Raw genomic sequence first — 55,944 nt, 5'->3', positions numbered from 1 at the left:
CGATGCCGGACATCCGCGCGCTTCCCGTCAGCGTGTGCAGGGCGCGCTGCACGGGCTCGTCGACCTTGGGCTCGCCGGCCTCGACGCGCTGGAGGAAGGCGCGCAGCTCGGCGAGATGCTCGTGGGTTTCGGTCTGGAAGATGCTCAGCAGCTCTTCATCCGCCACGAAGAGGCTGTCGTGATCGGTCAGCGTGCCGGCGAGCGCGGTGATCGCCGAGTCTTGGGTCGGTGTTTCCGTGACGGTCTCGGACGTGGCCTGCGTGTCCGGCGCGCCCTGCAGCTCGCCGCGCAGTTCGCTGGCGCGCATGAGGTGCGACTCGATCGCATAGAGGCGCCCCTCGGACTCGGCGCTGACCAGCTCAGGCAGTGCCGCAACGACCGCCGATACGCAAGCCAGCACGGACTCGGACGGAAAGGTCTCGGTTTCGAGCAGGCGGTTGAGCAGCAGCTCCATGGCCTGCGCGAGTTCCGCCACCTGCTGGGCGCCCACCAGGCGACCGCTGCCCTTGAGCGTGTGGAAGCTGCGCCTGAGCGTCTTGAGCGCATCCGTGTCGTGCGGGTTGGACTCCCAGCGTGCGAACTCCACCTGCGCGGACGCGGTCTCCTCCCTCGCCTCCTCGAGGAAGATGTCCATGAATTCGGTCTCGGTTTCCCCAGCGGCCCCCAGCTCGACGCTGGTCTCGGCCTCGTCCTCCGCGACGGGCTCGACAGCGACCTCATCAGGGATGTCCGCGAGGTCGCCGAGCTCGGCATAGAGCGCGGACACCGACTTCCCGGCGCGATCCACCAGCTCATCACCCAGCGGCATGGCCTCCTGGAGGTGACCGATATAGAGTTCGAGACCGGCAATGGCATCCGCAAGGTGCTCGAACTGCGACTCCGTCGGCGTCCGACCGCCGCGCACATAGGCCTTGTGGATGAGGCTGCCCAGGGTCTCGGCCAGATCGGCGGCGGGGTTCTCGCCAAGGATACGCAAGGCACCGGAGACGCTCTGGAGGTAGCCATTGACGGACCCCAGCTGGTCGGGGGCGCGCTGCTCGGTTTGCCAGGCCGCGATGGCCTCCTTGACACGCAGCAGCTCGTAGCCGGCCTCGCGCAGCGTGGCCGAGAACAGCTCGGTCAGGTCCATGTCCGGCGCGATGATCTGCTCGCTCTGCAAGGAGCGATGACCGGCGTGGGCGAGGAGCACGGCCTCGATGCCGAGTAGCTCCATGGCGTAGGACTCGAAACGGGAGAGATCCCCGCCGAAATCTGCCCCGTCGAGAGCGTCGAACTTCTCCGCAAGCGCGCGCATGCGCGACGGCAGGTTGCCAACGTCCGAGTCGTCCAGTGTCGCGGCAAGGCGTCGGAGTGTCCCGCAGAAGGCCTTGATGGCCGACTGATCGGCCTGATCGGCCTGATCGGCGTGCGTGATGATATCGAACTGCTCTTTCAGCGCGGCGAACTCCGCGAGCGCCGCGATGGCAAGCTCGGCGACCGCCTCGTCGCCTTCCATACCGGTCGATTGTCCCATGCTGGCCGACAGCCCAGAGCGGCTGGCGCCATAGCGGATCTTCAGCTCGCCAATCACGCGCGACTCGATCTGCGCCTCGGCCAAGATGGCAAGGAGCTGCTCGATCAGGGTCTTGGCATCGACTTCCGGCCATTGCGGCGGCTTCTGCGTCAGCGGCTTCTGGACCCAGTCGAGGTGGCCCATCAGGGTTCGCTCAGCGGGACCGGTTTCGAGTCGCCCCGTCTCGAGTGCTTCGACGAACACCTCGGCGAGACGGAAGACATCGGCGAGCAGCCCCTCTTTGAGATAGTCGTGGAGCTGGTGAAAGAGCCCGCCGAGCGCGAGGAGCCCCTGACGCTGGGTGTCCTCGCGGTACCACTCGACCAGATGGCGATGGAACTGCGGGCGCACCTGCCGCATCACCTCGGCCAGGATGTCGAGTTCCTCGGGCATCCACTGCGAGTCGCCATCGCGCGTCACCGCCGCGAAGGTGAGCAGCTCGGAGTGACTGAGCGGCAGCTGATCGCAGGCCGCGCGCACCTCGTTGAGGATCGACCAGAGGCTCAGCGGCGGCTCGTCAAAGCCGGCGTCGAGACGGTCGAGATGGTTGGTCAGCTGGCCGAGCGCCTGGCCCAGCACTTGAATGGCTTCGTGTGGAATGGCCGCGTCCGTGTCCGCGATCCGCTCCGCGAGGCGCGTCATGTCTTCGACCAGTCGCGCAGGCGTCGTCAGCTGCAGCGCCAGGAGGACACCATGCACCTGCTCAAGGGCCTGTACGGCGGGTGTCAGGTCCTTCAGAGATTCGGACACACCGCCAGTCGCGACCAAGTCACGGACTGGACGCAGGGTCGTGCCGATCTCGCCTTTGACCCATTTAAGGCCGCCAACCACCTTCTTATCTGCCATTGGCCCGCTACTCGTGGTGAGCCCGATCGACGTTATGGAAGCCGGAAACCGGCAACCGACTTCTGCAGCTCGCTCGCGAGGTTGGCGAGCTCTTCGACCGATTCAGCAGCCCTTCTGGTGCCATCGTTGTTCTCCTCTGTGATGGCGCGGATGGCCTGCACCGTGTCGTTGATCTCGGCGGACTGACGCGACTGGCGCTGCGAGGAATCCGCAATGCGTTTGGTCAGCTCGGCGATATAGGCCGAGACGTTCTCGATCTCGCGCAGGGCGTCGCCCGCGTTCTCGGCCAGATTGGCGCCTTCCACCACGCCCGCGGTGCTGGCTTCCATGGAGCTGACCGCCTCGTTGGTGTCCGCCTGGATGGTGCGCACCAGCACCTCGATCTGCTTGGTCGCGTTACGCGAGCGTTCGGCGAGGCGCTGCACCTCGTCGGCGACCACCGCGAAGCCACGACCGGCCTCGCCCGCCATGGCGGCCTGCATGGCCGCGTTCAGCGCCAGGATGTTGGTCTGGTCCGCGATGTCGTCGATCAGCTCGACGATCTCGCCGATCTCTTGCGAGCTTTCACCCAGACGCTTGATGCGCTTTGAGGTCTCCTGGATCTGCTCGCGGATGGCATCCATGCCCTGGATGGTGTCGCGCACGGTCTGGGCACCGCGGCCGGCCACCTCGACCGAGCGCGAGGCGACTTCGGCGGACTCGCCGGCGTTGCGGGCAACCTCGTCGATCTGCACCGTCAGCGACTGGACGGCCGCGGACGCCTGCGTGATCTGAAGGGACTGAACGCTACTGGCCTCGGCGAGCCGTAGCGCAATGGCACGGCTGTCCTGGGCCGAGCCGGAGACCTTGGAGGAGGTCGCGTTGATGGTCGTGACCAGGCCCCGCAGCGCCTCGATGGCGTAGTTGAAGGCGTCGGCGATGGCGCCTGTCTTATCCTCCGTCACCGTGGCCTCGACCGTCAGGTCGCCGTCGGCCAGGTCACCGAGTTCGTCGAGGAGGCGAAGGATGGCGCGCTCGTCGCGCTCGGTCTGAGACTTGGACACCGCCTCGCGACGCCTGGATTGGCGCAGCGAGAACATCACCAAGAGCGCTAGGCTGAGCAGGGCCAGCGCGGCGAAGACGAGGACGGCGCCCGCGCCGAGCGGAATGCCGGCCAGTATGATCTGACGCCCGCCACCCTGATAGTCGTTGAGCAGCGTCTCGGAAGCCGCTTCGATCCGCGATCCGGCGGCCCGAATCTGGGGCAGCAGCCCTGCGGTTGGCTGCACCTCAGCGGAAATGGGCGCCAGATTCTGCCGCGTCTTCGCCAATGGCGCGAAGAGGCGCGAGACCTGCTCCAGCGCCTGACGCGAGCCCCCGTTGGCCTCTGATCGGGACTTGGCTTGGGTGATCAGGGTCGCCAACGCCTGCGCAAAATCTTCACTATGGGAGGCGAAGTTGGAGAGCGACTCGGCAGACGCGCCGGGGTCAGCCAGGTATTGGCTGAGTGCCGCGTCCATGCGGTCCAGGCGGGAGACCTGCAGACCGGCCTGGAGTGCCTGCGAGGCCGGCGCGCCCTCGGTGGCGATGCGCGCCGCAGCGTTGACCATGGCCTCGCGGACATCGGGGAGTGCCTTCTTGGCATCTTGAACCAGACCGCCCGCGGTGATGAGCAGGTCTTGCGCCTTGAGGATCCCGTCGATGCCCTGGCTCAGCGTACCCCAGGCCGTCTCGGTCTCGCTCATGGCGGCGCGCAACTGCTCGCTGGCGGCCTGCCGCGGGCCCTCGTCGATACCCGCCTGCAAGCCCGTCATGCCGGACTGGAAGCTGCTCCGGGCTTGGCGCAATTGATCGAGAGCCGCCGCGTCACCCTGCACCCCGGCCCGCGCGGAGCGCACCAGCTGCTGCGCCAGCGTCTTCTGCGCCGCCGCCGCCACGGACTGGCGCGCATTCAGCTCGTCGACTTTCACGAGCGCCAGATAGCTGTAGAGCGCCAAGATCGCGAAGACCAACGCGCTCAGCGTCAGCAATGCCGTGGTCACCAACTGAGAACCGCCCGCGACGGTTTTTCCCAATGTCAAGTTCAATCGCTTCGCCATCTGGTGCCGACTCCCGATGCGTGTATGTTCACTCGTCGTTGTTTGCGTTGATTGTGAAAGGCGCCGGGCGTTCCGATCGTTGGGTCATCCTGTGCGCATCCATCACGAGGTCTCATTCCGAGAGCAAAGGTGCCTTGCTCGAGTCGCCGAAGATTCACGTCATTGCGGCATTGAAAAGCGGGTCGCCCATCATCCGACCGAGCCGAATGACCGGCATCGGACTGCCTTCGAGCAGATAGGAGGCATCGACATAGGGTCGCGCCGGGCCGAGCCCGTCTTCGACCTCATCGACCCGGTCCGCGTTCTTGATATAGCGCATACCGATCGCCTCCGAGACCACCAGGCCGCAGGGCAGCTCGTCTTGCCGGACGACCAGCACACGCTCGCGGCTGCGAATGGCATCGCGGCGCCGTTCAACGGGCGCGTCCTGGCCGCGCCGTCTGCTCTGAGGCTTGCCGCCCTCGATGAGCGAGGCGAGATCGTAGATCGGCAGCAGGGTCCCGCGATTGTTGGCGACGCCCAGCAGCCAGGGCTTGGTGCCAGGGACACGGGTGATCTCCGCGGGCAGCTCGAGCACCTCGGCGATCTGCTCCAAGGGTGTCAGAAAGTGTTGTTTCTTGACGCGAAAGAGCACCGCCGCCCAGCTGTCGGCAGGCGTAGCCTCATCCGGCAGGCCGGCCGCCCTGGCCCGGCAGCGCGCATCCAGCTTGCGAATCAGATCGTGGAGGTCGGTCCGGGATTTCTCGGTTCTAGGCATCGGTGCCCTCATCCAGCAAGATCCGAATGCGCTCGAGCAAGAGTTGCCGGTCGACGGGCTTGACCATGTACTCGGTCGCCCCCTGACGCAGACCCCAGGTGCGATCCGTCTGCATGTCCTTGGTGGTGACCATGATGATGGGGATGTCCGCGGTTTCCGGATCCTTGCGCAGCCGCCGCGTGGCCTGATAGCCATTGAGGATCGGCATGATCACATCCATGAGAATGAGATCGGGGTGAATGCGGTGGGCGGCCTCAATGGCCTCTTCGCCATTGGTTGCCGTTTCGACCTGATAACCGGCCTTCAGCAGGGTGCTGGTAAAGATCCGAGTCTCGGTCGGCGAATCGTCGACCACCAGGATGGTCGCGCCACTGGTCGCAGCCGCGCTCACATCCGGGGTTGGTGGCGAATCCGTTTTACGAAAGAAGCGTCTCATTGGCGTGCTTTGGCGCTCGTAGGCGATTGGTCTCTAGCAACTCACCGAAACCCTCATCAGCGGCTTGACAGGTTAGCGGTGCCCTCGTGTCGTCGTGATCCGCGCAGCGTCAAGGCCCAGAGGTATCCTGAGCCGCCTTCTCGGGCAGGTTGGCGCGGACGGCACCCAGCAATTCCTCGCCCGTGAACGGCTTGGAGAGATAGAGTTGCGCGCCAACGAGACGCCCCTTTGCGCGATCGAAGAGGCCGTCCTTGCTCGAGAGCATGACAACGGGCGTGTGTTTCAGCGTTGGGTTGCTTTTGATGAGGGCGCAGGTGTGATATCCGTCGAGCCGCGGCATCATGATATCGACGAAGACCAGATCGGGCTTGAAGCTGACGATCTTGCCCAGGGCGTCGAAGCCGTCCTCGGCGACACAAACCTCGCATCCTGCCTTCTTCAACATGGTCTCCGCACTCCGGCGAATGGTTTTGCTGTCGTCGATCACCAGAATCCTGGTGCCGCGCAAATCAAGATTATCCTTCATGATCCGTCACAGATGCGGCGATGCGCCGGGCGAGTTGGGGGACGGTTGCTCATGGCTGGGAGTTGTACCATGTTAGCACCGGGGCGTCGTAGCGAACGCCGTCACCTTTCTTGCGTTTGGGTGGCATGATAGCAATTCCTGATTCCTTGAGTCGGGTCCTTCGCGAGGGACGAGCCCTAGCCCGGAGCCATGATAGCGATCCTAAAATCAAGCGCTTCCGCATGCACACTAGAAAGCACCTCACGGACGTCCCGGCCTAGCTAGAGACCTCAGACCCAATGCCCGTTCACATCGGCTTCGTGATGGATCCCATCGGCTCCATCAATATCAAGAAAGACAGCAGCTTTGCCATGATGCTCGCCGCTCAGCGGCGCGGCTGGCAGCTTTGGTATCTGGAGGTCGGCGATCTCTTCGTGCTCGACGGCCAGGCCATGGCCAGACGGCGTTCGGTCGAGGTCACCGACGATCTCGGTGGATGGTTTCGGCTCGGGGACGAGCAGGTGCTCCCTCTCGCCGCGCTCGATGCCCTGATGATGCGCAAAGACCCTCCCTTCGACATGGAGTACGTCTATGCCACCTACATACTGGAGCTAGCACAACAGGCGGGGTGCCTGGTTGTCAACCATCCGCGCAGTCTGCGCGATTCGAATGAGAAGGCGTTCACAACAGCCTTCCCTCAGTGCACGCCGCCAACCCTGATCAGCCGCCAGGCCCGCGACATCCGCGCCTTCCAGGCGCAACATTCCGACATCATCCTCAAGCCGCTCGATGGCATGGGTGGCGCCTCCGTGTTTCGCGTCCGACCCGGCGACGCCAACCTGAGCGTCATCATCGAGACGCTGACGCGCCACGGCCAGGCCTTTTGCATGGCCCAGCGGTTCATCCCCGAGATCAGCGACGGGGACAAACGCATCCTCATGATCGACGGCGAACCGGTGCCCTATTGTCTGGCGCGCATCCCGGCGATGGGCGAGACACGCGGCAATCTCGCGGCCGGCGCCTCGGCGCAGGCCCGCCCCCTGACCGAGCGTGACCGCTGGATCGCCCAGCAGGTCGGCCCGGAGCTGCGCGCGCGCGACATCCTCTTCGCCGGGCTGGACGTCATCGGGGACTATCTCACCGAGATCAACATCACCAGCCCGACCTGCATCCGCGAGCTTGACGCGGCCCATGGCCTCGACATCGCCGGCGATCTCATGACGTGCATCCAGTCGCGGCTCGCGGCCCGGACGCCATGTCCGGCATGAGCGGATGCCGTTTCGGCGCGCGTTCTGTTAGCCTGCTCGGCACTCGAGACCCCGAGCCTGCGAGTGGACTCTTCGCGGGACGCCTGCGGGCCCCGCCGTTTCCACCAACCTTGAGGAGCGGCCCCATGTGGTTTTCGTCGTCACCCTCGACCGGCTTCAGATCGCGACGCTGGCCAGGCATTCTGCTTGCGTTGCCGCTCGCGCTCTGCGGCTGCCGCGAACAGGCCCCGGTGATCCTCAGCCAGTTCGAGGCGTTCGGCACCCGGGTGGATGTCAACCTGGTTGGCGTGAGCCGCGATCAGGCGCGGCAGGCCTCGACCATCGTCGCCCAGGATTTCGCCTACCTCCAGCAAGCCTGGACCGCCACTGACTCCGGACACTTGGCGCGGGTCAACCGACGACTGGGAACCGGGCAGCCCTTCGTGGCGCCGCCTGCGTTGCTGCCCCTGATCCGTCTCTCCCAAACCTACGAGTCGCAGAGCGGCGGCTTGTTCAACCCTGCCATCGGCAAGCTCACCAACCTCTGGGGATTCGACCGCAACCTGCTCGGCGGCCACCCACCGCCCACGAGCGAATCGATCGCGCGGCTGGTCGCCGCCCGCCCCCGCATAGCGGACATCGCCATCGAGGGGCTCTACCTCAAGGGCAGCAATCCCGCGGTCGAGCTGGATTTCAGCGCAATCGCCAAGGGCTATGCCATCGACCTCGCAATGCACCACTTGATGGATCTTGGTGTGCGCAACGCACTCATCCAGGCCGGTGGCGACCTACGCGCGATCGGCGAGCGCAGCGGCCAGCCTTGGCGTATCCCCATTCTGCGGCCAAGCGGCTCGGGCGTCTTCGCCATGATCGCGATCCGCGGCGACGAGAGTCTGGTGACAACGGCGGATTACGACCGTAACTTCATCTTCAAAGGCACGCTCTACCATGCCATTCTCGACCCGCGAACCGGCTGGCCCGCCGCTCAGACCCGGTCTGTCACCGTGATCCACAGTCAAGCCGCCGGCGCCGCCGCCGCCGCTAACGCCCTCTTCGTCGCCGGCCCGGATGCCTGGCAGGGCGTTGCCGCCGCCATGGACGTGCGCTACGTCATGCTGGTCGACGCCGCCGGGCGCGTTCAGATGACGCAGGCCATGGCGGACCGTCTCGAGCTGGTCGACACCCAGGAAGAGATCCTCATCCCTGGGACTCAGCCCCTCCAGACGCAGCCACTCGCCTCGGGCGCAATACTCTGAGCATGACGGCTTACGCGGACCAGCTGGAGCGACCCGAGCGCTTGGCCAGCCAGCGCAACGGCGCGTCGCAGCGCACCTTCGTCGCCGCGCTGGTCGCGGCGGCCCTGCTGCACCTGCTCCTCATCGTCGGGGTCTCCTTCGCGCCCGCGAAGCCCAAGCCGCCCCCCGAGACGGCGCTGGAGGTGCTCATCATCAAGGAGCGGGGACAATCCATCGCGCAGGCCTCACCCGACGCCATGCTCTCGCAACGCGACCGCGCTGGTGAGTCCCTGCTCGGCGACGCCGCCCAGACCAGCGAGGCCGACAGCGAGGCCGAGCCGCACGAGCAGGCGCCGCCCGACGCGCGCAGCGCCGAGGCCAAGGTTGAGGAAGAACCGACGCCCGCGCCGGCCGAGGACACCTCTCCGCCGCTCCACAGCACGGTCTTGGAGAACACCGAGGTCGAGCCCAAGGTCACCACCTCGCTCATCCCGGTGGAGAAGACAGCCCCCGTGCTGTCCGCGCGAACCACCTCCGAGATGCCCCCCGTGGCGGCAACGGACGCCTTGCGCGACACCGAGACGCGCGTCGACGCCGCCCAGATACTGGCCAGCCGAGGCATGGAGATCTCCCGCCTGACCGCCAGCCTGGAGGCCAAATCCAGCGCCTACGCCAAGCGCGTGCGGCGCAAATCCATCAGCGCCAGCACCCGTGAGTTCAAGTACGCCAGCTACCTCAGCGCCTGGGCGCGCAAGGTCGAGCGCATCGGCAACATCAACTATCCGCAGGCGGCGAAGACGCAGCGCATCTACGGCAGTCTGATCCTGCACGTCGCGGTTCGCTCGGATGGCAGCGTGGAGCAAATCCGTGTGGTCAAGTCCTCGGGGTACGACCTGCTTGACGAGGCCGCAATCCAAATCGTCGAGCTTGCCGCACCCTTCTCGCCCTTTCCGCCGGACATCGCCGCCGAGACCGACGTTCTGGACGTGATCCGAACCTGGCAATTCACGCGGGGCAACGTCCTCGGCTGGGAACGCTGAATGCCATCACCGCACGGAATCTGTGCGCCATGCCGCGTCACCGAGCCGATTATCGCCGGCTCGCTCTTGCCACCCCATGGGCCGATCGGGATACTAGACACCATGCCTTTCAGCACCTCCCTCACCAATCACTTCCTGATCGCGATGCCGGGTCTGCAGGATCCGAATTTTGCGCGCACGGTCACCTACGTCTGCGAGCACACCGAGCAAGGTGCCATGGGCATCGTGATCAACAGACCACTGGAGGTCACGCTCGGCGAGCTGTTTGCGCAACTGGACATCGCGGGCGTCCAGCCTGGCTTGGGCGAGACCCCGGTGTATCAGGGCGGCCCGGTTCAGACCGATCGCGGCTTCGTCCTGCATACGGCGGGGCCGGCCTTCGACTCCACCCTGAACATCACGCCCGATATCAGCGTCACCACCTCGCGCGACGTCCTGGAGGCGATCGCCAGCGGCGAAGGTCCGGAACAGACCCTCATCGCCCTCGGCTATGCAGGCTGGGGTAGCGGGCAACTGGAGCAAGAGATGAGCGCGAACGCCTGGCTGAATGGACCGGCAAGCGGCGACATCATCTTTCGGCTGGACCCCAGTGCGCGCTGGATGGCGGCAGCCCAACTGCTGGGCGTCGATCTCAACCTGCTCAGCGGCGAGGCTGGGCACGCCTAGGCACCCGCCGAGCGATCAGAGCACCCGATGACCACACTGCTGGGCTTCGACTTCGGCCCGCGCAAGATCGGCGTGGCCGTCGGCCAGACCATCACGCGCTCCGCAACGCCCCTGACAACGCTGCGCAGCCGCAATGACCGGCCCGACTGGGAGCAAATTCAGGCACTGATACAGGCATGGAAACCGAGCGCCTTGATCCTTGGTCTGCCGTTCAACATGGACGATACCGAGGTCGACTGGTCCCCGCGCATCCATCGCTTCGCGCGCCAGCTCCAAGGGCGGTTCGGCCTCGCCGTCCATCTGGTCGACGAGCGTCTGACGTCGATCGAGGCCCGTCGGCAGCTGAGCGCCCGCCCTGGCCACAAACCACCAACCCGGGAGGCCGTGGACGCCGCCGCAGCCGCCCTCATTCTGGAAACCTGGCTCTGTGAGCAAGACTGAAACCTGGAAAGAACCTGCGGAGATCGAAACCGCCATCGTCCGCATGGCCGATGAGCTGGGCGCCTTGGTCGCCAGCCGCGGCATTCGCGATCCGCTGATGATCGGCATCCATACCGGGGGAGTCTGGGTTGCCGACCGCCTGCACGAACGCCTCGGCCTGAGGGAGCCTCTGGGGCACCTCGACATCTCCTTCTACCGCGACGACTTCACCCGCATCGGGATGCATCCCCAGGTGCGTCCGTCCTATCTCCCCATCGGTGTCGACGACCGTCACCTCATCCTGGTCGATGACGTGCTGCAGAGCGGACGGACCATCCGGGCCGCGCTCAACGTCCTCTTCGACTATGGCCGGCCGGCCTCGGTGATCTTGGCAACCCTGGCCGAGCGCGGCGGACGGGAGCTGCCGATCACCCCGGATGTCGTGGGCTTTCACGCCCGGCTGGACAGCGACGAGCAGATCAAGCTCAGCGGTCCCGAGCCGCTGGTGATGCTGCATGGCCATCTCCCGAAGAAACCCAAGGGCAAGACAGCGCAGTCGGACGACCGTTGAACGAGGTCGGGACAGGCATCGCCATGAGCACAGACAACCCGCAGCTCGACGCACAGGGAAACCTGAAGCACTTTCTCACCATCGATGGACTGAGCCGGGATCTCCTGATCGAGATCCTGGACAAGGCCGAGGGCTTCCTGGGCGTCGCCCAACAGGCCGTCAAGAAGGTCCCGCTCTGCCGGGGCAAGGTGATCGCGAACCTCTTCTTCGAGAACAGCACCCGAACCCGAACCACCTTCGAGCTCGCGGCCAAGCGTCTCTCGGCGGACGTCCTCAACCTGAACATCTCGACCTCGGCGACCGCGAAGGGCGAGACCATCCTGGATACCTTGCGCAATCTGGAGGCGATGCACGTCGACATGTTCGTCGTGCGCCACGCCTCCAGCGGCACGGCGCACTTCATGGCGCGGCATGCCGACCCGCATGTGAGCATCATCAATGCCGGCGATGGCAGACACTCCCATCCGACCCAGGGCATGCTGGACATGTTCACCATCCGCCGCCACAAGGGCGACTTCTCGCGGCTGCGCGTCGCCATCGTCGGAGACATCCTGCACTCGCGCGTCGCCCGCTCTCAGATCCTGGCACTCAAGACCCTGGGGGCGGCGGAGGTGCGCGTGATCGCGCCACGCACCCTGTTGCCGACGCGCGCGGAGGAGGCCTTTGGGGTCAGTGTCCACCACGACCTGCGCGAGGGTGTCCGCGACGCCGATGTCATCATCATGCTGCGGATCCAGCGCGAGCGCATGAACAGCGCCCTGCTGCCCAGCGAGCATGAGTACTTCCGGCTCTTCGGTCTGACGGAAGAACGCCTCGCCACCGCGAAACCGGATGCCATCGTCATGCATCCAGGCCCCATCAACCGCGGCATCGAGATCGATTCCCAAGTCGCCGATGGGCGGCGATCCGTCATCCTCGAACAGGTCAGCAATGGCATCGCCGTGCGCATGGCGGTCATGTCCATGTGCATCGGCACGCAGAACCTCAATGCACAGGGGGCGGGAGAGGTCTATGCCTGAGCCTGCGACCGCACTGAGGAGCGACTGCCGCGCGCGCGCTTCCAGCCCCGCCGCACCGGCAGAGCACCGCTGTGGTAAGCCTCCGTCGAGCGGAAGCGCTCGCCCGCACCCATTCCCACGCCGCGCGTCGCGCGCCGCCGCCCCGAGGAAAGGCGATTGAATCTGCCACGGATCAGCATTCTCAACGGTCGTTTGATCGATCCCGCCAGCGGGCATGACGGGCACGGCGACCTGCACATCGCGGACGGCCAGGTCCAAGCCATCGGTGCCGCGCCACTGGGTTTCGAGGCCGAATGCATCCTGGACGCCGCGGGCCATGTCGTCTGCCCCGGTTTCGTCGATCTCTGCGCGCGCTGCCGCGAGCCCGGCCACGAACAGAAGGCCACGATTGCGAGCGAAACGCGCGCCGCGGCGGCGTCGGGAATCACCACGCTCTGCTGCCCGCCCGATACCCTGCCCGTCATCGACACCCCGGCCGTCGCGCAGCTCGTCCGCCAGCTCGCGGAGCGGGCCGGTTTTGCCCGCGTGCTGCCACTTGGGGCCATAACCCAGGGGCTCGACGGCCGCACCATCACGGAAATGGCCGCGCTCAAGGAGGCGGGATGCCCGGCACTCAGCCAGGCCGATCGACCGATCCGCAACACCCAGGTCAATCGCCGCGCGATGGAGTACGCCGCCACCTTCGGGTTATCGGTCTTCCTCCTCCCGCAAGATCCCGACTTGAGCGAAGGCGGCTGCGTGCATGAAGGGGTGGTCGGCACGCGGCTTGGACTCCCAGGCATCCCGGAGGCCGCCGAAACCGTTGCCGTGGCCCGCATTCTGGCGCTCGCGGAGCAGACGGGGGCGCGCATCCATTTCCGCGGTCTCTCCACGGCACGCGGGGTCGCGATGCTGGCGGAGGCGCGCCGACGTGGCGTGCGAGCCAGCGGCGATGTCAGCATGCATCAACTCTTCCTCACCGAGGAGGATCTCGGGCGCTTCGACGCCAACTGCCACCTGATCCCACCGCTGCGCACGCGGGAGGACCGACAGGCCCTGCGGGCCGCCGTTGCCGCCCGTGAGGTGAGCGCCATCTGCTCGGACCATCAGCCGCACGACGCGGACGCCAAGCTGGCGCCCTTTCCGGAGACGGCGCCGGGCATCTCGGCACTCGAGACCCTGCTACCCCTGGCGTTGCAGCTGGTGGATGAAGGCGTGATCGACCTCATGGGCGTCATCGAGCGATTGACCCTGGGTCCCGCCGAAGCACTGGATCTGCGGATTGGACGCATCGCCCCCGGACTGACGGCCGATCTCTGCATCTTCGATCCCACGGCGGTCTGGAGGGTCGATGCGCAGAGTCTCATCAGTCATGGACACAACACCCCCTTTCTCGGACGGGAGCTGCGCGGCCGCGTCGCCTGGACACTCCTGGGTGGGCGGATCGTCTTCGAGCGCTGAGGATGGCCGGTTGAGGCCCAACATCCGACCACGACGGCTGGCCCCGTAGGCCAACCGCCCAGGCCGCGTCACCAGCGCTGATCCTCCGCCTCCCGATCCTCGACCAGGGTGATGCCGTCGATCGAGCGGTCGGTCGCCGCACGCTGCGCCGTGCCGCCCTGCAGCTTGATCATGAGGCGCACCTCGTTGGCGGAGTCGGCATACCTCAGTGCGTCTTCGTAGGTGATCTCGCCTTCCTGGAAGAGGTTGAAGAGGGCCTGGTCGAAGGTGATCATGCCCTGTTCGCCGGAGCGCTTCATGAGCTCCTTGAGCTTGTGCACCTCACCCTGACGGATGAGATCGGCAGCGAGCGGCGTATTCAGCAGGATCTCGATGACCGCGCGCCGCCCCTGTCCGTTCTTGCGCGGCGCGAGCTGTTGCGCGACGACACCCTTGAGGTTCAGGGAGAGGTCCATCAGCATCTGGTTGCGGGACTCTTCCGGGAAGAAGTTGATGATGCGGTCCATCGCCTGGTTGGCGTTGTTCGCATGCAGTGTGGCAAGCACCAGATGGCCCGTCTCCGCGAAGGTGATGGCGTACTCCATGGTCTGGCGGGTGCGGATCTCGCCGATGAGAATGACGTCCGGGGCCTGGCGCAGGGTGTTGCGCAGGGCGACCTCGAAGGACTCGGTGTCCACGCCCACCTCGCGCTGCGTGATGATGCAGCCGTCGTGCTCGTGGACGTACTCGATGGGATCCTCGACGGTGATGATGTGCCCGGAGCTATGGCGGTTGCGATAACCGACCAGGGCCGCGAGCGAGGTCGACTTACCCGTGCCCGTCGCCCCCACGAAGATGACCATGCCGCGCTTGGTCATGGCGACATCGCGCAGGACAGAGGGCAGCTTCAGCTCCTCGATCGTGGGAATCTTGGTCTCGATACGGCGCAGCACCATCCCGACCGACTCGCGCTGGACGAAGGCGCTGACGCGAAAACGCCCGAGCGGTGCACGGTCGAGCGCGAACTGGCACTCCTTGGTGTCTTCGAACTCGGCGCGTTGACGCTCGTTCATGATCTCGAAGACCATCTCGCGCGCCTGCTCGGCGGAGAGCGCCTGCTTGGCGGCGGGATAGATGGAGCCGTCGATCTTGATGCTGGGCGGCCAGCCTGAGGTGATGAACAGGTCGGAGCCTTTCTTTTCCACCAAGGCCGCAAGCAGTTGCTCCAGTGCGCGTCTCAAATCCATCGATCACCTCGGCCAAAAATTGTCTCTTTAACCAGTCGGTTAGCGACCCAGTCGCCTCGTCACCCGATCACATGAAATCTTCTTTGTTCTGCGCCTTGGCACGCGCGTCCTTGCGGGCGATGAGCCCCTTCTGCAGCAGCTCCTTGAGATTCTGATCCAGGGTTTGCATGCCATGCGCCTGACCGGTCTGGATGGCGGAGTACATCTGCGCCACCTTTGCCTCGCGAATCAGGTTACGAATCGCCGGGGTGCCGATCATGATTTCGTGGGCCGCGAGACGCCCCCCGCCGGTCTTCTTCAACAAGGTCTGAGAAACGACCGCTCGCAGCGACTCGGACAACATGGAGCGCACCATTTCTTTCTCGGCCGCCGGGAAGACGTCGATGATACGGTCGATGGTCTTTGCCGCAGAGGTGGTATGCAGGGTGCCGAACACCAGGTGGCCGGTCTCGGCCGCGGTCAGCGCCAGGCGAATCGTCTCCAGGTCGCGCATCTCGCCGACCAGGATGATGTCCGGATCCTGGCGCAGCGCCGAGCGCAGGGCCTCGCTGAACCCGAGCGTATCCCGATGGACCTCGCGCTGGTTGACCAGGCACTTCTTGCTGACGTGAACGAACTCGATGGGGTCTTCGATGGTGAGGATGTGCGCGTATTCGTGGTCGTTCAAATGATCGACCATGGCCGCCAGCGTGGTCGACTTTCCCGAACCGGTCGGGCCGGTCACCAGGATCAGGCCACGCGGGACATCGATGATGTCTTTGAAGCTCGACGGGGCCTTCAGGTCTTCCAGCGTGAGCACCTTGGAGGGAATGGTTCGGAAAACCGCGCCCGCTCCGCGTTTTTGGTTGAAAGCGTTGACGCGGAAGCGCGCGACACCCGGGATCTCGAACGAAAAGTCGGTCTCCAGGAATTCCTCATAGTCCTTTCGCTGCTTGTCGTTCATGATGTCGTAGACAAGCGAATGGACGGAGCGATGCTCTAGAGCCGGCACATTGATCCGGCGCATGTCTCCGTCGACGCGGATCATGGGGGGGAGCCCTGCCGACAAATGCAGGTCCGAGGCGTTGTTCTTGACGCTGAAGGCGAGAAGTTCGGCGATGTCCACGGGTCACTCCGTTTGAAGCCAGACGTCTTGAGGCGTAGCAACCTGAAGCTGGACTTCTTCACGAAGCCAGGCTTCTTCGACGCTACACCTCTTGAGACCAGATCTTAGCGCTGATCGGCATGGCCATGGATCCGCGCGACCCCTCGATTATCCAGGATTTGGCTTCGCAGATCGCGACCTCTGCCGCACTTCTGGACGCTCATGCAGAACCCGGTCGGCCGGACGCGATGTTGAGGCGCGCTCAGGGATGCTGATCCCGCTCCATGATCGCAACCTTGCCCAGCACCATCTGTTCGAGCTCACGCTTGTAGTCAGCCACGCGCTCGCGCACCTGCCCGTCCGATGCGCCCAGGATCTGCGCGGCCAGGATCCCGGCGTTCTTGGCGCCATTGATCGCGACCGTCGCGACGGGAACCCCCGCCGGCATCTGCACGATGGAGAGCAGCGAATCCTGTCCGGAGAGGCTTGAGGTCTTGACCGGGACGCCGATCACCGGAAGCGGCGTCAGGGCGGCAGCCATGCCAGGCAGGTGAGCGGCGCCCCCCGCACCGGCGACGATGACCCGCAGGCCGCGCTCCACGGCCGACTCGGCATACTCATAGAGACGCCGGGGCGTGCGGTGCGCCGAGACGATGGTCATCTCATAGGGCACGCCGAGCGCCCGCAAGACGTCCGCGGTGTCCTGCATCACCGGCAGATCCGAGTCGCTCCCCATAATGATGCCGACCAGGGGTTGCGCCTGAGCGCCGGTCTCGGCGGACGGCTGATGCGCGCGGCGAGATTGAGTCATGGGTGGTCCTCTCCTGAGATCTCGATGAGCGCACGGACACGCTCCGCCTTCTGCCTCGCCGTCTGGATATCCGGGTCGAGCACGGTGACATGGCCCATCTTGCGGAAGGGCGCGGTTGCCGCCTTGCCGTAGAGGTGCAGACACACGCCCGGGATCGCCAGGGCCTCGGCCATGCCCGAGATCACGGGTCGACCACGATGACCTGGCGCGCCGAGCAGGTTGATCATTGCCGCGGGTGAAAGCTGCGCCGTCGCGCCCAGTGGCAGACCGACGACGGCCCGCAGGTGCTGCTCGAACTGATCGGTCACATTGGCCTCGATGGTGTGATGACCCGAGTTGTGGGTGCGTGGCGCGACCTCGTTGACCAGGAGGTCGCCGGCCTCGGTCAGGAACATCTCGACACCGAAGATACCGACGCCGCCAAGGGTTTCGACCGTCCGCGTCGCGAGATCGACCGCGGATGCGGCGGTCTCGGCGGAGATGTCGGCTGGCGCGAGCAGCATGTCCAAGACGTTCTCGCCCGGACGGAAACACATCTCCACCACGGGGTAGCAGCGGCAGTCGCCGTCCAGACCGCGCGCCACGACCACGGCCAGCTCCTTCTGGGCGGGCACGAACTGCTCCAGCAGCGAAGCCGTTGGCAGATGCGCCGGGTAGTCCGCTGGCGTCTTCATGATGCTGACACCGCGACCGTCATAGCCGCCGCGCCGCGATTTCTGCACCAAGGGATAGCCGAAGGCCGCAAAGGCGTCCGGACTGGGCGCGGGCATGGCGATGAAGGGCGCGGTCGGGATGCCGGCGGCGGCCAGCGCCTCCTTCTGGGTCAGCTTGTCCTGGATGAGGGCGAGGACCTTCGGCGAGGGATGGACCCGATTGCCCTCGCGCTCGAGCTGAATCAGGGTGTCGGTGTCGATGTCCTCGATGTCGAAGGTGGTGACATCGCAAGACTCCGCCAGCTCGCGCAGCTTGGCGGGGTCGTGGTAGTCGCCAACGATCTGGTGCCCGGCGACCTGACCCGCGGGTGAGCCCGGCGTGGGATCCAGCACCACACAGGTACAACCAAGACGCTTTGCGGCCTTCGCCAGCATGCGCCCAAGCTGCCCACCCCCGATGATGCCGATACGTGCTACTGGAAGGGGAAATACGTCCATGGCGCGATCATCTGCGTTATTTTCACGATTGGGAAGCCCTGATCAGAGAGGAGGCGACGATAGCGTCGCTCGGTGGCGATATGGCCCAGCGAATCGGCTGGTCGTTGGAGAGATGATGGCTGGCTGGCCCCCGCGCAATGCGCGGCCAGGCGACTCGCGAGCGCCGCCGGCATGCGACGCCAAGTACGCCAGTGTACCGAGAGGGGAAACGGGAATCCAATGCGGGCGAGCGGCCGTGGATTCGGCGCGGTTGAAAACATTTACGGCAAGCCCGCTGTTCCTGCTGCCGGACTATGGGACAATTGGAATTGCACTCCCGCTAGAGGTCGGATTGCCGCTCTGCCGCGGATCCACCGATTCAAGAGAAGTTGCCGAGGATTCCGCCATGATCGATCACCTGAGCCTCATTGAAAAGAGACGCTCACACCTGCAGACCGCCGTGAGCGATCTGGGCACGCTGGTCATCGCCGCCCTGAACAAGTCGATCGACTGCCTACAGCGTCAGGATCTCTCGCTGGCCACACGCATCATCGAGGAAGACGCGCGCATCAACGCGCAGCGCCGGACGCTGGAGCAGGAGTGCCTGGTCACCCTGGCGGCCTACAAACCGGCCGGGGAAGACCTCAGGGCCGTCGGCACATGCATGGAGCTGGCTTCGGAGCTCGAGCGCATCGGTGATTATGCCGCGGACGTGGCGCGCATCATCTTGAGAAACAGCGAATCCCCCCTGCCCTCGGGGCCGGTCACATCCATTGTCGAACTCGCCGGCGATGCCATCGGCATGCTCGACAAGACGCTGTCCGCCTTCGCCGCGCATGGCGACGAATCCGCGATCCGTGCCGCGGTCGCCCTGGAGGATCAGGTCGATCGTCAAGAGCACGCCTTCATCGACCGAGTGTTGGACGCGATGCGTTCGGATGCCGACTTCGTGACCACCGGCACCTACCTGCTCTGGATCGTGCACAACTACGAGCGGGTTGCCGATCGCGCCACCAACGTCGCGGAACGCGCCATCTATGTCGCCTGCGGGCACACGCCTGACCTCGACTGAGGCGATTGCCGGACAAGACCGACCCGATGGTGCCGGATGTTGGTCTGCCTTCAAGGAGCACTCACGCAAGCATCGCGGACTCCGTGACGGTGCGTGCGACACGGAAGGCAGGCGAACAGACCCGTCAGCGCGGATGGTCTTCGACAGCATTCGCCTAGACCCTCGGCAGCGCGTCGCGCAGGGCGCGCACCGTCGCCATCAAGACCGACCGCTGGGCGGCCGGCAGCTCCGAATAGATCATCATCAGCTCCCGCATCTCCCCGGGAAAGGAGAGAAACAGCGGGTCGCGCTCGACGTGCTGCTCGTCCAGCCAACCCGGGCTGGCGCCGAGCAACCGCTCCACCCGCCTCGCCAGCTCGTCGGAGATCGGTAGGAAGGGATTGTCCAAGTGCTCCCGCAGCCGTTTGCGCGAAAGGCGCAAGTGCTTGACGGTGTCCGCCAAACGCTCCTGATCCGCGTCGACTCCATCCAACGCATGGGCCAGATTCTGGTGTCTGACGGCCTGGAGATCCCGCTCCTGCGGCCGTATCGGCCCCTGACCGAACATCAGCCAGCAGGCAGAGACGCCGGCTGCCTCCGCGATGAGCAGCATGTCATCCGCACTGGGCGTGGAAATGCCCGCTTCATAGTTGCCGAGCCGTGAAGGCTTCCAGCCGGGGATGCGCGCGAGCAGACTGGCTTGGGTCGGGAGACCGGCCATCTTGCGCGCGAGCTTGATGCGTCCTGGGATGTTGGTGGATTGCATGTGGCGGTTGCTTCGAGCGTCGTGCCCAAGGGGCGTGAAATGAACGGGGTCGGCAGGATACTCAGGATCGAGAGCGTTCGATGGCCGCCGCGATGTCGGCGATACGCGCAGGTCGGCAGAGCCTTCCGTGCCGCACGGCAGCCAAGTTTACAAGAATCTTGATATTACTGTTGACATACTTGAAACCTGCGCTAGACTAGCCGCCCATTGGATCAGCAGACAACCGCAATCGAGAGGATCGAGACTCAGATGACAGGCAGAGGTGATCGCAATCAAGCAGGGCTCCGGGACTCCTTCGTGGGGTGCACGGGCAGCGCTGTGCCTCTGAGCTGAGTCGACTCCGACTGTGACCTCGGAAGGCCCAGCGAAAGGGTCTTCCGGTGGGATTCAAAGCCCCGACCGGGAACACTGGTCGGGGCTTTTTTGTGCCCGAAAGCCGAGGCTTTTCGGCAAGACCGTCTTCGCGGAGAGCATCGCGCAGTCAGCGCTTGGGGTTCCGTATGCCCCAGTGGCGGGCCTGGGCGCCTTCGGTGTCCCCGTGGTCCGTTCCCACTGCACGATGTCCGTGAGGTGACAACGTCGCTCAACCGGGTAGAGCAACTGGCTCATCACCAGTGGATGCGGGTTCGAATCCCGCCGCTGTCTCTTGAGGCGACCGCACATCGCCACCGATTGGAGTCACATCCAATCCACACCAAGGGGTGAGCCCCGGCCCGAAGACAGGGAGGTCGCCGCCGCTTGGCGGGCCGGCGGGGAGGCCGGATCGGGGGCGTCGCGGCGATTCTGCGCCGTGGAGAACCGCGCGGACCGGAGCGCATCGGAGCAGGTCGAGTCAGCAGGAATGCCGCAGGTGCCGCAGGGTCGCGGCTCGACCGAGCCGGAGCGCGCCAACCGCGTGACCTCCACGGCCCATCGCCGCGACGCGGGGCGAGCCTTTCAACCAACCAACAACACAACGCAACAGGTAGCAACAATGCCGACCCCTTGATCAGGCGACGAGCAGGCCCGTGTGGCCCTGGCGCGTCGCCAACAGCGACGGCAGAGGAGAGAAGAACGATGAACATCATGGGATACAAGCGACAGGTCGTCGCCCAGCACGAGCGTGCGCTGGTGCTGAAGAACGGGATGCTGGAGCAGATTCTGGGTCCCGGGGTCTACCGCTGGCTGGACCTGCCGGGCGCGCTCGCTGTCGAGGTCTTCGACCTGACCCATCCCGAGCTGAGCCACCCGCACGCCGACGTCTTCTGCAAGGAGGCCGCGCCGCTCTGGAATGCTTGGGTCGAGAACGTCGAGATCAGCGAGCGGGAAGCCGGACTCGTCTATCTCGACGGGCGGCTGAGCAGGCTGCTGTCCCCCATGAGCCGTCGCTTCTACTGGAAGGGGCCGGTCGCCGTGCGAGTGGAGCGGGTCGACCTGAGCGCGGGTCTGAGCGTGGACGCCGGACTGATGGAGACCATTCGTCGGATGCGCCACGCGGACGCCTGGACCCAGGCCTCGGTCGTCATGCGCGAGAAGGCACGCGCCCTGGGGAAGGCACTGCCTGGAGCTGAGTTCTTGGACAACATCCTCGAGGAAGAGGTCGCCGACCATGAGATGGGGCTACTGCTCGTGGATGGGCGATTGATTCGCACCTTGGAGCCAGGTGTCCATGCCTTCTGGAGCTTCGCGCGCAACGTACAGGTGGAGGTGACCGACCTGCGGCTGCAGGAGCTGGAGGTCCAGGGTCAGGAGATCTTGACGCGCGACAAGGTGAGCCTGCGCATCAACCTGGGCGCGCACTACCGCGTCGCCGACCCGGTCAAGGTCCGCGCGAGCCTGCCGAAGCACAAGGACTTTCTCTACCGGGAGCTGCAGTTCGCACTGCGTCAGGCCATCTGCGACCGGACGCTGGATGAGCTGCTCGATCAAAAGGGTGCGCTGGAGCAGGGGATGCTGGGCGTGATTCGGGGGCGCGCCGAGCCGCACGGGATCGCGGTCGAGGCCCTGGGGATCAAGGACGTCATCCTGCCGGGTGACATGAAGCAGATCCTCAACCAGGTGGTGGAGGCGGAGAAGGCGGCGCAAGCCAACCTCATCCGTCGACGCGAGGAGACGGCCGCGACCCGGTCGCTGCTCAACACCGCCAAACTGATGGACCAGAACCCGGTCCTGCTGCGGCTCAAGGAGCTGGAGACGCTGGAGCGCGTCACCGAGCGGGTCGGCAGCCTGACCGTCTTCGGCGGCATGGAGTCGCTGCTGCAGGGACTGGTCCGAATCGAGGGTTCGCAGGGATGAGCCGAGCGCCGCCAGGAAAGGCGGCGAGTCGGCCCTGCGTTCTGAGCACAGAGGTGAATGGAGATGAGTAAGCTGCGAAACCCGGTCGCCCGATCCCCGCTGCTGCGCAAGGGCGGGCCGCACGAGCGTTCCGCCTCGAGCATGCGGGCGGAGTACCGCAGGACCGTCGAGGCAGGCATCGACGCCTTTCACGGCCTCGGATCCGATGAGATCGAGCGAGGCGAGCGTCGGAAGCGGATGAACGCTCTGGCTCCGACGCTCCCGCGTGGGAGCAGATGAACGCTGCTCCAGCGTCGCACCAGACCCGCTGAGCGGGCCGACCGCATTCCCACGCGGGAGCATGAGAACGAGAATTCGAGTGAGCTGGCAGGAAACGACAATGCCTATCAAGAGAGTCATTACCAAGGGCCGTGTCCCGGTCAAGATCTACACGGATGACGTGGCCGAAAATGCCATGAAGCAGCTCGAGAACGTCTCGCAGCTGCCATTCATCCACTCGCACGTGGCGGCGATGCCGGACGTGCACTGGGGCATGGGGGCGACCATCGGCTCCGTGATCCCGACCCTTGGGGCCATCATCCCGGCCGCAGTCGGGGTGGACATCGGCTGCGGGATGAACGCGCTGCGGCTCTCGCTGCGCGCGGATCGGCTGCCGGATTCGCTGACCCAGGTGCGCTCGGCCATCGAGGCCGCGGTACCGGTCGGATTCGCCGGCCACGCGGACGACGCCTGGTGCGACGCGGGTTTGAAGCGTGTCGCGCCCGGTCTCCGACCGATCCTGGAGAAGCATCCGAAAATCAACGCCCGCTGGCAGAGCCAGCTCGGCAGCCTGGGGGGTGGAAACCACTTCATCGAGCTCTGTCTCGACGAGGCCCAACAGGTCTGGATCATGCTGCACTCGGGATCGCGCGGGATCGGCAACCGCATCGGCATGCACTTCATCGAGCTGGCCAAGCGCGAGATGGAGCATTGGAAGATCCAGCTGCCGGACCAGAACCTGGCCTATCTCCCCGAGGGCAGCGTGCACTTCGACGACTATGTCGAAGCCGTCGGCTGGGCGCAGGACTACGCCATGGAGAACCGTCGTCAGATGATGCGACTCATCATCGAGGCGCTGCGCGATCAGTTGCCGCCCTTCGAGGCGACGACCGAGGCGATCAACTGCCACCACAACTACGTGGCGCGCGAGCACCACTTCGGCAAGGACGTCTATCTCACCCGCAAGGGCGCGATCCGGGCGCGCGAGGGCGATCTGGGCATCATCCCGGGGAGCATGGGCGCCAAGTCCTATATCGTGCGTGGACTGGGGAACCCCATGTCCTTCTGCTCCTGCTCGCACGGGGCGGGGCGGCGCATGAGCCGCGGCGAGGCGACCCGCCGCTTCACCCGCAAGGATCTGGAGGAGCAGACGCGGGGCGTGGAATGCCGCAAGGACAAGGGCGTGATCGACGAGATCCCGGCCGCCTATAAGGACATCGACGCGGTCATGGCGAACCAGAGCGATCTGGTCGAGGTGGTGCACACCCTGAAGCAAGTGCTGACAGTCAAGGGGTAGCGGGTCGATCCACCGGCTGTCCGCCTGCGCGGCTCAGGCTGGCCAGACATCGTTGTCGAGGATCTGGCCGATGGAAAAGGGACACCGCTCGGGGAGATCCGAGTCGTCGAGCGGTGTCTCCCGGACCAGGAGATCGAGGGCGCCCGGGTCGGCCTCCGCGCTGAGCGATGCGAGGAATGGCCGAAGGCTGAGGCTATCCGCCAGCAACCGATCGATGCGGCGGCGCTGCGCATGGATGGTGGCTCGCCAGCCCTTGCGATGCGGATACTCGGGCTGTCGTTGCCACTTCAGCAAATGCTCGGTGCTCAGCTCATCGAAATGCCCCGCACGCAGCAACCGGACCTGCTCACGGGTCCAGGCATAGAAATCGCGCTCGTACAGGTCGGCCACGGCCGCTCGCCTATTTCACCGGGATCGCCAGACTGTCCTTGCCATTCCGCTTGAGCAGGGACTGCACCTTCTGCGCCTCCTGTCGGCTCGTAAAACCGCCGGTGCGAACCCGGTGCGTCACCTTACCGTTCGCGAGGGTCGCGGCCTGCACGCTGGTCGAGACGCCGAGCAGCGCGAGCTGGGCCTTGAGGCGCTCGGCGTCCGCCGCACGGCTGAAGGAGCCGACCTGGACGACATAGGTTCCGCTAGCCGGCTTGGCGACCGGCTCTGGCGTGATCGCCAGCGGGGGTGTGACGGTGTCCGTCTGCGTTGCATCCTGGGGGTTCTGGGCCGGCGGTTGCGGCCGAGGCGCGGGCGGCGGCAGCGGCGGGCTCTTGCCGCTGTCCGGCTCCGAATCGCTCAAGAGCTCCTCGAAGCGGAAGCTCGGCTTGGGCAACGCTGATTTTTCGCTCTTCGCGGATGTCGCCGCGGTCTCGGCCGCCGGCTCGGTCTCGCCCTGACTCGGGGCGAGGATCCTCGAGACAACGACCCCGAGCGCGATTCCGACGATCAGCCACCACACACAGGACCTGCACGGCTTGCGTTTCGGCGGCTGCGACGGGGTGGAGCGACGATAGTCCCTAGGCATCTCACATGCTCTCCGGTGCTGATACGCCGAGCAGTCCCAGGCCGTTGCGCAGTACCTGGCGCACCGCCAGGATCAGCTTGATGCGGGCATCACGCAGGTCAGTGTCCTCGACCAGGAACTGGTGGGCGTTGTAGTAGGTGTGGAGCTCGTTGGCCAGCTCGCGCAGATAATGCGTGAGCTGGTGCGGCTCCTCCTTGAGGGCGGCCGTCTCGACGACCTCCGGGTAACGGGTCAGGGTGCGCAGCAGGGCCTGCTCATGATCCTCGCTGAGTCGGTCCAAGTGGGCCGAGCCCGGGCTGGGGTCGATCACCATGCCGCGATCCGCGGCCTGGCGCAGGACGCTGCAGACACGGGCATGCGCGTACTGGATGTAATAGACCGGGTTGTCCGAGGACTCGGACTTGGCCAGATCCAGGTCGAAGTCGAGGTGCTGCTCGCAGCGGCGCATCACGTAGAAGAAGCGCGCCGCGTCACGACCGACCTCCCGGCGCAACTCGCGCAGGGTGACGAACTCGCCGGAGCGGGTCGACATCTGCGCCTTCTCGCCGCCGCGGTAGAGGATGGCGAACTGGACCAGCAGCACGTCGAGCCGCTCGGCATCGTCGCCGAGCGCCTGCAGCGCCGCCTTCACGCGCGGGATGTAGCCGTGATGATCCGCGCCCCAGATGTCGATGACGCGGTCGAAGCCGCGCTCGAGCTTGTCCATGTGGTAGGCGATGTCTGAGGCGAAATAGGTGGTCTGGCCGTTGTCGCGGACCACGACGCGGTCCTTCTCGTCACCGAAGTCGGTGGAGCGGAACCAGAGTGCCCCGTTCTGCTCGTAGACGTGCTCAGACTCGCGCAGCCGTTCGATGGCCTTGTTGACCGCGCCGCTCTCGGCGAGCGAACGCTCCGAGTACCACTCCTGATAGTCGACGCCGAACTCGGAGAGGTCGGCGCGGATGTCATCCAGGATGGTGTTGAGCCCAAGCTCGAAGACGTAGCGGTAGCGGTTGTCGCCCAGCAGGCGCTTGGCCGTGGCGATGAGGCCGTCGATATGGGCCTCCTTGTCGCCGCCGTTCTCCTCTTGGGGCTCGCCTTCCTGCGGGATGTCGGGCGGGAGCCCGGCGAAGACCTGCTCGGCCTCGACGCGATAGGCGTCGCCGTGCTCGCGGTGCAGGGTGGCGGCGATGTCCCAGACGTAGTCGCCCTTGTAGCCGTTGCTCGGGAAGCGCAGCGCCTCGCCGCACAGTTCCAGGTACCTCAGCCAGACGGAGGTGCCGAGGATGTCCATCTGCCGGCCGGCGTCGTTGACGTAGTACTCACGGTGCACGTCGAAGCCGACCGCCGCGAGCAGGTCGGCGACGACGGCACCGTAGGCCGCGCCGCGCCCGTGCCCGACATGCAGCGGCCCGGTCGGGTTGGCGGAGACGAACTCGACCTGAACCCGCTTACCGGCGCCGATGTCGCTGCGGCCATAGCGGTGTCCGGCGTCCAGGATGCGCGGCACCACCGCGCGGTAAGCGTCCTCGGCCAGGAAAAAGTTGATGAAGCCGGGTCCCGCGATCTCGCTCTTCGCGACCAGCGCAGATTCAGGCAGGGCGTCCACCAGACGCTGTGCCAGGTCGCGCGGCTTGGTACGGGCCAGCTTGGCGAGCACCATGGCGATGTTGGTCGCGAAATCGCCGTGCGTCGCGTCCTTGGTGCGGTCCACTTGCGGTTCCGGCAGCTCGGAAAGCTGGAGCTGGCCGCTGCTGACGAGCGCGGAGAGCGCGGTGGAGATGAGGTCTTTGATGTCTTGCTTCATGCAGGCTGACGACTTGCTGCCTCACGCGGCGCTTGGTGCCCCGGGACGTCATCGCCGCCCTTCGGGAGCCTTCGCCGGAGGTAGTCCGCAAAGGGATGATTTTTGGAATACTTGGATGTCGCGTCGGCCCGGCGGCAGGCCAGGAGCCGGCGTGCACAAGGATACCTGAACGCGACCCGGACCGTTAGAGCATGTCCTGTGGGTCGACATCGAGCGACCAGCGCAACCCGCGCCGTTTCGGCAGGCGGCGCAGGGCCGCCGTCCATTGCCCGAGAAAGCGCTGCAACAGTGGACGCTCGGCGCATTGCACCAGGAGCTGGGCGCGATGACGCCCGGCGCGGCGTCCCATCGGGGCCGGGACAGGCCCGAGCAGTTGGACACGCGGCTCGCCAAGCCCGTCCCCGAGGTCGCGCGCCTGGCGCAGGAAGTCCAGGGGCTGCGCCTCGTCAGGGGCGTCCGCGCGCGCGAGTACCAGATAGGAAAACGGCGGCAGCTCCGCGGCACGACGCTCGGCGAGCGCGGCCTCGGCGAAGCCGCCGTAGCCATCCTTCAGCAGCGATTGCAGCAGCGGATGCTCAGGATGGCGGGTCTGGATGACGACCCGACCGCTACGGTCGGCCCGCCCCGCCCGGCCCGCGACCTGGACGATCAGCTGCGCGGTGCGCTCTGGCGCGCGGAAGTCGCTGGCGTAGAGCGACTGGTCCAGGTCGAGGATCCCGACCAGGGTGACGCCGGGAAAGTCGTGCCCCTTGGCCAGCATCTGGGTACCCAGCAGGATCTGGATCTCGCCGCGCTGGGCGGCGTCGAAGAGGCGCGCCAGCTCGCCCTTGCGGCGCGTGCTGTCGCGATCGATGCGGGCGATGGAGACGCCCGGAAAGAGCGGGCGCAGCTCGTCTTCGAGTCGCTGCGTCCCTTGGCCGAGCATCCTCAGGTCCAGCCCCTGGCACTCCGGGCACCGGATCGGCAGTGGCTGCGACCAGTCGCAGTGGTGGCACCACAGCCGCTTCTGGCGCAGGTGCAATGTGAGCCGGGCGTCGCAGTGGCGACAGCCGCCGACCCAGCCGCAGCCGTGGCAGGTGAAGACGGGGGCGTAGCCGCGCCGGTTCAGGAAGAGCAAGACCTGATTGCCCGCCGCGATCTCGGCCTGCATGTGACGTCTGAGCACGCTGGAGAGGCCGGCGCGCAGCGGCTGGCCACGGATGTCGAGCAGCGAGATCGCGGGGGGTTGCGCCTGGCCGGCGCGCTTGGTCAGCCGCAGCCAGGCATAGCGCTGGGTCCGGGCATTGTGCAGCGTCTCGAGCGATGGGGTCGCCGTGCCGAGGACCACGGGGCAGTCGGCGAGCTGGGCACGCCGCACGGCCAGATCACGGGCCGAGTAGCGGAACCCCTCCTGCTGCTTCAGCGAGGGATCGTGCTCTTCGTCGACGACGACCAGAGCGAGCCTGGGCAGCGGGGTGAAGATGGCCGAGCGAGTCCCCAGGACGAGTGTCGCCTCGCCGCGCGCGGCCAGATGCCAATTGCGCTCGCGTTCGCTTGGGGTGAGCGCGGAATGCAGGACGGCGATGGGGCCAGAGACGCGCCGGCGGAAGCGCTCACGCAACTGTGGGGTCAGACCGATCTCGGGAACCACGACCAGCGCCTGCCGGCCGGCGGCGATCAGCCTCTGGATGAGTCGGATGTAGACCTCGGTCTTGCCGCTGCCGGTGATGCCGTCGAGGAGAAAGGCCTGAAAGCGACCGAATGCGCCCCCCACCGCAGTGACCGCGAGCGACTGCTCGTCGTTCGGGGGATGGGGGTCCGGGGAGACGGCCTGCACCCCGACCGGTGCGCCATCCTGTCGCTCCAGCCTGCAATCGACGATCAGCCCCTTGGCGCGCAGCGCACGCAGCGTTGCCCGGCAGTCTCCCAGCCGGTCCGCGAGCAGTGCCAGGGAGGCACCCGCCGGGCTGGCTTGCAAGAGGCCGAGCAGCTGACGCTGTTTCGGCGCGCGTCCCAGCGCCGCGAGGTTCGCCGCCAAGCCGGCGGATGAGGCCGCGACGCCCGCGATCCGGTCGTCGAGCAACGCGGTCGGGTCGCGCAGACGGACCGGCAGTGCCGCGAAGAGCGCCTCGCCCAGCGGCTGCTGATAGTAGCCTGCCGCCCAACGGATGAGCGCCAGGTCCGCCGGCATCAGCAGGGGACCGGGATCCAGCACGCGCTCGACGGCCTTCAGGGCAGCCGGATCCTGCTCGGTCTCTGTCGCGATCTCGACCAGGATGCCGACCCGCCGCCCGCGCCCGAAGGGCACCAGGAGGCGCGAGCCCGGGGCCGGCGTCACCTCGCCACTGCCGGGCGGGGGCGCGTAATCGAAGAGCGAGGCGAGCGGGGCCTCGACGGCGACACGATAGATCGTCATCGGCGCTTGAGCAGCCTTGGTCCTAGGGCGCGGGCGAGCCAATGACGGGCGCTGCAGTGAGATCGACCCAGTGTGTCGGTCGAAAATCGCGCGTCGACTTGAATCGCGATCACTTGTTCACAATTTCTGTGGATAAGTCTGGGGATAGAGGCAAGGAACCGCGCCTCGGACGGCACCGGACGGGAATTCCCGCTGTGTTGGCACATTGATGACCACCGGCCAACGCACCTATTGAAAACAATCACTTGTAATCGTATGTCGGTCTCCGACCTTCGTGTGACTTGACAAATCCCGAAGGCACCCGCGCAGCCGCGCGGGCTGTGAATGATGTGACTTGGCGGGCCGCTCTTCCATGTGGATGGATCAGGTTTCCGGCGGGCTCCTGGACGCGACCGGACCCAGGAGCGGCATCTTGCCAAGCCCTTGGTGGGGCGCATTTTGCGTGCCGTGGGACTCGATCCGGATCCCTTGCGCCTCTCTCTTAAGCGTGTATGATGCTCGCAAATTCCGAGCCGTATCCACCTATGTTGCCACTCAATCAACAGGTACTGCGAACGGACTTGGCAGGTATGCCCCTGGAATGGGTCGACTACCGTGTCGCCGCCCGACTGTATTTCCTCGGCCAGGTCGCCTACTCCTGCGGTGATCCCCTGTTCCTCCTCCGGGGCGGCATCAACGCCGCCACCCGGGTGCAGAGCCAGCTGCGGATTCACTCCATCATCGCCACCTATGGCATCCACCACGCCCTGAACAAGCTTCAGGACGACTATGCGCCGCCGCTCTCCAATCGCACCTTGTTTCAGCGCGATGACCACATGTGCATGTACTGCGGCCAGCGTTTCTCCCCACGCCATCTCTCGCGCGATCACGTCCGCCCGACCAGCAAGGGCGGAGCGGATCAATGGAGCAACGTGGTGACCGCGTGCGTGCGCTGTAACAACGACAAGGCTGGGCGCTCCCCGGAAGCCGCCGGCATGGAGCTGCTGGCCGTGCCATTCATCCCCACGCATGCCGAGTACATCTATCTCATGGGTCGCAACGTGCTGGCCGATCAGATGCAATTCCTGCGCGCCCACTTCCCGCGCACCAGCCCGCTGCACCGCAGGATTAGCCGAGGAATGCCTCGATGACACAGTGGGCCGCGATCGCGCAAGCGATCAGCGCCGCGACCGGAGAGCCCTTTCAGGTCAAGACCGATCGACCGGTTGGCGGGGGCTGCATCAACACGGCGGCCATCCTGAGCGACCATCACAGATCCTATTTCATCAAGCTCAACGCGGCGGACCGCGTGGCGATGTTCGAGGCCGAGTCCGAGGGACTGGTCGCCCTCGCCGCGCCCGACGCCATTCATGTCCCCAAGCCCATCTGCAGCGGCACGAGCGGCGGACAGAGCTACCTGGCGATGGAGCTGCTCGACCTCGGCGGACGTCTGGACGGCGCCCGCGCCGGGCGCCAACTGGCCGAGCTGCATCGGGCGACCGCGGACGCCTTCGGCTGGCATCGCGACAACACCATCGGCTCCACGCCACAGCGCAACGCCCAATCCGACGATTGGGTCGATTTCTGGCGTGCGCAGCGCTTGGGGCCTCAACTGGAGATCGCCGCCGCCAATGGCCATGGCGGCCGTCTGCAGACGGCCGGTGAGCGTCTCATGGACCGGCTGGACGCCTTGATCGGCCATCAGCCAGCCGCCTCGATCCTGCACGGCGATCTCTGGGGCGGCAACATCGGCGCTACCCGTGGTGGCGAGCCGGTCATCTTCGATCCGGCCGTCTACCATGGGGATAGAGAGGCTGACATCGCCATGACCGAGCTGTTCGGCGGGTTCGGAAGCGACTTCTACGCCGCCTATCGGGAGTCCTGGCCGCTCGACGCCGGTTATGCGACCCGCAAGATCCTCTACAACCTCTACCACATCCTCAACCACCTGAATGTGTTCGGCGGCGGCTATCTCAGTCAGTCTCAAGGGATGATCGAGCGTCTTCTGGCCGAAACCAGCTGAGGTTACGCCAAAATGACGAATGTGTTAAAAACCTGCCATGGTTGTCGCAGGCCGGTTTTCAATGCAGTTTGAGCTACGCTGATCCCTTCTTCCATATGCCCCGAGAGCTGCTGCTCCTGCGTCACGCGAAATCGGACTGGGATTCGGACGCTGGGAGCGATTTCGAGCGCCCATTGGCCAAGCGGGGCAAGAGCGATGCGCCCAAGGTGGGCAGCTGGCTCTACCGCGAGGGCCTAGTCCCCGACCACATCGTCTGCTCGCCGGCGGAACGTGCCCGCCAGACCGCGGCCAAGGTGTGCAAACGCCTGGACTTCAAGAAGAAACGCATCGTCTGGGACGAGACCATCTACGAGGCCAGTGTCCCCGATCTGCTCGGCGTTCTGGCCCGCTGCCCGGAGGCCGCCGCGACCGTGCTGCTCGTCGGACACAATCCGGGGCTCGAGGAACTGCTCTGCCATCTGGTCGGCGACGAAATCGAGCTGCCAGACGATGGCAAGCTGCTGCCGACCGCAACGGTCGCCCGGCTCGAGATGCCGAACGACTGGAAGACGCTCAGTCCCGGCAGCGCGCAGCTGCTATCGATCACCCGCCCGAAAAGTCTCTAGCGCTGCCAGGCACTGAACCCAACCCGCAACGCATCCGTCGGATGGCCGGCAATACCCTGACCCTGGATCCGACATGGCGCCGAGAGCGAACGGCTCTCGGCGGATGGCGCAGGCTTGCATCATGCCTCTGATTTCCCGAGCGATGGGGGCTCGGCCTCTTTACTTGCCCAGAGGCGCAGGGCGACGAGGATGGTCGTGAAGAGGCCGATGCCACCCGCGATCCAGAGACTCGCGACCACTGGGGCGCGCTCAAAGGTCGCGATCTGGTAGAAGAGGGTCGCGGTGAGGAAGGCGATCGTCGTGGTCCAGAAGCCGACGAACATGGCCCAGGCGGCCCCGGCCTCCCGAACGATGGCGCCGATGGTAGCGACACAGGGGAAATAGAGCAGCACGAACAGCAGGTAGGCGAAGGCGCCAGCCTGTCCGTCGAAGCGCTCGGCCATGGCGCCGAACGTCCCGCTCTGCAGACCCTGCTCGGCCGCCGCCGTCTCGCGATCGCTCAGATCGCCGACATCGAGTCCGAGCGGGTCCAGCACGCGGGCACCGAGATGCGCGAGGTTCTGTCCGACCGAGGCTCCGGCCCGACCCAGATCACGCCAGAGGTCGAAGGGCTCGGGCACCTCAGCCGGGGCCGTCTCTGCGGCCAATCGCCCATAGAGGGAGTCCAAGGTACCAACGATGACCTCTTTGGCGAGCACGCCCGAGAAGACGCCGAGAATCGCTGGCCAGTTGTCTTCCCGGATGCCCATGGGCGCGAAGAGCGGCGTTGCGGTGCGGCTGACCGCGGCCAGGATCGATTTGTCGCTCTCCTGATTGCCCAGGCTCCCGTCACTGCCGACCGTGGCCAACACGTTGAGCACCAGCACCATGAGCACGATGATCTTGCCCGCCTCGCGCAGGAACAGCTTGACCCGATCCCAGGTACGCAACAGCACGCCCTTGAGGGTTGGCAAATGGTAGGGCGGCAGCTCCATCAGCAAGCCCGAGCTATCGCCCTGCAGGAGGGTGTGCTTCATCACCAGTCCGGACAGAATGGCGACGCCGATCCCGGTCAGATAGAGCGCGAAGACGAGATTCTGGCCCGAGTGCGGGAAGAAGGCCGCGGCGAAGAGGGCATAAACAGGTAGCCGAGCCCCGCAGGACATGAAGGGGTTCATGAGGATGGTCAGCTTGCGCTCACGCTCGCTCTCGAGCGTGCGGGTCGCCATCACCGCGGGCACATTGCAGCCGAAGCCGACGATGAGCGGCACGAAGGCCTTCCCCGGCAGCCCGATGGAGCGCATGAAACGGTCCATGACGAAGGCGGCACGCGCCATGTAGCCACTGTCCTCGAGGGCGGAGAGCACGATGTAGAGGCTGGCGATGATGGGGATGAAGGTGCCGACGACCTGAAGGCCGCCGCCGATGCCGTCGGCGAGCACCAGGATCAGCCAGGCGGGGGCATCGAGGCCCTCCAGCAGGTTGCTCAGCCCATCGACGAAGAGCGTCTGCCCGAGCAGATCGAAGAAGTCGATGAAGGCCCCGCCGATGTTCATGGTGAACATGAACATCAGGTAAATCATGAGCAGAAAGAGCGGGATGCCGAAGGTCTTGCTGAGCACCACATGGTCGATCCGGTCCGAGAGGGTACGCTCGAGGCGGCGATCCTCGCGCACCACGCGCTGTGCCAGCGTGTGGGCATGTCCGTAGCGGGTATCCGCGATGTGGAGGTCGCTGTCCTCGCCCGTGCGCTCGGCGATCTGATGGCGGGCCTGCTCCACCGCGGTCATGACCTCAGGGCTGATTCCCTTCTCGGCGATAGGGTCCGACTCCAGGAGCTTGAGCGCCAGCCAACGGGCGTTGGCGCGGTGCGGGATGTCCTTGAGCAGGACCACGAGGTCGGTCACGGCCTCCTCGACGCACTCGCCCTGCACCAGCGGCATACCCGCTGGCTCGCGCCGCTCGGCGACGGCGAGCAGACGCGCCTGCAGCTCGGTCAGGCCTTCCTTGCTGACCGCCACGACAGGCACCACGGGACAGCCGACGGCGGCGGTCAATTGATTGGTGTCGATCTGGATACCGCGCTTGCGGGCGACGTCCATCATATTGAGCGCGACCACGATGGGCACGCCCATCTCCAGCAGCTGAACGCTGAGGTAGAGGTGCCGCTCCAGGTTGCTGGCGTCGATGACATTGACGATGAGATCGGCATCCCGGCTCAGCAGATAGTCGCGCGTGACGACCTCGTCCAGCGAGTTGGCGTCCAGGGAATAGATGCCCGGCAGGTCGATCACGCGAATCCGCCGACCGTCCAACTCCAGGTAGCCCTCTTTGCGCTCGACGGTGACGCCGGGCCAGTTTCCCGTCGTCTGCCGGATGCCGGTCAGGGCGTTGAAGAGGGCCGACTTTCCGCAGTTGGGGTTGCCGGCCAGGGCGACCGTCAGCGGCATCTGCGCGAGATCGCCATCCGCGTTGGGGCGAGCCGTCTTGTGTTTCATTGCGACTGGCGGCTCCTAGTTCGCGGTGTTGATCGGACGTCCCGGATGCACGTCATCCGGGAACGGATCCGCCTCTTCCGGCACGGCGTGCGGCGTGGCGTCGGGGCCAAGGTCCTCCGGCGTGACCCAGAGCTTGTCGGCGATCCCCGAGCCAACGGCGATCCTGACCTCCCCGGTCGCCAGCACCAGGCCCTGCCCTCTACGCTGAACGACGCAGAGCGAACTCCCCTGCCTCAGACCCAACGCCAAGAGGCGGCGGGTCAAATGACGACCGCCACGGATCTCGGTCAAGCGGGCATGCGTGCCGTGCGGAAGGTCGGAGAGTCGGATGGGCTGAGACTGGTGGGACATGCTCTGGTGCTGCGGATAGGCGGCTCGATTGCCGACGAGAGATCGAAGCATAACCCGAACCGGCACCCATCCGCAGATGAATGCGAGATCAATTCATGCTCGCATTTAGAGCAGCCGACGCCTGTGCCGGATCGCCACGACGGACCGGCCTAAGCACCGCCCAAAACCTGGCGCGATGCGGGCCGAATGGACCCGCTAACAGCGTGGTTGCAATCAAGACCCGGATCCCAAGCTCTCCTCTCGCAGTGTCGAAAGACCCGTTCCACGATCACAGCGAGGCATTAGACATGGACAAAGGCTCATTCGCCGCGGCGGAACTCATGGTATTTCTCGGGCTCGCCGGCTGGCTCCTCTACTACCAATTCTCGACCTCTCGACGCGACTCGAATACGCCCGATCACGACGTGAAGGATGACACCAAGGCATCTGACGACTAGCACGCGACCCGCGCCCTCCCGCGGGCGCGCATCCGTAAGGTGCGAGGTCGTCAGCACCGGCACACACATGCTTGGCTAGGCGCCGCGACGCCGCCCTGGCGGAGCACGGCCGACAGTCTGAAGCGCCCGCGTTCGGGCATCACCGCCGCGTCTCGGCGTCACTCGGGAGATCTCGCTCACAAAATCGGAGCTGGGCGGTCGGCCAGGTCTCACACGCACGCGCGTCATGGCATATGATGGGTTAGGCGCGAATCCCTGCCAGGCAATCATCCGCGTTCGGCAATCAGAGGCCTCCGGGCCCCTAGCATGGCTCCGTTACGGTGAGAAATCGTCCATGACCGTCAAAGGAATGGTGTTCAGAGAGAACTTGAGCACGTCTTCCGATTACCTGCGTATGGCGGTGCCCTTGATGGTGCAACGCCAGATTCCACCCACGCCCTACAACTACGCCCTCTGGTACGCGCACGTCCAAAACGCCAGCCCCGAGCTCAGCCAGGTGCTGCTCGAACGCTTCCCGAGCGCCGGCAGCTACGATCCGGATGTGAGCGAGTCCCTGTTCTTCGAGTATTTCGTCAAGACCTATCTGCCGAACAGCCTGCAGGCGCAGAACCTGCTCGTCGGTCTCCTCGCCCAGCTGGCGAAGTCGGTCACCAAGAACATGCGGGGCACCGAGGACTTCGAGGTCACGCTGAAGGACGCGATGGACGTCTTCGAGGAGCCGGTCGACCAGGACCAAATCCGGGCCTGTCTCAGCAAGTTGATCGAGGACACGGCCACGCTCGAAACCCTCAACCGGCAGTTTCGCGGCGAGCTGGAGGCCGCGAGCGCGGAGATGGCGAAGCTCAGAAAGGAGCTGGAGCAGAGTCAGCAAAACGCGCGCATGGACAGCCTGACCAAGATCGCCAATCGCCGGGCCTTCAATGACGCCTTGCATCAGGCGCTCAACTCCACCGACGAGCCGACCAGCCTCTTGTTGCTCGATCTCGACAACTTCAAACAGTGCAACGATACCTATGGGCATCTCATGGGAGATCGCATCCTGGAGATCGTCGGCGCTCTGCTGGCGGACTTCCAGAGCGATGCCATCTTCGTCGCCCGCTACGGTGGCGAGGAGTTCGCTGTCATCGTCAATGATGAGCTGAGCGTCGCGGCGGGAGTCGCCGAGCAGATCCGCCACAAGGTCGCGGCCATCCGGATCAAGCGCAAGAGCACCAAGGACATCATCGGCGCGATCACCGTCTCCATCGGCGCCGTCAAGGCGAGGTCGCAGGAGACCGCCGAGGCGCTGATCGAGCGAGCGGACATCGCCCTCTATCGCGCGAAGGACGAAGGCCGCAATCGCGTGATCGCCATCCAGGATCCAATCGAGCACGGTACCCTCGACACCCGCGAGTCATGACGGCGGCGCTGCCCGGGCGCACCTTGCCGACCCGCTTCAGCAGAGATCGAAGCGATCGAGCGTCATGCTGAACTGCCCCCGGCCTTGCGTCAGGCTGCGCAGATCGGTGGTGTAGCCCAATAGCCGCTCCAGGGCGGCCTCCGCCGCGATCACCGCCAGATCGCCCTGGGCGGATGTATCCTGGATCAATGCGCGCCTGGCCTGCAGATCGCCCAGCACGGCGCCGAGACTGAACTCCGGGACCACGACCTCCAGCCGCATGATGGGCTGCATGAGCGCGGGCTGCGCCGCGTCGATCGCCTTCCGCAGAGCCTTGGCGGTTGCGGCGGCCAAGGCGTCGGGGGGCGAGCCCTGACCAAAGAGTTCGACTTCGACGACCTCGACACGAAGATCCTGCAGTTGCGAGCCCGAGCGCGGGCCCGACATGAGGGCGCCGCCGATGGCCTGTTCGATCGCGAGGACCTGGCCCGGACTGAGCGCGCTACCCTCCGGAAGCACCCGCGGCCGGACCTCGATCTGCTCGCCCTCCCCGCGCGCCAGCGGCCGAACGGTGACGACCGCGCGCGCCATGAGGTCGGGCTGACGCGGATCCGGCGTCGGCGGTGGCGCAAAGAGGGCGTCAGCGCTCGCCGCCTGGCAGATGGTCTCGCGCATGGCGACCGCCGGGCGCCCGGTCCGGACGGAGACGCCGAACTCGCGTGCGAGCCGCTCGATGACGATCTGCAGGTGCAGCTCGCCCATCCCGCGCAGCAGCCGCTGCCCGGTCTCCGGGTCTTCCTCGACCAAAAGGGTTGGGTCTTCCTGCTGAACCTTCCCCAGGACCTCGATCAGCTTGTCTTCCTCGGTCCCAGCGGCCGGCTCGATGGCGAGACCCAGCACGGGCGCATGGGTGACGATACGCTCGAGGCTCAGCAGATGGCCGGGCGCGCAGAGGGTGTCGCCGGTGGAGGCGAACCTGAGCCCGGCCAAGAGCACGATCTGCCCCGCTAGGGCCTCGTCCAGCTTGGTCTTCTTTCCCGCGTCGACATCGAAGATGCGCGCGAGATGCTCGGACCGGACCTTCCCATCGCCGCCGAGGAATGCCAGGCTGTCGCCGGGCTTGAGCGCACCTCGGTAGATCCGGGCGAAGACGTGACGCCGCCCATCCCAGAGCTGGACCTTGAACGCCAGCGCCGCCAAGGAACCCTCTGCGCCCATGACCACGGCTTCCTCACTGCCGTCGGGCGTCCTCGCCAGCGACGGGGGCCTGTCCAGCGGGGCCGGGAGGAAGTCCACGACCGCATCGAGCACCGGCTGTACGCCGAGATTGCGCAGCGCACTGCCACCGAGACAGGGAAAGAGGGCGCCGGCCAGCGTGCCTTTGCGGATGGCGGCACGCAGACTCGGGGCGTCCGGCTCCTCGCCCGCCAGGACGATGTCGGCCAGTGCCTCGTCCACCTCGGCGGCCGTCAGCGCAAGGGACTCGCGCAGGTCCGCGCAACGCTCCCACAGCTCGGGGGGACAGGGGTCGATCACCACCTGATCGCCCTGATCGCCATGGAACCGAATCCGGGTTCGGTCGATCAAATGGACCACGCACGCCTCCTCCGGAAAGGGGACGGTGATCGGGACCGGCTCCGCCTGGAGGCGTTCACGGATGGCATCCAGACTGCGCCGAAAGTCCGCGCCGGGGCGGTCCATCTTGTTGACGAAGAAGAGCGCGGGCAGCTTGAAGTGGGAACGTTGACGCCACACCGTCTCGGTTTGGGGTTCGACGCCGCGCACACCGTCGAGCACGAGGACACAACCGTCGAGGACGCGCATGGCGCGCTCGACCTCGATGGAGAAGTCGACGTGTCCGGGCGTGTCGATCAGCTGCAGCAGATGCTCTCGCCACGGGGCCTTGGTGACGGCGGCGGTGATGGTGATGCCGTGCTGCTGCTCTTCGGCCATGTAGTCCATGTGGGCCGCGCCGTCATGCACCTCGCCGATCTTGTAGGAGGCGCCGGTGTAGAAGAGGATGCGCTCGGTCAGCGTGGTCTTGCCCGCATCCACATGAGCGGCGACCCCGATATTGCGAACATGCGACAATCGGGACGGTTTTTTCATCGAATCTCAACCAGACTAAGAGTATGAAGAGGAAGAGTATGAAGCGTGTTACGAGTGGACCGGATGTTGGCAGACAGGGGCGGGCATGGCTCGCGACCTTGATCGGTGTATCCCTGCTTGGCTTGGGGGCCGGACAAGGCGCTCGCGCCGAGACGTTCCGACTGGACAACCCCAATGACTCCGTCGTCGGCGTTCCCTTCTATCTCACGGCACGGGCCAAGGATACGCTGCTGGATATCGCCCGGCAGAACAATCTGGGCTACGCAGACATGCGTCAAGCCAACCCCAAGGTCGACATGTGGGTGCCTGGCGAGGGGACGGAGGTCATGGTCCCAAGCATCTTCGTGCTGCCCAATGTGGCGCGCGAGGGGATCGTGATCAACCGCGCCGAGAAGCGGCTCTATTACTACCCGCCCGACAGCCCGAACGAGGTGCGCATCTACACCATCAGCGTCGGCAAGGACGCCATGGGCACACCGCTCGGCACCTTCAAAGTCATCCAGAAGCGGGAGAATCCGGTCTGGACGCCCGGACCCAATGTGCGTGCCTCCCATGCGGCGCGCGGCGACATCCTGCCAGCGACGGTTCCGCCAGGCCCGGACAACCCGCTCGGGCGCTATGCGATGCGCCTGAGCAATCCGGACTACCTCATCCACGGCACCAGCATGCCCTGGGGCATCGGCATGGAGGTGAGCGGCGGCTGCATCCGCATGTATCCCGAAGGGGTGGAGGAGCTGTATCCGACGGTCAGCATCGAGACGCCGGTCGCCATCATCGACCAGCCGTATAAGGTCGGTTGGCGCGGAGACGACCTCTATCTTGAGGTACAGACAGGCGAGAAGAGCGAGCTTAAGAGTGCGAGATCGGTGATTCCCGAGTCGATCGCGAATGCAGAGGACGTGACGATCGATTGGGCCTTGGTCGAGAAGGCGGTGGCGGAAGACACCGGCATCCCACAGGTTGTGGGACGCCGGAGCAAATCGGGCAGTGCGTCTTACTTGCCCATGATCTTCTGATACATACGATCCAAGCGCTCGGTGTTGGAGTTGCAGCAGGCCTGGGCACTGTTGGCGGTGTCCATGGCTTGCTGAGCCATATCACGAGCGGTCTGGTCGGTGGTGCAGCCGCCGAGCATGGAGGCGCTCAGAAGTGCGGCAGCAGACAGGGAAGCGACTTTGACGATCTTGGTCATGGGTTGAATCTCCAGATTGTTGGCCATCAGGCACAATGTATATAACACGATACGCGTATGCTTTCCGAGCCACGCCGCGCGCCGTCCCTGTCACAACCATAGCCCATTTCCAGGCTGGCGCTGAGGTAAACGTGCGGCAGGGCGGGGTGTGCCCCCTGCAGAGCATCGGGGTGACTCCTGGCGGTTGGGGGCCCCACTTAAGATTGGGGCAAATCCGATTAGACATCAAGCCCACAATCGAACAGATTGGTAGATTTCTTACAGCGGATTGGATTCAACCGCATCCCCCTACCCCCTCCCCCGCCGGACGGTTTCGAGCAATACAGCGTTTTTTATCTATTATTCAAAAAGTTAAAAAATAAAACACGATTCATTTTCGCGGATTCAGGACGGGCGAGACACGCGCTGCTGAATGCCGCTCACAAGCGACCGGCCCAGCCCTCGGAATTTCCACCACATGATCCTTGGCAGTAACGCAACAAGTCTTATCGACGCAAATCCTCCGCGTGACGCCGCGAGCGCGACGCGCCCGTCCTTCGGCGCCTGCGTGTCCTCGGCGCCCCTTGAGCACGAAACAGCGACGCAAGAGCGGCTCCGCGCAGCCTTCCGCATCTCAGAGACATCCACTTCAGAGACATCCACTTCAGAGACATCCACTTCAGAGACATCCACTTCGGCTGGCGCTCCCCCGCCCGGCTGGCGGCACTGAGGTCGCGCGATGCACCGCTACTATGGCCGCGCCGCCTCGGCGCCCGCAGAGCTCCCCTTTCGCCGTGACGGCTTCGTCAGGCAGGGCGACATCGCCGCGCCCAACGGCGAGCGGCTCGCCTTGAGCGATCTACCACCCTTTCTACGTGCCTTGCTGGTCACGGACGGCACAGTGACCAAGATCCTGGAGGCGTATTTCTGGGAGCCGGTCGCGGTGGATACACTTGAGCAGCGCTTCGAGGCCGCACTGGAGCCCGTCCCCTGGATTCAGGTCGAAGCCGATGACCTCTGCCTCATCCGCGACGCACGCCTGCGCGGCACGGATAGCGGAAGGAGTTTCGCCGAGGCCTTCTCGCTGATCCGCGCCGAGTTGATACCGCCCGAGTTCCGACAGAGGCTCATCGACCGCGAGATCGGCATCGGGGCGCTCATCCGCGACAGTGGCCTGGAGAGCTACCGGGAGGTGCTGGACATCGGCGTGGACCGGACCGCCGACGGCGCCATGGCCGTCTTCCGCACCTACCGCATCATCATCGATGGGCGTCCGGTGATCCTGATCACGGAATACTTCCCGCTCGACCTTTACCGTTGACCGGGCGCGACGGACCGATGGCCCCGTGCCGGGCGGTCATGAGCGCCCGCACACCTGACCAGTATCGGCGCACCGCCTCGACCAGGATATGCAGCCCAGCATCGACACCATCCGCTTCAACGAGACGCCCGAGGGAATCGACCTGGGGCTGCGGGTCGCCGGACCCGTGCCGCGGGCGCTCGCCTTCGTGCTGGATGGGGTCATCCGCGCCGGACTCTATCTGGCGCTCACGCCGCTCATCGTGCTCGCCGACGTCGGCGCCGGCCTCATGCTGCTCGCCTTCTTTCTTCTCGAATGGTTCTATCCGGTCGTCTTCGAGGTCTGGAAGGGGACGACGCCCGGCAAGCGCGCCATGGGACTGATCGTCGCGCATGACGACGGCACGCCGGTCGGCCTGCCGGCATCCATGATTCGCAATCTCCTGCGTGTCGTCGATTTCCTGCCGGTACTCTACGGCATCGGCCTCATCAGTCTGCTCATCGACCGCGATTTCCGCCGGCTCGGCGACCTGGCGGCGGGGACGCTGGTCCTTCACGCCGAGCGTCGCACGGCGTCGCGCGCCGCCGTCTCGGCGACGCCCATCGCACCCCCGCACAGATTGAGCACCGAGACGCAGCAAGCCATCCTCTCCTTCGCCGAGCGCGGCGAGCGGCTGTCCGAGGCGCGCCGGATCGAGCTGGCCGAAATCCTCACCCACGAGCAGGGCGCGCGGGCGGTGGATCTGGCGCGAGGCTGGGCGAGCTGGCTGGCGCGCGGACGCGAACCCGAGCCCTCATGAAACAGCAACAGTTCGAGGCCGCCCATGCCGCGCTCTGGGAGCAATACCGGGGTGTGCTGAGGGCGCTGGAGGCCGGCGGCAAAACGGGCCGCCAAGCGCCCGTGCCGGACCCGCGACCGTTTCCGCAGCTCTACAGGCACGTCTGCGCTCACTATGCCCTGGCGCGCAGCCGTGGCTACAGCCCGGGACTCATCGCCGATCTGCACGACCTGGCACGGCGTGGCTATCGCCAGCTCTATCGCCGCAGAACCCGGCTGCTCAAGGCCTCGCTCGGCTTCATGGCCCGCGACTTCCCGCGCACCCTGCGCCGTCATGCCGGGGCGTTCTGGCTGGGGATGGCGCTGCTCTTCCTGCCCATGCTGGGCATGGGCGTCGCCGCCCACCAGGACGAAGAGGTCATTCACAGCCTCATGAGCAGCCTCGAGATCGCCAACCTCGAGGAGCTCTACGATCCCGCGAACCGCAAGCCGGGCCGCAGCCAGGCGCGGCAGGCGGACACCGATTTCGCCATGTTCGGCTTCTACATCATGAACAACGTCGGCATCGGTTTCCGCAGCTTCGCAAGCGGTCTGCTCTTCGGCGTCGGCACCGCCGTCATCCTGGTCTTCAACGGGCTCTTCATCGGCGCCGCCGCCGGCCATCTGACCCGGCTCGACTACGGCGAGACCTTCTGGACCTTCGTCAGCGGCCACGGCCCCTATGAGCTGACCGCCATCGCCATCTCGGGCGCCGCCGGCCTGCTGCTGGGCAAGGCGCTGCTCGCCCCGGGCAATCGCTCGCGGCTCGCCGCGCTGCGCGCCAACGCGCGGGACGCCATCGTCCTGGTCGGCGGCGCGGGGATCATGCTGCTGCTGGCCGCTATCGTCGAGGCCTTCTGGTCATCGGGAACCGCGCCAGGCGCGGTGAAATATGGCGTGGGCCTGGCCGGCTGGGTGCTGGTCGCGCTCTATCTCACGCTGGCGGGCCGAGGCCGGCATGGAGCTTGACCGCGCCACCGCGAGCCTGCGCCCGCGCGACCCCTGGGAAGGGCAGGATCTCGGGTTCGCGCTGGCACGCGCCTGGTTCCTGCCGATGTGGCTGCTCTGGTGGGTGAGCGCGCTGCCGCTCGGGGTTCTCTGTCTCTTCCTGACCGGTCCGAGGCCGGGCCTTTGGCTGCTGGCGCTCTGGTGGCTCAAACCCATCTACGAGGGGCCGCTGCTCGTCTGGGCGAGCCGAGCCCTGTTCGGCGAGCGGCTGGGCTGGCGCGCGCTCGGCCCCCTGCTGCGCGACGGGCTCCCCAGGCGGATGTTGCCGCACCTCCTGTGGCGGCGCATCAGTATGCGCAGATCCTTCCTCATGCCCCTGACCCTGCTGGAGGGGCTGCAAGGATCCGCCTTGCGCCAACGCCGCCACGTCATGAGCAACGGCAGTGGCGTGCCCTTCTGGGTGACCCTGACCTGCTATCACTTCGAGATCCTGATCTGGGCGGGGATCCTGCTGGGCGTCTTCTTCCTGGTGCCGCAGGGCGTGCCGCGACTGGATCTCCTCGCCGCCGTGACCGATGAGACCTCCTGGGCCTATTGGGTCAGCGTCATCGGCTACGCCTTCGCCTTCTCGCTCATCGCACCCTTCTACGTCTGCGCCGGCTTCGCCCTCTACCTCGCGCGCCGCACCGAGCTCGAAGCCTGGGACCTCGAGCTGGCCTTCAAGCAGGCGCGCGCGGCCTCGCCTGGCGCGAACCGGGCACCGACGCGCGGCCGCGATGACGCCGCGCGCTTCGGCGCTGGCCTGGCGGTCGCTACACTCGTCCTCGGTCTCAGCCTGCTCCCCGCCGGGATGGCAACGGCGGATGCGCGCACGGAACCCGATCAGGCGCGAGCGCTGATCGCGGAGATCCTGGCCGACCCGGCGTTCGGGAGCCTCAAGGAGCGTCAGGAATGGGTACCCATCTCGACCCCGGCGCAAGAGGAAGAGCCCGCGAGCCTGCCGAGAGGCGTGAAGGCGATCCTCCTCGCCGTCGCGACGTCGCTCAAGTGGCTGCTGCTCGCGCTGGCCGTGGTCGCGATCGCCCTGCTCGGCGTCCGCGTGTGGAGAGACCGCGGCCGATTCGGCTGGACCGCGCGGCGCGCGCGACCGGATCGATCGCCGGCGCCACCCTCGCTGGAGTCCATCGCGGACGCGGGCTTGCCAGAGGACATCGCGGGAGCGGTCAGGTCGCGACTGACAGAGGGCGATCGGCGTGGCGCGCTCTCGCTGCTCTATCGCGCGAGCCTGGCGCACCTGATCCGGCTGGGGGTCGAGATACCGGATGGCGCGACCGAGGGCGAGTGCCTGGCGCTCGCCTCCCGCCGGCTCTCGCCCGCCAGGCTCGGCCCCTTCGCCCTGGTGACCCGAGCCTGGCAGCGTTTCGCCTACGCCCACCGGCTCCCGACGGACGAGGCGCTTGAGGCACTGCTCGACACCTGGTCGCGCTGGACGGCGGACGCCGAGACGGTGACGACTTGAGCGCGGAGCGACGCACATTGAGTCTGGTCGTCGGCGGACTCGTCCTCATTGCGGTCACCGGGATGCTGAGCTGGTTCTTCGCCAATTTCGAGCGCCGGACAATCAGCGTCCCCGAGGGCTACTCGGCCGAGGCACGCCGGAATCCTCTCTTGGCGACCGAGCGGTTTCTCGCCAGACTGGATATCCCCGTCGAGAGCGTCGCCGGCCGCGACCGCCTCTGGAATCTGCCTCCCGCGACCGACACCCTGGTCGTTCTGGGACTCGGCCCCATGAGCGAGGAGCGCCGCTCGCGCCTCATGTCCTGGCTGGGGCAAGGCGGCCACCTGGTCGTGGAGGCCATGGAGACCTGGAACGAGGAGGCACCCCCCGAGGATTTGCTATCCGATCTGGGCCTGCGACTCAGATTCGAGCCCTCGGACGCGGCCGGAGCTGGTGACCGGGACGAGGTCCTGGCGAGCGTCCAGGCGCCTGACGCGCGCCGCCCGGCGAAGGTCGCCTTTCAAGCCGGTTTTTCCCTGGAAGGAGACGCGGGCGATGAGACCCTGGCAACCGCCGCGGGACGCGCCAGGGTCATCCAGAGGCGCATTGGCCAAGGTCGGTTGACGGTTCTGAGCGACAGTGCCTTTCTAACCAATGCGGCCATCGGCGACCACGATCACGCCTACTTCGCGGCTCAGTTGATGGCGCCCGGCGACGGCGGAAAGGTCTGGCTGCTCTACGACAGCGACATGCCATGGCTGGGCCTGCTCCTCTGGGACATTGCACCCGAGGCGCTGGCCTCGGTCGGACTCCTGGCCCTGTTCTGGCTGTGGTCACTTGGCCGACGGCTCGGCCCCCTGACCGCCGCGCCTGATCGGAGCAGGCGGAACCTGATCGAGCATCTGGACGCGAGCGGCGACTTCCTCTGGCGCCATGGCGGAACCGGCCATCTAGTCGAATCGAGCCGCGAACGCATCCTCGGCGGCTGGCTGAAAGGTCACCCGAGTATCGCCCGCGCGGACAGGCACGCGCAGGCGCAGGCCCTGGCCGCCTTCACCGGCGAGCCCGTCGAGCGCATCTACCGCTCGCTCTTCGCCCAGCCAGAGGACGCGCGCGCCTTTGTCGAGCAGGCCGCGCTGCTGCAAGGCTTGCGACGAAGCACCCGAAGGGGCACAGTCGGCGCCCCGCCGCCCGAGCCTCGACCCTAGGACACAACCGACCCTGGATCGCACAGGTGCAGGGCCTCTTCGACGGAGCAACGGATGACGATGACAGGAACCGGCGACGCACCGCTCGCCATCGGCGAGGCGGCCTCCCGGCTCGCGGCCCTCGAATCCATGGTCGCGCGCGCCTTGATAGGTCAAGAGCAGGTCATCCGCGAGGCGATCGTCGCGCTCGCGGCGGCGGGTCATGTCCTCCTCGAAGGCCTGCCGGGTGTCGGCAAGACCCTCTTGGTGCGCGCCCTGGCCGCCGCGGTCGGCGGGCGCTTCTCGCGGATCCAGTTCACGCCCGATCTCATGCCCAGCGACGTGACCGGGCACGCCATGTTCGACCTCAAGAGCGAGGAGTTCCGCATCCGGCGCGGCCCCATCTTCTGCAACCTGCTGCTCGGCGACGAGATCAATCGCGCACCGGCCAAGACCCAGTCGGCCATGCTGGAGGCCATGCAGGAGCAGCAAGTCACCATCGAGGGCAAGGCACTCGCGCTCGCCCCGCCCTTCCTCGTCTTCGCGACCCAGAACCCCATCGAACAGGAGGGCACCTATCCCCTGCCCCAGGCCCAGCTCGACCGCTTCCTGCTCAAGGTCTTCATCAGCTACCCCGAAGAGCGCGAAGAAATCGCCATGGTGCGCCAGGCCACGCAGGGGAAGGTGGGAGATCAGCTGGATACCTCGCAGATCGAACAGGTGCTGACCATCGAAGATCTGCAGGCGATCCAGCGCATCACAGCGACGCTCCAGATGGACGACAGCATCCTTGGCTACGCCGTGCGGGTGGTGCGCACGGCGCGGGATTGGCAAGGCATCGAGACAGGCCCGGGGCCGCGCGCCACGGTGGCCCTGGTGCGCGCCGCCCGCGGTCATGCGCTGGCAAGCGGCAGCGACTTCGTCACGCCGGACGACGTCAAGGCCATGGCGCCAGCCGTTCTGCGCCACCGTTTGAAGCTGACCGCGGACCTGGAGATCGAGGGTTATCGACCGGACGACGTGCTGCGCGACCTCTTGGCCGGTGTTCCGGCGCCGCGCACCTAAGACGGCCGCTGGGCGGCGCAGCGTTGTGAGCTGTCGCGGCCTCAAATTCAACCTCAGCGCCGGGCGGACCTGCCTATCCTGCAAGCCTCGGCGCTGCGAACAACGCGCATCGCCCGTGCCTTGCCCATCCGACGGGATCGGGACTGCCGGTCTCTTGTTTCCCGGAAATCAGCGTACTGGGAAGCGGCGACCTCATTCGCCAAGATCCAGCTCCTCGCTCGGATCCTGCCGCGGATTCTCGGCTCGACGTGAGCGCACGGGTGCCGACGTGCCGAGGGCGCGGCGGATGATCTCGGCATCATCCGCGGCGCTGCCAGAAAGTTCGACATAGCCCCGCTGGCGGCGCCTTTTTCCAATCGCCTCGATCTGCTCCAGGCCGACGGCCTCGCTCGCCACGGCGCGGATGCGCATCCCTCCCCTGCGCGACCCGAGCCCGCCCCAGCACAGGACGAGGGTCCAGTCGCCAAGCAGATCCTGAACCAGCTCGACCCGGTAGTAACGGGCCTTCTGGGGGTGGATCCAGCGGCGGCTCATGTGTGCGCGCCGATGGATGACCTGGGCCTCATCGTTCTTGTCACTCGCCTGTCCTCCTCTGACCCATGGCTCGCGTCTGCGCCGAGGCGCCGGCTTTGACAGCAAGTGCCCAGTCTACTGCAGGCCAACATCCCGCAAGCGGAAACCCGTGCGTCGCGCCGTCCCCCTGGATGTGACGAGATGAAATGCTGACAACCGAAATCCTGGTCCGAGATGGCCGCATCCAGGGTTTCAAATCCGCCTCGAGCTCGGCAGTGGCGATCTGCGGGATCAGAAGCAAGGTCGCAAGCAGTCAAGCGAGCACCTGTGTCGATGCGGTCGATAAAGCGATGGATGGCGATAAGCGATGAATGGCGATGCTGGAACGCGGGCCTTGCATCGGCCGCACGCGGGGAGAAGCGCACGTTCGGAGCCCCTCGGTGACGATCAAGGCCACCGCGCCATGTCGGCGGGTGAGGCGTCGATGCTGGAGGCGTCCAGCGCGCTGAAGTGACCGATCGCTTCACGCGATCATAGCCTGCGGGTGCGTGAAGCCAAGACTCCGAGGCACATCCGTTGAGCGCCTGATCCCGCCGCCGTCCCTGGCGCGGGCGCGTGATCAGTGGTGCGCGATGTCCTTTTCCGTGAAGAGGTAGTCCTTCAGCTCCTTGTCGAAGGTCGGGTCTTTGCGGCGGATCCACTCCAGGACCATGGCGGCATGCTCTTTCTCCTCGTCGCGATTGTGAGCGAGGATGGCCTTCAGTGCGTCGTCCTTACAGGCATCGACGCGCTGGTTGTACCAGTCGACGGCCTCCAGCTCTTCCATCAGTGAGACGATGGCGCGGTGCATGTCGCGGGTTTCGTCAGACAGTTCGCTGATCGGCTCGTGGTAGCCCTCGTTAGACATGGATAATCTCCTTAGACGTTGGGTGAATTCAGGTTAACGGCGAGGCGGCCTGGCCTGCATTGTCATTTCGCGCGCATGCCGGCGGTCAGCCAAAACCAGTCAGGAGATAGGGGCAATGGGGCGCGGGCTAAAGTCAGAAACCGCGGTGGCGAAGGGTCTCGATGAGGATCTCGCGATTGCGGTAGCGGATGTCCTGGCCTAGGGCGACGTAAATGACCTGCTCGGCGATGTTGGAGGCGTGGTTGCCGATGCGCTCCAGGGCATGGGCACTGGTGAGCAGGGAGACGGTCTGACGCGGAATGAGGCCTTCCTGGCCCTGCTCGCTCAGCAGTTTGCGCACGCCGTGCGAACTCTCGTAGAGCGCCGGCTCGTCTTCGAAGATGGTGACGGCCTCGGCCACGTCGAAGCTGGCAACCGCCTTGATGCTGCGTTCGAACATGCAACAGGCCTTGGCGTCGAGGCAGCGAAACGCCGCCTGCAGATCGCCGTCAAGGTGGGTGCTCTCCTTCCCGAGTTCCTCCAAGTCGATTGCCTGACGGGCAATCCGCGCGGCCTTGTCGCCAGCACGCTCGACGTCACCCGCGATCTTTGAGAGCGCCAGCACGATGCGCAGATCGACCGCTGTCGGCTGGCGCCGGATGATGACCCGAAAGACCTCTTCGTCCGCGTCGAGCGAGAGATAATCGACCTGGGGCTCGCGGTCGAGCACGCGAAACGCCTGACTCTCTTCGCGGTCGACCAGGGCAGCCACGGCGGCCTGGGTCTGCTCGATCACGTGCTCACCCATCTCGAGGATGATGCCGCGCAGCTTGGCCAGTTCCTGGTCATAGCGGCGGACGGTGTGGCCCTTGGTGAGGTCCCCCGGAGGCGCTGAACCTGGCATCTGGGCGAGGTCAGCCGAACCGGCCGGTGATGTAGTCCTCGGTCAACCTGTGCTGAGGATTGGTGAAGATCTCGTTGGTCTCGCCGACCTCGATCAGGTCGCCGAGATGGAAGTAGGCCGTGCGCTGGGAGACGCGCGCCGCCTGCTGCATGGAGTGGGTGACGATCGCAATGCTGTAGTTGGCGCGCAGCTCGTCGATCAGCTCCTCGACGATGGCGGTGGCGATCGGGTCAAGGGCCGAGCAGGGTTCGTCCATGAGGATGACCTCGGGCGAAACGGCGATGGTGCGCGCAATGCACAACCGCTGCTGCTGACCGCCGGAGAGTCCGGTCCCCGGTTGGTCGAGACGATCCTTGACCTCGTTCCAGAGACCCGCCTTGCGCAGACTGGTCTCCACCAGCTCGTCGAGTTCGGCCTTGTTGTTGGTGAGCCCGTGAATGCGCGGACCATAGGCCACGTTCTCGTAGATGGACTTGGGAAAGGGGTTCGGCTTCTGGAAGACCATGCCGACCTGGGCGCGCAAGGGGACGGGATCCAGACCCTTGTCGTAGATATCCATGCCGTCGAGCCTGATGGCGCCCGTGACGCGGCAGCCGTCGATGGTGTCGTTCATGCGATTCAGACAGCGCAGGAAGGTCGACTTGCCGCAGCCGGAAGGACCGATCATGGACAGGACCTCGTTCTTGCCGATGTCCAGGGTCACGCCCTTGATGGCCTGCTTGCTGCCGTACCAGACGTCCACGCCGCGGCAGGTCATGCGCGGATCCGCGACAGTCACCTCCCCGACCGTGACCCTTGAGTGTTCCGAATTGGCCAGATCGGCGGAGCTGATCGCACCGCTCGCCTTGTCCATTACTTCAACCATGGTATTCATAACTCAAAGCCTCGAAATTTCGCTGAGCCGGCCCATGACGCTACCAACGGCGCTCGAACCGGCGCCGCAAGAGCACGGCCGCCAGATTCATGAGGAAGAGGAAGGCCAGCAGGACCATGATCGCCGCCGATGTGCGTTCCACGAATCCGCGCTCCGGGCTGTCTGCCCAGAGGAAGATCTGGACCGGAAGCACGGTCGCGGAATCGGTGAACCCGCCCGGGACGTCGACGATGAAGGCGATCATGCCGATCATCAGAAGTGGCGCCGTCTCACCCAGTGCCTGTGCCATGCCGAGGATGGTGCCCGTCAGCATGCCGGGCATCGCCAGGGGCAGCACATGGTGGAACTGCGTCTGCAAGGGCGAGGCACCGACGCCGAGCGCCGCCTCGCGGATGGACGGGGGAACGGATTTCAGCGCCGCGCGGCTGGAGATGATGACGGTTGGCAAGGTCATCAGGGTCAGCACCATGGCGGCCACCAGCGGCGTCGATCTGGGCACGCCGAAGAAGCCGATGAAGACCGCCAGACCCAGCAGACCGAAGACGATGGAGGGAACCGCCGCGAGGTTGTTGATATTGACCTCGATGAGATCCGTCCAGCGGTTCTTGGGCGCGAACTCCTCCAGGTAGAGCGCCGCGCCCACGCCGATCGGGAAGGACAGAATCAGGGTCAGCAGAAGCGTGTAGAAGGACCCCATAAGGGCTCCGGCGATACCGGCAAGCTCGGGCTCGCGCGAGGTCCCGTGGGTAAAGAAGATGGTATTGAAGCGCTTCTGGACCCGCCCCTGCTCGGCCAGGCGGTCCACCCAGCCGATCACCTGATCATTCACCCGGCGCGAGTCCTCCGGCGCGGCGCGATCGATATTGCCCTTGACGAGCATATCGATGTCGTCGTCGGCGAGTATCCACAGCGCTTGCGTCGTGCCAATCAGCGCTGGATCCGCCAGCACGCGATCGCGCACGAACTGGGGCGCGCCGACGCTGATCAGGGCATTGAGCCGACGCTTGTCGCTGCGCTGGGTCACCTCGGGAAAGAGGCCGCGTAGCCCCTCGCGGATGAGCGCCATGTAGTTGGCATGCGCGATGGCATCCGGATCCTGGGTACCCTTGGGGTCGATCTCCGCGGCCGACAGGGTCACGGGGATCTGGATGTAGGTCTGCTGAAAGGCCGTATAGCCCTTGCCGATGATGTCGGCGAACAGCAGCACGACGAAGGCGAGACCCAGCGCCACCGCCGTCGCGCCGAGCAGGCGGAAACGGCGCTCTTTGGCGTAGCGGCGCTTCAGCGAGGCGTTGACGACATCGATGGCGCGGCGCGGCTGGGCACCCGTGGAGGCTTGGCTATTCATACTGCTCCCGATACTTGCGCACGATCGTCAGCGCGATCACGTTCAGGGTAAGCGTGACGAGGAAGAGGGTCAGACCAAGCGCGAAGGCAGCCAGCGTCTTGGCGCTGTCGAATTCCTGGTCGCCGGTCAGCAGGGTGACGATCTGGACGGTGACGGTGGTCACGCTGTCCAGGGGGTTGGCCGTCAGGTTGGCGGCCAGACCAGCCGCCATGACCACGATCATGGTCTCGCCGATGGCGCGTGAGACCGCCAGCAGGATGCCGCCGACGATGCCGGGCAGCGCGGCCGGCACGATGACACGGCGAATGGTCTCCGACCGGGTCGCACCCAGGGCGTAGGAGCCATCCCGCAGGGATTGAGGCACCGCATTGATGACATCGTCCGACAGCGAGGAAACGAAGGGGATAATCATGACGCCCATCACCAGGCCGGCGGCGAGTGCGCTCTCCGATGCCACCTCGAGCCCGAGCGTGGCGCCGAGCTCGCGGATGAAGGGCGCGACGGTGAGGGCGGCGAAGAAGCCGTAGACCACGGTCGGAATGCCGGCCAACACCTCGATGACGGGCTTGGCAATGGAACGCAGACCGCGCGAGGCGTACTCCGACAGATAGATGGCCGAGAGCAGCCCGATCGGCACGGCCACCAGCATGGCGATGAGCGAGACCATGAGCGTGCCGGTAAACAGCGGGATGGCGCCGAACTCGCCGGAGGCGCCCACCTGGTCCGCCCGCAGCGCGATCTGCGGGCTCCAGCTGGTGCCGAAGAAGAAATCCAGTGGCGAGATCCTGTCGAAAAAGCGAATGGACTCGAAGACGACCGAGAGGATGATGCCCAGGGTGGTCAGGATCGCGATCGAGGAGAAGACGATCATGATGACCTTGATGCTGCCCTCCACCCGGTTCCGGGCGCGCATCTGGGGCTCGGTCTTGAGCCAGGCGTAGGACAGGCCGCCAACGGCGAGCGCGCCCACCGCGAGCCACATGGTCCAGGTGAAGAGGCTCCGCAGTCGGCTGTATTGATCCGCCGCGGCCTGAATCTCCGGCGTGACGCCAGCGCTGACGATGTTCCCGGTCGCCAGGTTCTTGATGTCGTTGATCATCAGACCGACACGCCCCTCGGACAGCCCGGCGGTCATCTCCGGCGGCAGGCTGGCAGCGACGAGGCTGGTGATGATCTGATCCTGAAAGCCGATCCAGAGCCCCATGAGCAAGAGCGCGGGGATCCCCGCCCACAAGGCGGCATAGAACCCGTAATAGGCGGGCAGCGAGTGCAGCGACTTGATCTGCGAGACGCCGCCGGCGCTCGTGATGGCGCGCTTGCGGCCGAGATGATAGGCCGCGGCCATGGTCACGAGCAGGAGGAGGATGAGGGTCCAGGCTTGCATCGGGGATCCACTGGTGTTGAACGAGCAAATGCCGATGACCGCGGCGCGGCCATCGACGACAGGCGGAGCCTCCCTGCCCCGCGAGGTCCTTCGGCCCGCGCTTATTCGGGCTTGGACATCGGCGTCAGACTCTGCGCAGCCTTGGCCATCGCCTCACGGTCGGCGTCCGGGAGCGCGATGAGGCCCTTGTCGGCCAGATAGCCCTCGGGCCCGCACGCCTTGTCACTGGTGAACTCCGTCACGTATTCCTTGATGCCGGGAATCGTGCCGACGTGCGCGTTCTTCACATAGAAATAGAGTGAGCGCGCGATCGGATAGGACCCGTCGGCGATGGAGTCGTAGGTTGGCTCCACGCCGTCGATCTTGGAGCCCTGGACCTTGTCGGTGTTCTGGTCGAGGAAGCTGAAGCCGAAGATGCCGAGGGCGGAGGGGTTGGCCGCCAGCTTCTGCACGATAAGGTTGTCGTTCTCGCCGGCCTCGATATAGGCACCGTCTTCGCGGATGCCCTGGCAGACCGCCTTGTGCTTGTCCTTGTCGGACGTCTTCAGCGCCTTGATTTCGGGGATGCTGTTGCAGCCGCCTTCCATTGCCAGCTCGACGAAGGCATCACGGGTCCCGGAGGTCGGGGGCGGTCCCAGCACCTCGATCTTGGCGTCGGGGAAGTCGGGGTTGACGTCTTGCCAGGTCTTGTTGGGGTTGGGCATGAAGCCGCCCTTGCCGTCCGGGATGTCCTTGGCCAGGGCCAGGAAGAGGTCCTTCAGACCCAGGTCGTACTGACCGGCGCTCTTGGCGTTGGCGATCGAGATACCGTCGAAGCCGATCTTGACCTCGGTGATCTCCTTGACGCCGGCTTCCTGGCAGTCATCGAACTCGGAGCCCTTCATCCGGCGCGAGGAATTGGTGATGTCGGGGTGATCCACGCCGACGCCGGCGCAGAAGAGCTTCATGCCGCCGCCCGAGCCGGTGGACTCGACCTTCGGGGTCGAGAAATCCGTGGTGCGGCCGAAGGTCTCGGCGACGGCGGTGGAGAAAGGAAATACCGTCGAGGAGCCGACGATGTAGATGCTGTCCCGAGCCATGGCCTGCGTCGAGACAGCGACAGCCGACAGCGCGACGGCGGCTGCGATCATGGTCTTCTTCATAAGCAAAACAACTCCAGGTGGGCGTTGAACGAAGCGCCTGTATTCTCGTTCCCGCTGATGCCCATTCTATGAAGAAGAGATGACCATTCTGTGACGATGTTGAAACTATTTCAGGCTCGTCTATACGTACAAATACTCACAAAACTCTTTTTAAAGTGGATTTTCAAAACCACAACAACAGACTGTTTTTTAGCTATTTCTTGTCTGGCTTTAGCTGCCCGAGCGATCGCACCAGGCGCAAGCTGGCGTTGAAGAAGTCGTCCTCCGGGTTGTCCTTGCAGATGGCGGCGATGCGCGTCATGGCCGCGTCCAGCTCGGCGCCGCGCAGGACGTCGCGTCCAGTCGCGAAGTTTAGACCGCTAACGAAGCCAGCCAGCCACTGACGGTGTCTGAGGTAGTCCTCGTCCGCGAGCCCCATTGGCGTCTCCGCGCGCGGAAGCGTCATCAGGTAGGCCGAGCAGGTCTTGACGCCATAGCCCCACAAGGCGGGGGCCGTCTGCTCGCCGGCCAACGCCGTTGTATGTCCGAGCACCATCATGAGGGCCAGCGCCTTCCAAACGCGAGGCCGAAACAGACGCACAGGATGACTCATCTCGTTTCTCCAGTTCTGACGGGATGCGATGTTGCAGCCGCTAAGGGTATCATCAGTGGATTTTTCCGCCTTCGGCCGATCGCCATCATGCGCGTATTGATGATCTCGGATGTCTATTTCCCTCGCGTAACCGGCGTCTCGACGTCGATCCAGACCTTCGCGCGGGAGCTCCTGCTCAAGGGGCACCAGGTCACGCTGATCGCGCCCGACTATGGCCAGGACACTCGAGACCCCTTCGAGATCATCCGTATCCCGTCGCGCTACCTGCCGATCGACCCCGAGGATCGCATCCTGCGGTGGCGCCAGATTCGCGGTCACGAGCCCAGGCTCGCGCGGCGCCAGTTCGACCTCGTGCATATCCAGACCCCGTTCATCGCCCATTACACCGGACTCGGGCTCGCGAAACGTCTCGGAATCCCGGTCGTCGAGAGCTATCACACCTACTTCGAGGAGTATTTCCAGCACTACGTGCCTTTCGTCCCCGGCCGTTGGCTGCAACGCGCGGCACGCTACTTCTCGGTAGCGCAGTGCAACGCCGTCGATGCGCTGGCGGTGCCCTCGCAGGCCATGCTGGATGTGCTCGATGCCTATGGCGTCAAGACCCCCGGAGCCGTCATCCCGACGGGTATCGAGCTGAAGCAATTCAGTCAGGGCGACGGACAGCGGTTTCGCGCGCGTTGGGGGATCCCGGCGAATCGCCCCGCGCTCGTCATCGTGAGCCGGCTTGCCTTCGAGAAGAACATCGCCTTCATCCTGCGGGTGTTGGTCAAGGTCAAGGCCGAGGTTCCCGAGGTGCTCCTCATCATTGCGGGGGATGGTCCGGCGAAGCGGGACCTGGAGCGTCAAGTCCAAGGCCTGGGACTCGCGGACAACGTCCTCTTCACTGGTTATCTCAACCGCGACGGAAGTCTGGAGGACTGCTATTGCGCGGGAGCGGCCTTCCTCTTCGCGTCCCGCACCGAGACACAGGGGCTTGTGCTGCTCGAGGCCATGGCGCTTGGCGTGCCCGTCGTCTCGACGGCCGTCATGGGAACCAAAGAGGTCTTGGGGGACGGACGCGGCTCATTGATCGCCGAAGAGGACACGGGGGACTTCGCCGCCAAGGCGGTGAGGCTGCTGAAGGAGCCGCTGCTGCGCGAGCGCCTGTCGAGAGAAGCGGTGCAGCACGCCCACGCCTGGTCGGCGCCGGTGCTCACGGACCGCATGCTGGACCTCTACGCGCAAGTGACCGATCGCGGCGGGCACCGCACGGGCCGTGGGGCCGGCCGGGCGGCAGGTTCTGCCCTCTAGGAGCCTGTCGGACTTAGGCTGGCTCGGCGGCGGATGCTCATTTGGACTGGATGCCGCACAAGCCTCTGTGCTCGTCGGCAGAAAACGGCGGTGCGCGGCCGGGGTGAGCACTGACCACGGCCAGTGCGCCTGCTCAAGCCATGATGTCGATCAGGCTCTTGAGCGCCTCATCCGACGCCTTGAACACCTTGGCGGACGCCTCGACCTGGCGCAGATTTTCCTTCTGATCCACCAGCGGCTTGGTGATATCGCGGACCGAGCTGCCATCCTCGCGACGTGCGCTGGCGATCTCCGTCGCATTCTGACGCAGCCCCTCCATGCCAGTCTGGATGCCGGCGACACCGGCCTGGCCAATTCCTGAAATCATGGTGCTACCCCCGAGCGAGTCTTTCTCGCGTTGAAGTCTAGTCGCAACGGCGATTCCATGGCGTGACGCGAACCGCACTCCCAACATCAGGTCAGACCCGGCTAAGCATCCCGCGCGGCCCGCTCGACGAGTGCCTGGGACAGCTCATCGCCGAGATAGCGGTCGATGAGGTAGCGGCCGAGATAGATAGCTGGTGTCAGCCCGATGGCGACGACGAATTTGTAGACATAATTCACTGTCCCAACGGCCAGGAAGAGGTCCATCGTAGGCTGTCGAAATCCCCCGTGAATCGGAGCTAGAAATTTCCTGCTTTTTGGCTTGATTGTCAGCGAAGAAGGCTTGGCGTTTCTTGCGCATCGTGTAGGGGATATTCTCCTGTTCCCAAGCGACGA

54 protein-coding genes and 1 tRNA gene (1 of these 55 only partly in view) are annotated in these 55,944 nt (G+C 65.6%); 27 read left to right on the top strand and 28 right to left on the bottom strand.

The genetic code is table 11. The features are described from left to right. From CKO23_RS13795 to CKO23_RS13775, 5 genes are all read right to left on the bottom strand, one after another. Positions 1-2,398, bottom strand: partial view of a hybrid sensor histidine kinase/response regulator gene (locus tag CKO23_RS13795; RefSeq protein ID WP_200332097.1) — the 5' end (the start) only. 2,825 nt of this gene lie to the left of the window's left edge; 2,398 of the gene's 5,223 nt are visible here — the first part of the coding sequence; the start codon lies at positions 2,396-2,398; its stop codon lies beyond the left edge, outside the window. Positions 2,399-2,430: 32 nt separating this feature from the next. Beyond that, positions 2,431-4,476 carry a methyl-accepting chemotaxis protein gene (locus CKO23_RS13790; protein ID WP_200332095.1) on the bottom strand — a complete coding sequence of 682 codons (2,046 nt, stop codon included), beginning with the start codon at positions 4,474-4,476 and terminating at the stop codon, positions 2,431-2,433. Between the two features lie 154 nt (positions 4,477-4,630). Continuing rightward, complete coding sequence (locus CKO23_RS13785; protein ID WP_200332093.1) at positions 4,631-5,233, bottom strand: chemotaxis protein CheW; 603 nt, start codon at positions 5,231-5,233, stop codon at positions 4,631-4,633. Then, the gene (locus CKO23_RS13780) at positions 5,226-5,669 is read right to left on the bottom strand and encodes a response regulator (RefSeq protein WP_200332091.1); all 444 of its coding nucleotides are present in this window, start codon (positions 5,667-5,669) and stop codon (positions 5,226-5,228) included. Before CKO23_RS13780 ends, CKO23_RS13785 begins: the two co-directional genes overlap by 8 nt. 109 nt (positions 5,670-5,778) lie before the next feature. After that, positions 5,779-6,195, bottom strand: coding sequence for a response regulator (locus CKO23_RS13775; protein WP_200332089.1), 417 nt, complete (start codon positions 6,193-6,195; stop codon positions 5,779-5,781). Positions 6,196-6,473: 278 nt separating this feature from the next. Between CKO23_RS13775 and gshB the strand changes: the two genes are divergently transcribed. From gshB to CKO23_RS13735, 8 genes are all read left to right on the top strand, one after another. Next, positions 6,474-7,442, top strand: coding sequence for a glutathione synthase (gene gshB, locus CKO23_RS13770; RefSeq protein ID WP_200332087.1), 969 nt, complete (start codon positions 6,474-6,476; stop codon positions 7,440-7,442). 125 nt (positions 7,443-7,567) lie between these two features. Further along, the gene (locus CKO23_RS13765; protein WP_200332085.1) at positions 7,568-8,677 is read left to right on the top strand and encodes an FAD:protein FMN transferase; all 1,110 of its coding nucleotides are present in this window, start codon (positions 7,568-7,570) and stop codon (positions 8,675-8,677) included. A 2-nt stretch (positions 8,678-8,679) separates the two neighbouring features. Next, on the top strand, positions 8,680-9,696 hold the full coding sequence (locus CKO23_RS13760; RefSeq protein ID WP_200332083.1) for an energy transducer TonB: 1,017 nt from the start codon (positions 8,680-8,682) through the stop codon (positions 9,694-9,696). Positions 9,697-9,798: 102 nt separating this feature from the next. After that, positions 9,799-10,362 (top strand): YqgE/AlgH family protein, encoded by a 564-nt coding sequence (locus tag CKO23_RS13755; RefSeq protein WP_200332081.1) that lies wholly within the window; start codon positions 9,799-9,801, stop codon positions 10,360-10,362. A 27-nt stretch (positions 10,363-10,389) separates the two neighbouring features. Beyond that, positions 10,390-10,803 (top strand): Holliday junction resolvase RuvX, encoded by a 414-nt coding sequence (gene ruvX, locus CKO23_RS13750; RefSeq protein ID WP_200332079.1) that lies wholly within the window; start codon positions 10,390-10,392, stop codon positions 10,801-10,803. After that, the gene (pyrR, locus tag CKO23_RS13745; protein WP_200332077.1) at positions 10,790-11,353 is read left to right on the top strand and encodes a bifunctional pyr operon transcriptional regulator/uracil phosphoribosyltransferase PyrR; all 564 of its coding nucleotides are present in this window, start codon (positions 10,790-10,792) and stop codon (positions 11,351-11,353) included. The genes ruvX and pyrR overlap by 14 nt, the downstream gene beginning before the upstream one ends. A gap of 23 nt (positions 11,354-11,376) precedes the next feature. Next, complete coding sequence (locus CKO23_RS13740) at positions 11,377-12,372, top strand: aspartate carbamoyltransferase catalytic subunit (RefSeq protein ID WP_200332075.1); 996 nt, start codon at positions 11,377-11,379, stop codon at positions 12,370-12,372. Between the two features lie 156 nt (positions 12,373-12,528). Further along, entirely contained in the window at positions 12,529-13,812 is a 1,284-nt protein-coding gene (locus CKO23_RS13735) for a dihydroorotase (protein WP_200332073.1), read from the top strand. 68 nt (positions 13,813-13,880) lie between these two features. Here CKO23_RS13735 and CKO23_RS13730 read toward each other — a convergent pair whose 3' ends face one another. From CKO23_RS13730 to CKO23_RS13715, 4 genes are all read right to left on the bottom strand, one after another. Next, positions 13,881-15,038 (bottom strand): PilT/PilU family type 4a pilus ATPase, encoded by a 1,158-nt coding sequence (locus tag CKO23_RS13730; protein ID WP_200332071.1) that lies wholly within the window; start codon positions 15,036-15,038, stop codon positions 13,881-13,883. A gap of 67 nt (positions 15,039-15,105) precedes the next feature. Beyond that, complete coding sequence (locus tag CKO23_RS13725; protein WP_200332069.1) at positions 15,106-16,143, bottom strand: PilT/PilU family type 4a pilus ATPase; 1,038 nt, start codon at positions 16,141-16,143, stop codon at positions 15,106-15,108. A 241-nt stretch (positions 16,144-16,384) separates the two neighbouring features. Next, positions 16,385-16,933, bottom strand: coding sequence for a 5-(carboxyamino)imidazole ribonucleotide mutase (gene purE / locus CKO23_RS13720; protein ID WP_200332067.1), 549 nt, complete (start codon positions 16,931-16,933; stop codon positions 16,385-16,387). Then, positions 16,930-18,084, bottom strand: coding sequence for a 5-(carboxyamino)imidazole ribonucleotide synthase (locus tag CKO23_RS13715; RefSeq protein WP_200332065.1), 1,155 nt, complete (start codon positions 18,082-18,084; stop codon positions 16,930-16,932). Before CKO23_RS13715 ends, purE begins: the two co-directional genes overlap by 4 nt. A 385-nt stretch (positions 18,085-18,469) precedes the next feature. On the opposite strand from CKO23_RS13715, the gene phoU (CKO23_RS13710) reads away from it, so the two are divergent. After that, positions 18,470-19,135, top strand: coding sequence for a phosphate signaling complex protein PhoU (phoU, locus tag CKO23_RS13710; RefSeq protein WP_200332063.1), 666 nt, complete (start codon positions 18,470-18,472; stop codon positions 19,133-19,135). Between the two features lie 154 nt (positions 19,136-19,289). Here the strand turns inward: phoU (CKO23_RS13710) and CKO23_RS13705 are convergent, their stop codons facing one another. After that, a complete protein-coding gene (locus tag CKO23_RS13705; protein WP_200332061.1) occupies positions 19,290-19,880 on the bottom strand; it encodes a helix-turn-helix domain-containing protein in 591 nt (196 codons plus the stop codon). Between the two features lie 572 nt (positions 19,881-20,452). Between CKO23_RS13705 and CKO23_RS13700 the strand changes: the two genes are divergently transcribed. The 4 genes from CKO23_RS13700 (at position 20,453) to CKO23_RS13685 (ending at position 23,709) form a co-directional block, all read left to right on the top strand. After that, positions 20,453-20,525, top strand: a tRNA-Met gene (locus CKO23_RS13700). A 411-nt stretch (positions 20,526-20,936) separates the two neighbouring features. Then, positions 20,937-22,154, top strand: a complete 1,218-nt coding sequence (locus tag CKO23_RS13695; protein WP_200332059.1) for a slipin family protein — start codon at positions 20,937-20,939, stop codon at positions 22,152-22,154. A gap of 63 nt (positions 22,155-22,217) precedes the next feature. Further along, positions 22,218-22,433: a hypothetical protein gene (locus tag CKO23_RS13690; protein ID WP_200332057.1), complete on the top strand. Its 216-nt coding sequence runs from the start codon at positions 22,218-22,220 to the stop codon at positions 22,431-22,433. 100 nt (positions 22,434-22,533) lie between these two features. After that, positions 22,534-23,709: an RtcB family protein gene (locus CKO23_RS13685; protein WP_200332055.1), complete on the top strand. Its 1,176-nt coding sequence runs from the start codon at positions 22,534-22,536 to the stop codon at positions 23,707-23,709. Positions 23,710-23,742: 33 nt separating this feature from the next. Here CKO23_RS13685 and CKO23_RS13680 read toward each other — a convergent pair whose 3' ends face one another. The 4 genes from CKO23_RS13680 to CKO23_RS13665 form a co-directional block, all read right to left on the bottom strand. Next, entirely contained in the window at positions 23,743-24,099 is a 357-nt protein-coding gene (locus CKO23_RS13680) for a DUF29 family protein (RefSeq protein ID WP_200332053.1), read from the bottom strand. 10 nt (positions 24,100-24,109) lie between these two features. Further along, positions 24,110-24,727, bottom strand: a complete 618-nt coding sequence (locus tag CKO23_RS13675) for an SPOR domain-containing protein (protein ID WP_200332051.1) — start codon at positions 24,725-24,727, stop codon at positions 24,110-24,112. Between the two features lies 1 nt (position 24,728). Then, positions 24,729-26,513, bottom strand: coding sequence for an arginine--tRNA ligase (gene argS / locus CKO23_RS13670; protein ID WP_200332049.1), 1,785 nt, complete (start codon positions 26,511-26,513; stop codon positions 24,729-24,731). A gap of 184 nt (positions 26,514-26,697) precedes the next feature. Beyond that, a complete protein-coding gene (locus tag CKO23_RS13665) occupies positions 26,698-28,908 on the bottom strand; it encodes a primosomal protein N' (protein ID WP_200332047.1) in 2,211 nt (736 codons plus the stop codon). A gap of 524 nt (positions 28,909-29,432) precedes the next feature. On the opposite strand from CKO23_RS13665, the gene CKO23_RS13660 reads away from it, so the two are divergent. The 3 genes from CKO23_RS13660 (at position 29,433) to CKO23_RS13650 (ending at position 31,515) form a co-directional block, all read left to right on the top strand. Then, the gene (locus CKO23_RS13660) at positions 29,433-30,038 is read left to right on the top strand and encodes an HNH endonuclease (RefSeq protein WP_200332046.1); all 606 of its coding nucleotides are present in this window, start codon (positions 29,433-29,435) and stop codon (positions 30,036-30,038) included. Continuing rightward, the gene (locus tag CKO23_RS13655) at positions 30,035-30,910 is read left to right on the top strand and encodes a fructosamine kinase family protein (RefSeq protein ID WP_200332044.1); all 876 of its coding nucleotides are present in this window, start codon (positions 30,035-30,037) and stop codon (positions 30,908-30,910) included. The genes CKO23_RS13660 and CKO23_RS13655 overlap by 4 nt, the downstream gene beginning before the upstream one ends. Before the next feature lie 95 nt (positions 30,911-31,005). Next, on the top strand, positions 31,006-31,515 hold the full coding sequence (locus CKO23_RS13650; protein WP_200332042.1) for a SixA phosphatase family protein: 510 nt from the start codon (positions 31,006-31,008) through the stop codon (positions 31,513-31,515). 119 nt (positions 31,516-31,634) lie between these two features. On the opposite strand, the gene feoB is transcribed toward CKO23_RS13650, so the two are convergent. Together feoB and CKO23_RS13640 are read right to left on the bottom strand one after the other, a co-directional pair. Beyond that, complete coding sequence (gene feoB, locus CKO23_RS13645) at positions 31,635-33,992, bottom strand: Fe(2+) transporter permease subunit FeoB (protein WP_200332040.1); 2,358 nt, start codon at positions 33,990-33,992, stop codon at positions 31,635-31,637. Positions 33,993-34,007: 15 nt separating this feature from the next. Then, positions 34,008-34,394 (bottom strand): FeoA family protein, encoded by a 387-nt coding sequence (locus CKO23_RS13640; protein WP_242482431.1) that lies wholly within the window; start codon positions 34,392-34,394, stop codon positions 34,008-34,010. Between the two features lie 236 nt (positions 34,395-34,630). Between CKO23_RS13640 and CKO23_RS13635 the strand changes: the two genes are divergently transcribed. Then, positions 34,631-34,780, top strand: coding sequence for a hypothetical protein (locus tag CKO23_RS13635; RefSeq protein WP_200332038.1), 150 nt, complete (start codon positions 34,631-34,633; stop codon positions 34,778-34,780). A 334-nt stretch (positions 34,781-35,114) separates the two neighbouring features. Then, positions 35,115-36,179, top strand: a complete 1,065-nt coding sequence (locus tag CKO23_RS13630; protein WP_200332036.1) for a GGDEF domain-containing protein — start codon at positions 35,115-35,117, stop codon at positions 36,177-36,179. 36 nt (positions 36,180-36,215) lie between these two features. On the opposite strand, the gene CKO23_RS13625 is transcribed toward CKO23_RS13630, so the two are convergent. Then, a complete protein-coding gene (locus CKO23_RS13625) occupies positions 36,216-38,267 on the bottom strand; it encodes an elongation factor G (RefSeq protein ID WP_200332034.1) in 2,052 nt (683 codons plus the stop codon). A 38-nt stretch (positions 38,268-38,305) separates the two neighbouring features. On the opposite strand from CKO23_RS13625, the gene CKO23_RS13620 reads away from it, so the two are divergent. Beyond that, positions 38,306-39,283: a L,D-transpeptidase family protein gene (locus CKO23_RS13620; protein ID WP_200332032.1), complete on the top strand. Its 978-nt coding sequence runs from the start codon at positions 38,306-38,308 to the stop codon at positions 39,281-39,283. Here the strand turns inward: CKO23_RS13620 and CKO23_RS13615 are convergent. Next, positions 39,262-39,459, bottom strand: coding sequence for an alanine-zipper protein (locus CKO23_RS13615; protein WP_200332030.1), 198 nt, complete (start codon positions 39,457-39,459; stop codon positions 39,262-39,264). The two genes, CKO23_RS13620 and CKO23_RS13615, sit on opposite strands and share 22 nt — an antisense overlap. A 718-nt stretch (positions 39,460-40,177) precedes the next feature. On the opposite strand from CKO23_RS13615, the gene CKO23_RS13610 reads away from it, so the two are divergent. From CKO23_RS13610 to CKO23_RS13585, 6 genes are all read left to right on the top strand, one after another. After that, positions 40,178-40,759 (top strand): chorismate--pyruvate lyase family protein, encoded by a 582-nt coding sequence (locus tag CKO23_RS13610; RefSeq protein WP_200332028.1) that lies wholly within the window; start codon positions 40,178-40,180, stop codon positions 40,757-40,759. 88 nt (positions 40,760-40,847) lie between these two features. Next, entirely contained in the window at positions 40,848-41,537 is a 690-nt protein-coding gene (locus CKO23_RS13605) for an RDD family protein (protein WP_200332026.1), read from the top strand. Further along, positions 41,534-42,523: a stage II sporulation protein M gene (locus CKO23_RS13600; RefSeq protein WP_200332024.1), complete on the top strand. Its 990-nt coding sequence runs from the start codon at positions 41,534-41,536 to the stop codon at positions 42,521-42,523. The genes CKO23_RS13605 and CKO23_RS13600 overlap by 4 nt, the downstream gene beginning before the upstream one ends. Further along, entirely contained in the window at positions 42,513-44,021 is a 1,509-nt protein-coding gene (locus CKO23_RS13595) for a DUF4129 domain-containing protein (protein ID WP_200332022.1), read from the top strand. The genes CKO23_RS13600 and CKO23_RS13595 overlap by 11 nt, the downstream gene beginning before the upstream one ends. Before the next feature lie 17 nt (positions 44,022-44,038). Then, positions 44,039-45,208, top strand: coding sequence for a DUF4350 domain-containing protein (locus CKO23_RS13590; RefSeq protein WP_200332020.1), 1,170 nt, complete (start codon positions 44,039-44,041; stop codon positions 45,206-45,208). A gap of 54 nt (positions 45,209-45,262) precedes the next feature. Beyond that, the gene (locus CKO23_RS13585) at positions 45,263-46,252 is read left to right on the top strand and encodes an AAA family ATPase (protein ID WP_242482430.1); all 990 of its coding nucleotides are present in this window, start codon (positions 45,263-45,265) and stop codon (positions 46,250-46,252) included. A gap of 192 nt (positions 46,253-46,444) precedes the next feature. Here the strand turns inward: CKO23_RS13585 and CKO23_RS26570 are convergent, their stop codons facing one another. Then, positions 46,445-46,786 (bottom strand): WGR domain-containing protein, encoded by a 342-nt coding sequence (locus CKO23_RS26570; protein WP_200332018.1) that lies wholly within the window; start codon positions 46,784-46,786, stop codon positions 46,445-46,447. Between the two features lie 185 nt (positions 46,787-46,971). Here CKO23_RS26570 and CKO23_RS25300 point away from each other — a divergent pair, with 185 nt between their 5' ends. Then, positions 46,972-47,136 (top strand): hypothetical protein, encoded by a 165-nt coding sequence (locus CKO23_RS25300; RefSeq protein WP_207168543.1) that lies wholly within the window; start codon positions 46,972-46,974, stop codon positions 47,134-47,136. Between the two features lie 248 nt (positions 47,137-47,384). Here CKO23_RS25300 and CKO23_RS13575 read toward each other — a convergent pair whose 3' ends face one another. From CKO23_RS13575 to CKO23_RS13545, 7 genes are all read right to left on the bottom strand, one after another. Then, positions 47,385-47,672 carry an encapsulin-associated ferritin-like protein gene (locus CKO23_RS13575; protein WP_200332016.1) on the bottom strand — a complete coding sequence of 96 codons (288 nt, stop codon included), beginning with the start codon at positions 47,670-47,672 and terminating at the stop codon, positions 47,385-47,387. A gap of 133 nt (positions 47,673-47,805) precedes the next feature. Continuing rightward, positions 47,806-48,555 (bottom strand): phosphate signaling complex protein PhoU, encoded by a 750-nt coding sequence (phoU, locus tag CKO23_RS13570; protein ID WP_200332014.1) that lies wholly within the window; start codon positions 48,553-48,555, stop codon positions 47,806-47,808. Between the two features lie 10 nt (positions 48,556-48,565). Beyond that, positions 48,566-49,429 carry a phosphate ABC transporter ATP-binding protein PstB gene (gene pstB, locus CKO23_RS13565; RefSeq protein ID WP_200332012.1) on the bottom strand — a complete coding sequence of 288 codons (864 nt, stop codon included), beginning with the start codon at positions 49,427-49,429 and terminating at the stop codon, positions 48,566-48,568. A 40-nt stretch (positions 49,430-49,469) separates the two neighbouring features. Beyond that, positions 49,470-50,777: a phosphate ABC transporter permease PstA gene (pstA, locus tag CKO23_RS13560; RefSeq protein ID WP_200332010.1), complete on the bottom strand. Its 1,308-nt coding sequence runs from the start codon at positions 50,775-50,777 to the stop codon at positions 49,470-49,472. Beyond that, positions 50,770-52,161, bottom strand: a complete 1,392-nt coding sequence (pstC, locus tag CKO23_RS13555) for a phosphate ABC transporter permease subunit PstC (protein ID WP_200332008.1) — start codon at positions 52,159-52,161, stop codon at positions 50,770-50,772. Before pstC ends, pstA begins: the two co-directional genes overlap by 8 nt. 101 nt (positions 52,162-52,262) lie before the next feature. Continuing rightward, positions 52,263-53,303, bottom strand: a complete 1,041-nt coding sequence (locus tag CKO23_RS13550; protein ID WP_200332006.1) for a substrate-binding domain-containing protein — start codon at positions 53,301-53,303, stop codon at positions 52,263-52,265. A gap of 193 nt (positions 53,304-53,496) precedes the next feature. Beyond that, positions 53,497-53,895 carry a hypothetical protein gene (locus CKO23_RS13545; RefSeq protein ID WP_200332004.1) on the bottom strand — a complete coding sequence of 133 codons (399 nt, stop codon included), beginning with the start codon at positions 53,893-53,895 and terminating at the stop codon, positions 53,497-53,499. An 87-nt stretch (positions 53,896-53,982) separates the two neighbouring features. On the opposite strand from CKO23_RS13545, the gene CKO23_RS13540 reads away from it, so the two are divergent. Further along, complete coding sequence (locus CKO23_RS13540) at positions 53,983-55,185, top strand: glycosyltransferase (protein WP_200332002.1); 1,203 nt, start codon at positions 53,983-53,985, stop codon at positions 55,183-55,185. A gap of 133 nt (positions 55,186-55,318) precedes the next feature. On the opposite strand, the gene CKO23_RS13535 is transcribed toward CKO23_RS13540, so the two are convergent. Beyond that, positions 55,319-55,552: a hypothetical protein gene (locus CKO23_RS13535; RefSeq protein WP_200332000.1), complete on the bottom strand. Its 234-nt coding sequence runs from the start codon at positions 55,550-55,552 to the stop codon at positions 55,319-55,321. A gap of 101 nt (positions 55,553-55,653) precedes the next feature. Continuing rightward, entirely contained in the window at positions 55,654-55,815 is a 162-nt protein-coding gene (locus CKO23_RS13530; protein ID WP_242482429.1) for a hypothetical protein, read from the bottom strand. Positions 55,816-55,944: the final 129 nt, after the last annotated feature.

This window comes from Thiocystis violacea, from assembly GCF_016583565.1.
Taxonomy (GTDB): Bacteria; Pseudomonadota; Gammaproteobacteria; order Chromatiales; family Chromatiaceae; genus Thiorhodococcus; species Thiorhodococcus violaceus_A.
This window is presented reverse-complemented; position numbering and strand designations above follow the sequence as displayed.

Excerpts from the sequence above, each read along its gene's own strand:
- CKO23_RS13790 (WP_200332095.1), bottom strand. The coding sequence starts at position 4,476 with ATGGCGAAGCGATTGAACTTGACATTGGGAAAAACCGTCGCGGGCGGT.
- CKO23_RS13785 (WP_200332093.1), bottom strand. The coding sequence starts at position 5,233 with ATGCCTAGAACCGAGAAATCCCGGACCGACCTCCACGATCTGATTCGC.
- CKO23_RS13780 (WP_200332091.1), bottom strand. The coding sequence starts at position 5,669 with ATGAGACGCTTCTTTCGTAAAACGGATTCGCCACCAACCCCGGATGTG.
- CKO23_RS13775 (WP_200332089.1), bottom strand. The coding sequence starts at position 6,195 with ATGAAGGATAATCTTGATTTGCGCGGCACCAGGATTCTGGTGATCGAC.
- gshB (WP_200332087.1), top strand. The coding sequence starts at position 6,474 with ATGCCCGTTCACATCGGCTTCGTGATGGATCCCATCGGCTCCATCAAT.
- CKO23_RS13765 (WP_200332085.1), top strand. The coding sequence starts at position 7,568 with ATGTGGTTTTCGTCGTCACCCTCGACCGGCTTCAGATCGCGACGCTGG.
- CKO23_RS13760 (WP_200332083.1), top strand. The coding sequence starts at position 8,680 with ATGACGGCTTACGCGGACCAGCTGGAGCGACCCGAGCGCTTGGCCAGC.
- CKO23_RS13755 (WP_200332081.1), top strand. The coding sequence starts at position 9,799 with ATGCCTTTCAGCACCTCCCTCACCAATCACTTCCTGATCGCGATGCCG.
- ruvX (WP_200332079.1), top strand. The coding sequence starts at position 10,390 with ATGACCACACTGCTGGGCTTCGACTTCGGCCCGCGCAAGATCGGCGTG.
- CKO23_RS13740 (WP_200332075.1), top strand. The coding sequence starts at position 11,377 with ATGAGCACAGACAACCCGCAGCTCGACGCACAGGGAAACCTGAAGCAC.
- CKO23_RS13730 (WP_200332071.1), bottom strand. The coding sequence starts at position 15,038 with ATGGATTTGAGACGCGCACTGGAGCAACTGCTTGCGGCCTTGGTGGAA.
- purE (WP_200332067.1), bottom strand. The coding sequence starts at position 16,933 with ATGACTCAATCTCGCCGCGCGCATCAGCCGTCCGCCGAGACCGGCGCT.
- CKO23_RS13715 (WP_200332065.1), bottom strand. The coding sequence starts at position 18,084 with ATGGACGTATTTCCCCTTCCAGTAGCACGTATCGGCATCATCGGGGGT.
- phoU (WP_200332063.1), top strand. The coding sequence starts at position 18,470 with ATGATCGATCACCTGAGCCTCATTGAAAAGAGACGCTCACACCTGCAG.
- CKO23_RS13705 (WP_200332061.1), bottom strand. The coding sequence starts at position 19,880 with ATGCAATCCACCAACATCCCAGGACGCATCAAGCTCGCGCGCAAGATG.
- CKO23_RS13695 (WP_200332059.1), top strand. The coding sequence starts at position 20,937 with ATGAACATCATGGGATACAAGCGACAGGTCGTCGCCCAGCACGAGCGT.
- CKO23_RS13690 (WP_200332057.1), top strand. The coding sequence starts at position 22,218 with ATGAGTAAGCTGCGAAACCCGGTCGCCCGATCCCCGCTGCTGCGCAAG.
- CKO23_RS13685 (WP_200332055.1), top strand. The coding sequence starts at position 22,534 with ATGCCTATCAAGAGAGTCATTACCAAGGGCCGTGTCCCGGTCAAGATC.
- CKO23_RS13675 (WP_200332051.1), bottom strand. The coding sequence starts at position 24,727 with ATGCCTAGGGACTATCGTCGCTCCACCCCGTCGCAGCCGCCGAAACGC.
- argS (WP_200332049.1), bottom strand. The coding sequence starts at position 26,513 with ATGAAGCAAGACATCAAAGACCTCATCTCCACCGCGCTCTCCGCGCTC.
- CKO23_RS13665 (WP_200332047.1), bottom strand. The coding sequence starts at position 28,908 with ATGACGATCTATCGTGTCGCCGTCGAGGCCCCGCTCGCCTCGCTCTTC.
- CKO23_RS13660 (WP_200332046.1), top strand. The coding sequence starts at position 29,433 with ATGTTGCCACTCAATCAACAGGTACTGCGAACGGACTTGGCAGGTATG.
- CKO23_RS13655 (WP_200332044.1), top strand. The coding sequence starts at position 30,035 with ATGACACAGTGGGCCGCGATCGCGCAAGCGATCAGCGCCGCGACCGGA.
- CKO23_RS13650 (WP_200332042.1), top strand. The coding sequence starts at position 31,006 with ATGCCCCGAGAGCTGCTGCTCCTGCGTCACGCGAAATCGGACTGGGAT.
- feoB (WP_200332040.1), bottom strand. The coding sequence starts at position 33,992 with ATGAAACACAAGACGGCTCGCCCCAACGCGGATGGCGATCTCGCGCAG.
- CKO23_RS13640 (WP_242482431.1), bottom strand. The coding sequence starts at position 34,394 with ATGCTTCGATCTCTCGTCGGCAATCGAGCCGCCTATCCGCAGCACCAG.
- CKO23_RS13635 (WP_200332038.1), top strand. The coding sequence starts at position 34,631 with ATGGACAAAGGCTCATTCGCCGCGGCGGAACTCATGGTATTTCTCGGG.
- CKO23_RS13630 (WP_200332036.1), top strand. The coding sequence starts at position 35,115 with ATGACCGTCAAAGGAATGGTGTTCAGAGAGAACTTGAGCACGTCTTCC.
- CKO23_RS13625 (WP_200332034.1), bottom strand. The coding sequence starts at position 38,267 with ATGAAAAAACCGTCCCGATTGTCGCATGTTCGCAATATCGGGGTCGCC.
- CKO23_RS13620 (WP_200332032.1), top strand. The coding sequence starts at position 38,306 with ATGAAGCGTGTTACGAGTGGACCGGATGTTGGCAGACAGGGGCGGGCA.
- CKO23_RS13615 (WP_200332030.1), bottom strand. The coding sequence starts at position 39,459 with ATGACCAAGATCGTCAAAGTCGCTTCCCTGTCTGCTGCCGCACTTCTG.
- CKO23_RS13610 (WP_200332028.1), top strand. The coding sequence starts at position 40,178 with ATGCACCGCTACTATGGCCGCGCCGCCTCGGCGCCCGCAGAGCTCCCC.
- CKO23_RS13605 (WP_200332026.1), top strand. The coding sequence starts at position 40,848 with ATGCAGCCCAGCATCGACACCATCCGCTTCAACGAGACGCCCGAGGGA.
- CKO23_RS13600 (WP_200332024.1), top strand. The coding sequence starts at position 41,534 with ATGAAACAGCAACAGTTCGAGGCCGCCCATGCCGCGCTCTGGGAGCAA.
- CKO23_RS13595 (WP_200332022.1), top strand. The coding sequence starts at position 42,513 with ATGGAGCTTGACCGCGCCACCGCGAGCCTGCGCCCGCGCGACCCCTGG.
- CKO23_RS13585 (WP_242482430.1), top strand. The coding sequence starts at position 45,263 with ATGACGATGACAGGAACCGGCGACGCACCGCTCGCCATCGGCGAGGCG.
- CKO23_RS26570 (WP_200332018.1), bottom strand. The coding sequence starts at position 46,786 with ATGAGCCGCCGCTGGATCCACCCCCAGAAGGCCCGTTACTACCGGGTC.
- CKO23_RS25300 (WP_207168543.1), top strand. The coding sequence starts at position 46,972 with ATGCTGACAACCGAAATCCTGGTCCGAGATGGCCGCATCCAGGGTTTC.
- CKO23_RS13575 (WP_200332016.1), bottom strand. The coding sequence starts at position 47,672 with ATGTCTAACGAGGGCTACCACGAGCCGATCAGCGAACTGTCTGACGAA.
- phoU (WP_200332014.1), bottom strand. The coding sequence starts at position 48,555 with ATGCCAGGTTCAGCGCCTCCGGGGGACCTCACCAAGGGCCACACCGTC.
- pstB (WP_200332012.1), bottom strand. The coding sequence starts at position 49,429 with ATGAATACCATGGTTGAAGTAATGGACAAGGCGAGCGGTGCGATCAGC.
- pstA (WP_200332010.1), bottom strand. The coding sequence starts at position 50,777 with ATGAATAGCCAAGCCTCCACGGGTGCCCAGCCGCGCCGCGCCATCGAT.
- pstC (WP_200332008.1), bottom strand. The coding sequence starts at position 52,161 with ATGCAAGCCTGGACCCTCATCCTCCTCCTGCTCGTGACCATGGCCGCG.
- CKO23_RS13550 (WP_200332006.1), bottom strand. The coding sequence starts at position 53,303 with ATGAAGAAGACCATGATCGCAGCCGCCGTCGCGCTGTCGGCTGTCGCT.
- CKO23_RS13545 (WP_200332004.1), bottom strand. The coding sequence starts at position 53,895 with ATGAGTCATCCTGTGCGTCTGTTTCGGCCTCGCGTTTGGAAGGCGCTG.
- CKO23_RS13540 (WP_200332002.1), top strand. The coding sequence starts at position 53,983 with ATGCGCGTATTGATGATCTCGGATGTCTATTTCCCTCGCGTAACCGGC.
- CKO23_RS13535 (WP_200332000.1), bottom strand. The coding sequence starts at position 55,552 with ATGATTTCAGGAATTGGCCAGGCCGGTGTCGCCGGCATCCAGACTGGC.
- CKO23_RS13530 (WP_242482429.1), bottom strand. The coding sequence starts at position 55,815 with ATGGACCTCTTCCTGGCCGTTGGGACAGTGAATTATGTCTACAAATTC.